The organism is Shewanella atlantica, assembly GCF_003966265.1.
GTDB lineage: Bacteria > Pseudomonadota > Gammaproteobacteria > Enterobacterales > Shewanellaceae > Shewanella > Shewanella atlantica.
The window spans coordinates 1-57,671 of sequence record NZ_RXNV01000011.1 but is presented as its reverse complement, the minus strand read 5'-3'; the positions used below and the strand labels follow the sequence as shown (position 1 = coordinate 57,671).

At 45.9% G+C, this 57,671-nt stretch carries 52 protein-coding genes and 1 rRNA gene (1 of these 53 running past the window's edge); 35 read left to right on the top strand and 18 right to left on the bottom strand.

Annotated elements, in window-relative coordinates; genetic code table 11:
* The 4 genes from EKG39_RS18070 to EKG39_RS18055 all read left to right on the top strand — a co-directional run.
* Positions 1-2,151 carry the 3' portion of a DMSO/selenate family reductase complex A subunit gene (locus tag EKG39_RS18070; RefSeq protein ID WP_126507379.1) on the top strand. The gene continues 378 nt to the left of window position 1, outside the view, so only the last 2,151 of its 2,529 coding nucleotides appear in the window; its start codon lies beyond the left edge, outside the window; it ends in the stop codon at positions 2,149-2,151.
* Between the two features lie 14 nt (positions 2,152-2,165).
* Entirely contained in the window at positions 2,166-2,843 is a 678-nt protein-coding gene (locus EKG39_RS18065) for a DMSO/selenate family reductase complex B subunit (RefSeq protein WP_126507378.1), read from the top strand.
* A gap of 77 nt (positions 2,844-2,920) precedes the next feature.
* Positions 2,921-3,580, top strand: a complete 660-nt coding sequence (locus tag EKG39_RS18060; RefSeq protein ID WP_126507377.1) for a TorD/DmsD family molecular chaperone — start codon at positions 2,921-2,923, stop codon at positions 3,578-3,580.
* A gap of 39 nt (positions 3,581-3,619) precedes the next feature.
* The gene (locus EKG39_RS18055; RefSeq protein ID WP_126507376.1) at positions 3,620-4,096 is read left to right on the top strand and encodes a hypothetical protein; all 477 of its coding nucleotides are present in this window, start codon (positions 3,620-3,622) and stop codon (positions 4,094-4,096) included.
* A 38-nt stretch (positions 4,097-4,134) separates the two neighbouring features.
* Here EKG39_RS18055 and EKG39_RS18050 read toward each other — a convergent pair whose 3' ends face one another.
* Positions 4,135-4,875, bottom strand: a complete 741-nt coding sequence (locus EKG39_RS18050; protein ID WP_126507375.1) for a TetR/AcrR family transcriptional regulator — start codon at positions 4,873-4,875, stop codon at positions 4,135-4,137.
* Between the two features lie 258 nt (positions 4,876-5,133).
* Between EKG39_RS18050 and EKG39_RS18045 the strand changes: the two genes are divergently transcribed.
* From EKG39_RS18045 to EKG39_RS18030, 4 genes are read left to right on the top strand one after another with little or no spacing between them, the layout of a single operon-like run.
* Positions 5,134-5,742, top strand: coding sequence for a thiol:disulfide interchange protein DsbA/DsbL (locus EKG39_RS18045; RefSeq protein ID WP_126507374.1), 609 nt, complete (start codon positions 5,134-5,136; stop codon positions 5,740-5,742).
* Positions 5,743-5,750: 8 nt separating this feature from the next.
* On the top strand, positions 5,751-6,386 hold the full coding sequence (locus EKG39_RS18040; RefSeq protein ID WP_126507373.1) for a disulfide bond formation protein B: 636 nt from the start codon (positions 5,751-5,753) through the stop codon (positions 6,384-6,386).
* Positions 6,387-6,446: 60 nt separating this feature from the next.
* The gene (locus tag EKG39_RS18035) at positions 6,447-7,190 is read left to right on the top strand and encodes an outer membrane protein OmpK (protein WP_185817649.1); all 744 of its coding nucleotides are present in this window, start codon (positions 6,447-6,449) and stop codon (positions 7,188-7,190) included.
* Positions 7,191-7,223: 33 nt separating this feature from the next.
* The gene (locus EKG39_RS18030) at positions 7,224-8,927 is read left to right on the top strand and encodes an aryl-sulfate sulfotransferase (RefSeq protein WP_126507371.1); all 1,704 of its coding nucleotides are present in this window, start codon (positions 7,224-7,226) and stop codon (positions 8,925-8,927) included.
* A 122-nt stretch (positions 8,928-9,049) separates the two neighbouring features.
* Here the strand turns inward: EKG39_RS18030 and EKG39_RS18025 are convergent, their stop codons facing one another.
* Positions 9,050-9,478 (bottom strand): Lrp/AsnC family transcriptional regulator, encoded by a 429-nt coding sequence (locus EKG39_RS18025; RefSeq protein WP_126507448.1) that lies wholly within the window; start codon positions 9,476-9,478, stop codon positions 9,050-9,052.
* A 181-nt stretch (positions 9,479-9,659) separates the two neighbouring features.
* On the opposite strand from EKG39_RS18025, the gene yjeH reads away from it, so the two are divergent.
* Together yjeH and EKG39_RS18015 are read left to right on the top strand one after the other, a co-directional pair.
* Entirely contained in the window at positions 9,660-10,925 is a 1,266-nt protein-coding gene (yjeH, locus tag EKG39_RS18020) for an L-methionine/branched-chain amino acid transporter (RefSeq protein ID WP_126507370.1), read from the top strand.
* A gap of 159 nt (positions 10,926-11,084) precedes the next feature.
* Positions 11,085-11,855: a class I SAM-dependent methyltransferase gene (locus EKG39_RS18015; protein WP_246028548.1), complete on the top strand. Its 771-nt coding sequence runs from the start codon at positions 11,085-11,087 to the stop codon at positions 11,853-11,855.
* Positions 11,856-11,915: 60 nt separating this feature from the next.
* Here the strand turns inward: EKG39_RS18015 and EKG39_RS18010 are convergent, their stop codons facing one another.
* Both EKG39_RS18010 and EKG39_RS18005 read right to left on the bottom strand, forming a co-directional pair.
* On the bottom strand, positions 11,916-12,368 hold the full coding sequence (locus EKG39_RS18010) for a tellurite resistance TerB family protein (protein ID WP_126507369.1): 453 nt from the start codon (positions 12,366-12,368) through the stop codon (positions 11,916-11,918).
* 126 nt (positions 12,369-12,494) lie between these two features.
* Positions 12,495-13,013, bottom strand: coding sequence for a DUF2780 domain-containing protein (locus EKG39_RS18005; RefSeq protein WP_126507368.1), 519 nt, complete (start codon positions 13,011-13,013; stop codon positions 12,495-12,497).
* Positions 13,014-13,197: 184 nt separating this feature from the next.
* Between EKG39_RS18005 and EKG39_RS18000 the strand changes: the two genes are divergently transcribed.
* From EKG39_RS18000 to EKG39_RS17990, 3 genes are all read left to right on the top strand, one after another.
* Positions 13,198-13,911 (top strand): hypothetical protein, encoded by a 714-nt coding sequence (locus tag EKG39_RS18000; RefSeq protein WP_126507367.1) that lies wholly within the window; start codon positions 13,198-13,200, stop codon positions 13,909-13,911.
* 57 nt (positions 13,912-13,968) lie between these two features.
* Positions 13,969-15,384 (top strand): DUF4145 domain-containing protein, encoded by a 1,416-nt coding sequence (locus EKG39_RS17995; protein WP_126507366.1) that lies wholly within the window; start codon positions 13,969-13,971, stop codon positions 15,382-15,384.
* 96 nt (positions 15,385-15,480) lie between these two features.
* On the top strand, positions 15,481-16,731 hold the full coding sequence (locus EKG39_RS17990) for a hypothetical protein (protein WP_126507365.1): 1,251 nt from the start codon (positions 15,481-15,483) through the stop codon (positions 16,729-16,731).
* Between the two features lie 111 nt (positions 16,732-16,842).
* Here EKG39_RS17990 and EKG39_RS17985 read toward each other — a convergent pair whose 3' ends face one another.
* On the bottom strand, positions 16,843-17,208 hold the full coding sequence (locus tag EKG39_RS17985) for a hypothetical protein (protein WP_126507364.1): 366 nt from the start codon (positions 17,206-17,208) through the stop codon (positions 16,843-16,845).
* A 193-nt stretch (positions 17,209-17,401) separates the two neighbouring features.
* Positions 17,402-18,364, bottom strand: coding sequence for a LysR substrate-binding domain-containing protein (locus EKG39_RS17980; RefSeq protein WP_126507446.1), 963 nt, complete (start codon positions 18,362-18,364; stop codon positions 17,402-17,404).
* A 108-nt stretch (positions 18,365-18,472) separates the two neighbouring features.
* Here EKG39_RS17980 and EKG39_RS17975 point away from each other — a divergent pair, with 108 nt between their 5' ends.
* The gene (locus tag EKG39_RS17975) at positions 18,473-19,675 is read left to right on the top strand and encodes a multidrug effflux MFS transporter (protein ID WP_126507363.1); all 1,203 of its coding nucleotides are present in this window, start codon (positions 18,473-18,475) and stop codon (positions 19,673-19,675) included.
* Positions 19,676-19,806: 131 nt separating this feature from the next.
* Here EKG39_RS17975 and EKG39_RS17970 read toward each other — a convergent pair whose 3' ends face one another.
* On the bottom strand, positions 19,807-20,715 hold the full coding sequence (locus EKG39_RS17970; RefSeq protein WP_126507362.1) for an outer membrane beta-barrel protein: 909 nt from the start codon (positions 20,713-20,715) through the stop codon (positions 19,807-19,809).
* Between the two features lie 335 nt (positions 20,716-21,050).
* Positions 21,051-22,046, bottom strand: a complete 996-nt coding sequence (locus EKG39_RS17965) for a putative porin (RefSeq protein WP_126507361.1) — start codon at positions 22,044-22,046, stop codon at positions 21,051-21,053.
* Positions 22,047-22,273: 227 nt separating this feature from the next.
* On the opposite strand from EKG39_RS17965, the gene EKG39_RS17960 reads away from it, so the two are divergent.
* A complete protein-coding gene (locus EKG39_RS17960) occupies positions 22,274-22,867 on the top strand; it encodes a tRNA-uridine aminocarboxypropyltransferase (protein WP_126507360.1) in 594 nt (197 codons plus the stop codon).
* A gap of 335 nt (positions 22,868-23,202) precedes the next feature.
* On the opposite strand, the gene EKG39_RS17955 is transcribed toward EKG39_RS17960, so the two are convergent.
* Positions 23,203-25,314, bottom strand: coding sequence for a putative bifunctional diguanylate cyclase/phosphodiesterase (locus tag EKG39_RS17955; protein WP_126507359.1), 2,112 nt, complete (start codon positions 25,312-25,314; stop codon positions 23,203-23,205).
* A gap of 281 nt (positions 25,315-25,595) precedes the next feature.
* Between EKG39_RS17955 and EKG39_RS17950 the strand changes: the two genes are divergently transcribed.
* Together EKG39_RS17950 and EKG39_RS17945 are read left to right on the top strand one after the other, a co-directional pair.
* On the top strand, positions 25,596-25,955 hold the full coding sequence (locus EKG39_RS17950; RefSeq protein WP_126507358.1) for a hypothetical protein: 360 nt from the start codon (positions 25,596-25,598) through the stop codon (positions 25,953-25,955).
* 37 nt (positions 25,956-25,992) lie between these two features.
* Complete coding sequence (locus EKG39_RS17945) at positions 25,993-26,628, top strand: class I SAM-dependent methyltransferase (protein WP_126507357.1); 636 nt, start codon at positions 25,993-25,995, stop codon at positions 26,626-26,628.
* 73 nt (positions 26,629-26,701) lie between these two features.
* Here the strand turns inward: EKG39_RS17945 and EKG39_RS17940 are convergent, their stop codons facing one another.
* Positions 26,702-27,373, bottom strand: coding sequence for a flagellar brake domain-containing protein (locus EKG39_RS17940; protein ID WP_126507356.1), 672 nt, complete (start codon positions 27,371-27,373; stop codon positions 26,702-26,704).
* A 272-nt stretch (positions 27,374-27,645) separates the two neighbouring features.
* Here EKG39_RS17940 and EKG39_RS17935 point away from each other — a divergent pair, with 272 nt between their 5' ends.
* From EKG39_RS17935 to EKG39_RS17920, 4 genes are all read left to right on the top strand, one after another.
* Positions 27,646-28,977 (top strand): M16 family metallopeptidase, encoded by a 1,332-nt coding sequence (locus EKG39_RS17935; RefSeq protein WP_126507355.1) that lies wholly within the window; start codon positions 27,646-27,648, stop codon positions 28,975-28,977.
* A complete protein-coding gene (locus tag EKG39_RS17930) occupies positions 28,974-30,416 on the top strand; it encodes a M16 family metallopeptidase (protein ID WP_126507354.1) in 1,443 nt (480 codons plus the stop codon). Before EKG39_RS17935 ends, EKG39_RS17930 begins: the two co-directional genes overlap by 4 nt.
* A 131-nt stretch (positions 30,417-30,547) precedes the next feature.
* Positions 30,548-31,114 carry a hypothetical protein gene (locus EKG39_RS17925; protein WP_126507353.1) on the top strand — a complete coding sequence of 189 codons (567 nt, stop codon included), beginning with the start codon at positions 30,548-30,550 and terminating at the stop codon, positions 31,112-31,114.
* Entirely contained in the window at positions 31,095-31,607 is a 513-nt protein-coding gene (locus tag EKG39_RS17920) for a hypothetical protein (RefSeq protein WP_185817648.1), read from the top strand. Before EKG39_RS17925 ends, EKG39_RS17920 begins: the two co-directional genes overlap by 20 nt.
* 24 nt (positions 31,608-31,631) lie before the next feature.
* Here EKG39_RS17920 and trmL read toward each other — a convergent pair whose 3' ends face one another.
* Entirely contained in the window at positions 31,632-32,096 is a 465-nt protein-coding gene (gene trmL / locus EKG39_RS17915; protein WP_126507351.1) for a tRNA (uridine(34)/cytosine(34)/5-carboxymethylaminomethyluridine(34)-2'-O)-methyltransferase TrmL, read from the bottom strand.
* Positions 32,097-32,350: 254 nt separating this feature from the next.
* Here trmL and EKG39_RS17910 point away from each other — a divergent pair, with 254 nt between their 5' ends.
* Complete coding sequence (locus EKG39_RS17910; RefSeq protein WP_126507350.1) at positions 32,351-33,283, top strand: LysR family transcriptional regulator; 933 nt, start codon at positions 32,351-32,353, stop codon at positions 33,281-33,283.
* On the opposite strand, the gene EKG39_RS17905 is transcribed toward EKG39_RS17910, so the two are convergent.
* From EKG39_RS17905 to exaC, 3 genes are all read right to left on the bottom strand, one after another.
* A complete protein-coding gene (locus EKG39_RS17905; protein WP_126507349.1) occupies positions 33,280-34,176 on the bottom strand; it encodes a YjjW family glycine radical enzyme activase in 897 nt (298 codons plus the stop codon). The two genes, EKG39_RS17910 and EKG39_RS17905, sit on opposite strands and share 4 nt — an antisense overlap.
* Entirely contained in the window at positions 34,148-35,701 is a 1,554-nt protein-coding gene (locus tag EKG39_RS17900) for a YjjI family glycine radical enzyme (protein ID WP_126507348.1), read from the bottom strand. Before EKG39_RS17900 ends, EKG39_RS17905 begins: the two co-directional genes overlap by 29 nt.
* A 257-nt stretch (positions 35,702-35,958) precedes the next feature.
* Positions 35,959-37,479 carry an acetaldehyde dehydrogenase ExaC gene (gene exaC, locus EKG39_RS17895; protein WP_126507347.1) on the bottom strand — a complete coding sequence of 507 codons (1,521 nt, stop codon included), beginning with the start codon at positions 37,477-37,479 and terminating at the stop codon, positions 35,959-35,961.
* Positions 37,480-37,782: 303 nt separating this feature from the next.
* Here exaC and EKG39_RS17890 point away from each other — a divergent pair, with 303 nt between their 5' ends.
* A complete protein-coding gene (locus tag EKG39_RS17890; protein WP_126507346.1) occupies positions 37,783-39,579 on the top strand; it encodes a sigma-54-dependent Fis family transcriptional regulator in 1,797 nt (598 codons plus the stop codon).
* A gap of 175 nt (positions 39,580-39,754) precedes the next feature.
* Positions 39,755-40,735, top strand: coding sequence for an acrylyl-CoA reductase (NADPH) (gene acuI, locus EKG39_RS17885; protein ID WP_126507345.1), 981 nt, complete (start codon positions 39,755-39,757; stop codon positions 40,733-40,735).
* Here acuI and EKG39_RS17880 read toward each other — a convergent pair.
* Complete coding sequence (locus tag EKG39_RS17880) at positions 40,732-41,649, bottom strand: LysR family transcriptional regulator (protein ID WP_126507344.1); 918 nt, start codon at positions 41,647-41,649, stop codon at positions 40,732-40,734. The two genes, acuI and EKG39_RS17880, sit on opposite strands and share 4 nt — an antisense overlap.
* A 268-nt stretch (positions 41,650-41,917) precedes the next feature.
* Here EKG39_RS17880 and ardA (EKG39_RS17875) point away from each other — a divergent pair, with 268 nt between their 5' ends.
* The 7 genes from ardA (EKG39_RS17875) (at position 41,918) to EKG39_RS17845 (ending at position 50,993) form a co-directional block, all read left to right on the top strand.
* Positions 41,918-43,438 (top strand): acrylate reductase flavoprotein subunit ArdA, encoded by a 1,521-nt coding sequence (ardA, locus tag EKG39_RS17875; protein WP_126507343.1) that lies wholly within the window; start codon positions 41,918-41,920, stop codon positions 43,436-43,438.
* 28 nt (positions 43,439-43,466) lie between these two features.
* Complete coding sequence (gene ardB, locus EKG39_RS17870; RefSeq protein ID WP_425470189.1) at positions 43,467-43,832, top strand: acrylate reductase cytochrome subunit ArdB; 366 nt, start codon at positions 43,467-43,469, stop codon at positions 43,830-43,832.
* Between the two features lie 481 nt (positions 43,833-44,313).
* Positions 44,314-45,558 carry a dimethylsulfoniopropionate lyase DddY gene (dddY, locus tag EKG39_RS17865; RefSeq protein WP_126507342.1) on the top strand — a complete coding sequence of 415 codons (1,245 nt, stop codon included), beginning with the start codon at positions 44,314-44,316 and terminating at the stop codon, positions 45,556-45,558.
* A 158-nt stretch (positions 45,559-45,716) separates the two neighbouring features.
* The gene (locus tag EKG39_RS17860; RefSeq protein ID WP_425470188.1) at positions 45,717-46,844 is read left to right on the top strand and encodes a hypothetical protein; all 1,128 of its coding nucleotides are present in this window, start codon (positions 45,717-45,719) and stop codon (positions 46,842-46,844) included.
* A 786-nt stretch (positions 46,845-47,630) separates the two neighbouring features.
* Complete coding sequence (gene ardA, locus EKG39_RS17855) at positions 47,631-49,151, top strand: acrylate reductase flavoprotein subunit ArdA (protein WP_126507341.1); 1,521 nt, start codon at positions 47,631-47,633, stop codon at positions 49,149-49,151.
* A 28-nt stretch (positions 49,152-49,179) separates the two neighbouring features.
* Positions 49,180-49,545 (top strand): acrylate reductase cytochrome subunit ArdB, encoded by a 366-nt coding sequence (ardB, locus tag EKG39_RS17850; protein WP_425470187.1) that lies wholly within the window; start codon positions 49,180-49,182, stop codon positions 49,543-49,545.
* Positions 49,546-49,841: 296 nt separating this feature from the next.
* Complete coding sequence (locus tag EKG39_RS17845; RefSeq protein WP_126507442.1) at positions 49,842-50,993, top strand: DcaP family trimeric outer membrane transporter; 1,152 nt, start codon at positions 49,842-49,844, stop codon at positions 50,991-50,993.
* A gap of 632 nt (positions 50,994-51,625) precedes the next feature.
* Here the strand turns inward: EKG39_RS17845 and EKG39_RS17835 are convergent.
* The gene (locus EKG39_RS17835; protein WP_126507340.1) at positions 51,626-52,489 is read right to left on the bottom strand and encodes a LysR family transcriptional regulator; all 864 of its coding nucleotides are present in this window, start codon (positions 52,487-52,489) and stop codon (positions 51,626-51,628) included.
* A 135-nt stretch (positions 52,490-52,624) separates the two neighbouring features.
* On the opposite strand from EKG39_RS17835, the gene EKG39_RS17830 reads away from it, so the two are divergent.
* Entirely contained in the window at positions 52,625-53,269 is a 645-nt protein-coding gene (locus EKG39_RS17830) for a TetR/AcrR family transcriptional regulator (RefSeq protein ID WP_126507339.1), read from the top strand.
* On the opposite strand, the gene EKG39_RS17825 is transcribed toward EKG39_RS17830, so the two are convergent.
* Together EKG39_RS17825 and EKG39_RS17820 are read right to left on the bottom strand one after the other, a co-directional pair.
* Positions 53,266-54,633 (bottom strand): ATP-binding protein, encoded by a 1,368-nt coding sequence (locus EKG39_RS17825; protein WP_126507338.1) that lies wholly within the window; start codon positions 54,631-54,633, stop codon positions 53,266-53,268. The two genes, EKG39_RS17830 and EKG39_RS17825, sit on opposite strands and share 4 nt — an antisense overlap.
* Positions 54,633-55,316 carry a response regulator gene (locus EKG39_RS17820; protein ID WP_126507337.1) on the bottom strand — a complete coding sequence of 228 codons (684 nt, stop codon included), beginning with the start codon at positions 55,314-55,316 and terminating at the stop codon, positions 54,633-54,635. Before EKG39_RS17820 ends, EKG39_RS17825 begins: the two co-directional genes overlap by 1 nt.
* Positions 55,317-55,552: 236 nt before the next feature.
* On the opposite strand from EKG39_RS17820, the gene EKG39_RS17815 reads away from it, so the two are divergent.
* From EKG39_RS17815 to EKG39_RS17805, 3 genes are all read left to right on the top strand, one after another.
* On the top strand, positions 55,553-56,059 hold the full coding sequence (locus EKG39_RS17815) for a Spy/CpxP family protein refolding chaperone (protein WP_126507336.1): 507 nt from the start codon (positions 55,553-55,555) through the stop codon (positions 56,057-56,059).
* A 103-nt stretch (positions 56,060-56,162) separates the two neighbouring features.
* Positions 56,163-57,032, top strand: a complete 870-nt coding sequence (gene fieF, locus EKG39_RS17810; RefSeq protein ID WP_126507335.1) for a cation efflux pump FieF — start codon at positions 56,163-56,165, stop codon at positions 57,030-57,032.
* Positions 57,033-57,609: 577 nt separating this feature from the next.
* Positions 57,610-57,671: ribosomal RNA gene (locus EKG39_RS17805) — 16S ribosomal RNA — on the top strand; the annotation flags it as partial.

The following is a 57,671-nucleotide window of genomic DNA, read 5'->3' as shown; positions in this document are numbered from 1 at the left end:
GCAGCAAAAACTATCGGTACTAAGTTAACGTCAGTGATTGCCGAGCACGGCAACAAAGCGATCTTCCGTAGCTATGGCTCGGGGGCTTACTATGGCTTCGCTTCTAATGCCTGTTTTAACCGTCTGTTTAACTTGAACGGTGGCTGCCTGAATGCCTATGGTAACTACTCCTGGGCGCAGCAGATGGAGGCGGCTAAGCATACCTTCGGTACCGGAAGTACTTCAGGTTCATCGACGGTGACTCTGGCAAACAGCGACTTCCTGTTAGGTGTGGCTTATAACCCAAGCGAGATCCGCCAAAGCGGCAGTGGTGAAGGTTATGACTACCTCAAAGCACTGCAAAAAAGTAACGGCCTGAAAGTTGTCATGATTGACCCTCGTTACACTGACTCTATGTTAGGTAAAGAGTCGAAGTGGTTACCTATCCGTCCGGGTACCGACGCGGCATTTGCTGAAGCGATTGCTTATCAAATGATTAGTTCAGGTTGGGTCGACCAGAACTCACTCAGCTTTATCAACAAGTATGCAGTGGGCTTCGACGCTGCGTCTATCACTGCGCAAAAAGAGCTTTTTGCTACTAGCGGCGATGCCACCAAGCAAGAATACGCTAAGGTGATGAAGCCGGAAGAAAACTACCGCGATTACATCTTAAGTCAGGGCATCTACGCCGATCAGCCGCTGAAGACACCGGAATGGGCCGAAAAAATTACCGGTATTCCGGCTGCGCAGCTTGAGCAGATTGCCACCGACCTACAAAACGCTAAAGCCCCTTACATAGTTGTTGGCGCTGGAGTGAACCGTCAGGCCAATGGCGAGCAAAGCATGCGCGCGCTATACATGCTGTCTGTATTAACGGGCAAGTTGGGCACCTTAGGTTCATCGAATGGTGAATTGCCATACATGAGCGGCATGTACCGCGCAGGTATTCCAACGGGTAGCAATCCGGTTAAAGAGAGCATCTCATTCTTTACCTGGTCTGAAGCGATCCATAACGGCGAAACCATGACTGCACGCAGCCACGGCGTTCGCGGTACAGACGGTTTAGACACGCCACTGGGCACCAATATTAAGGTTATTATCTCTGCGTCAGACAGCTCGCTGTTGAACCAACACGCCGAGATCAACAACACGGCTAAAATCTTAGAAGATGAAACCGGTGTTGAGCTGATTGTCAGCTGTGATTGCTGGATGACGCCAGGTGCTAAATTTGCCGACATCATCTTGCCTGATACCAGCTGGTTAGAATCAAACGACCTGGTTAACGACAGCTATGCCTCTGGTGCACTGGGTTACATCACCGCGATGAAGTCGGCGATCGAGCCTATGTGGGACTGTAAGTCAATGTATGAAGCGGCAGCACTGATTGCTAAGTACATGGGTTGTGAAGCCGAATTTACCGAAGGTAAAACTGAAGAGCAGTGGCTAGAAGAGTTATACCAGAAGACGAAAGACAGCAGCACTAACCTGGGCGTCGTACCTGCCTTCCCGGCGACTTACAAAGACGCTCAGAAGGTCGGTTTCTTCCGTAAAAACATGAACGACAAGCATGTTGCCCTTGAAAGCTACATCAATGGTGGTAAAGCACTGTCGACCCCAAGTGGCAAGATTGAGATCTACTCTGCCGAGCTTGCATGGCGCGCCGCGAACTGGGATCAAGAAAACAGTGACGCAAACCCAACCAAGGTTAAGGGTGACACCATCACAGCTATTCCTCAGTACACAGTGACCTGGGATGGCTATGAAGATGAAGATACCAGCACCGATTACCCGATTCAGTTAGCGGGTTACCACACTAAGGGCCGTACTCACTCAAGCTACCACAACGTGCCTTGGTTACGTGAAGCGGTAGAAGATGCCGTTTGGGTGAACCCAATGGATGCTGCAGAGAACGGTCTGAGCTCTGGCGATAAGATTGAGATGTATAACGAGCGTGGTTCTATTGCTGTTAAGGTGCGCATCACTCCGCGTGTTGCGCCAGGTGTGTTTGCGTTAGGTCAGGGAGCATGGTTTAAGCCAGGTAACACTGTTGGCAGCACGGGTCACATCATAGATGAAGGTGGCGCGATCAACACGCTAACCCGCTATCAGCCAAGCCCTGTCGCTAAAGGCAACCCACAGCACACTAACCGTGTTGCAATTAAAAAGATTTAAGAGACTAGTTAATTATGACTCAACCAACTCAATATGGTTTTTATGTAGACAGCACTAAGTGTAGTGGCTGTAAAGCATGTCACGTGTCTTGCAAGGACCGTCAAAGCAACGAAATTCGTAATAACAGCAATCCGGAAGGCAATGCCTTACCTGCACTCGAGGGCGTAACCTGGCGTCGTGTGTATGAGTACGGTGGCGGAGAGTGGACCAAAGGTAACAATGGCTGTTTTGAGCAAAATGTATTTGCTTATTACATGTCTATCGGTTGTAACCACTGCTCTGAACCGGTATGTGTGAAAGCTTGCCCTACCGGCGCGATGCATAAACGTCGTGAAGATGGTCTGGTTCACGTGGCTCAAGAGCTGTGTATCGGTTGTGAGAGCTGTGCTCGAGCATGTCCATATGATGCGCCGCAAATTGATCGCGAACGTAAAGTGATGACTAAGTGTGATGGCTGCTTCGAGCGAATCGCCGAAGGTCGTAAGCCTGTATGTGTCGAGTCTTGCCCGCTACGTGCACTAGACTTCGATACTATGGATAACCTACGCGCCAAATATGGCGATGGAGACGGTCATATTGCTCCGCTGCCATCACCTTCAATTACCTCTCCTAACCTGATCATCAAGGCTAACGTCAACGGTAGCCCGGCAGGTAGTAGTGAAGGACAGATCTTAAACTTATCGGAAGTTTAATTTCATAGCGGTTCTAATATAATTGAACCGTTTCAGGCGCCTGTAAGGGCGCCTTTAATTTTTATATTGAGTCTATTATGCCATCAATCAACACATTCGATTTTCAAGCTGGTCAAGGAATCGCACGTATTCTGCATAACGTTTTACTCAGTTATCCGACAGATGAACTTTTGAGTAACTTTAAGCAATATGACGTCGTAGAGACCTGGCCAGAGTTCGGTCAATCACAAGAGAATCAAACGGGAAAAGTTGCACTGAGTCGATATCTGTCTCAGTACTCGGGTGAGCAGCTCGATGAGTTGAAACTCGATTACGGTCAGCTTTTTTTCGGACCCGAAGAGCCCAACGCCATGCCTTGGGGCTCGGTATACCTGGGAGAGGCGCAATTACTCAACGACAGATCGACACTTGAATTGATAGCCTTCTATAAGCAGCAAGGGATCGAATTTGAGCTGGAGTACAATCAACCACAGGACCATATCGCCCTGTTTTTTTCCGTGATAGATAGGCTTCTGGGCCTGTTAGTCGATAATCCCGATGATGAGTCCGTACGACGAACCTTGAGTGTGCTACTGCAGCATCATATGTTGCCATGGTCACATCGCTGCCTCGAGTTGGCCATTGAACATTCACAAACCGATTTCTATTCAGGCATTGCCCATCTGGCGCTGGATTTTCAAAAGGTATTAGCTGAAGTGTTTCAGGTGATCCCCATGCCGGTTCGTTTGTATCGATAGTTATTGATATAGAAATTTATAGAAGCTAATGAGGTTGAGATGAGTGTGATTAAAGCTGTAGGCCAGCAGCATACAAAATCTGAGTTTGCTTACTTGCTGCAGGGCTATTTAAGTCAGAGTGCCGAAGTGTGCGAGCTGTTCACCGGTGCCACTAACATGACTACCGTGGTTAATCTTATTGCCGCATTGAGCTATCGGGAAAATGACGAGCGTTTTTTTGTGACGTCTCTCGACACCGAATTGGTGTTTTCCGTGTTATTCGATGGCTTTCACCTGTTGTTTATCAAAGAGGTTCAGCATGGCTCTTTAAATCAGGCCGAGCATCTTATTCTGCGGTTAACGCAATATTATGCGGTGAAACTCGAAGCTGAATTTGTATCTGAACAAGCCGACGGCTCTCAATCAGAGCAGCATCTTGAGCTTAGAAATAAACTAAAGCAGGTGCTTATGGCATCGTCACAACTGGACGGTTTATATCTGCAAAGGCGGGGGCAACAGAATAATATGGGACGTTGAATTATCTGTTCAAATAGAAGGCATATTCTTGCTTCATATTATTTATCTTCGATATCATATATAAGGTTGTCAATATGGTGATCGGAGAGTTGCTCATTTACACATGTTACTAATTCTAATACACGATTAAAGCTTTCATCGCTAACAGTTGTTTTCCACTCTAACTGATTTAACTCTTCATTCATCGAGTCAAATATTTTTCTAAGTGACATGTTAATTATATTTTCACGAAATAGATAATTATTAGCTAATAAAGAAAACCCTCTTTCCGTGATTGATACCATAAGTAAGCACTCATCAATCTGAGCATCTGATGCCGTTAACTCTCCCTGTTCCCTTGCCATCATTAAAAATTCTCTGTTCAGAGTAAACCAGGTATCCAACAGCTGTCTGGTTGTCGAGATCCTCTGGTGGGATGCATGCTTCCATACGCAGGGAATTGCGGCCAGGAACTGTACCCCACCTTCATCGATATCCCTGTGTTGACGGTATACCCAGATCATCTGCATCGCGATAAAGCGTTCGGCGAAGCTGTATCTATGTTGACTTATCTCCCGGCTGGCCTGAACTCCCCACTTTCCAATGTAGCGGTTAAATAGACTCACGGCAATATCTTCCCTATTGGAAAAATAGTTATAGAGAGTGTTTACCGAGCAACCTGACTGCCTGGCGAGTTCCAGTAAACTCAGAGAGAAAAGTCCATTTTCAATAATGGCTTTTTCCGCAGAATCTAATATTGCCGAAATTCGTTGTCTTTTTAAACTTGTTCTGTTGGCCATTGATTTGGTCAGCAAATGTCATTGTATTTTCACTATAGGTTATATGGACATCTTATTTCGTGAACTGTTACTCATACTCGTAATGGTTCGGTGTAAATTGTAGTTCAAATGGATCCAAGTCACATTTAATTTAACATTGGTGAAAAGATTCCCCATATTTTAACTTCGAATAATCACATTAATAAAACCTCTCAAGCCATACAATTTCCTCACGTTCTGAAATAGCGATTTAGGGCTATTACTTTCAAGGGGATTAAAATGATAAAACTTCTTTCTACAGCGGCTATCCTGCTTTCGTTTGGCGCTTCGGCGGCCAGTTTCACCCAAGGGGACCATTATGTTGACTTGGGTGAGGCGGCCTTCAATGCACCCAATCAAGTGACCAAAATTTACTCGGTTAACTGCCCGTTTTGTTACAAATATGAAAAAGCGGTTATACCGGGTTTTGTTAAAAACCTGCCGGATGGCGTGAGCTTCGATTCCTATCACATCACCACTAAGCCTCCTTTCGGCAAAGAGAAGGCGATGGTTATAGCCGTAGCTAAGGTATTGGGTGATAAGCAGTATAAAACGGCCAAGATGGCTTATTACAAACATATTCATGACGATAAGAAAAAGTTCAGCTCTGCCGAAGATGCGATCTCCTTTGGTTTGAAAGCCGCAAAGATCGATAGTGTGACTTTCTCTGCCCACAAAGATACATCAGAGGTGAAAGCGTTACTGACGACATGGGATCAGGGAGTGGCCGTGGCTAAGGTGAGAGGCATTCCGGCTATCGTGGTTAATGGTAAGTATTTAATCAACACAAAAACCATCACCAGCATGACAATGCTCGATGAGTTGACTGCTGAACTGTTAGAAAAATAGGTCCTGTTATGAATACGATTTCACAAGGTTGGCAGGACCTTAAAACTGCACCTGTAAACACGCTACAGCAATGGCAAGAGCAACGTTGGGTATGGTTTCTGATGAGTGGCGCAGCCGCATTTCTCATCGGCTCGGCGATGGGATACTTCCAGTGGTTCCTCGAGATGGACCCATGCGAGATCTGTGTCTACATTAGATTCAGCCAGTTCTGTATTCTCTTTGCCGGTCTGATCATAGCCATAAACCCTAACCATATCCTGCTGAAAGTACTGGGCCTGATATTAGCCTGGTATGGCGTCGTGCAAGGCATGATGTGGTCGATTGACCTGTCTATGCTGCACGATGCATCACATGCGATGGATGATGTGATGGCGGGCGGAGGAGATCTCTTTGCCGCCGGCGGTGGCGGTGGAGCTTGCTCAACCGAGCCAACATTCCCTCTGGGACTGCCCCTGCATGAGTGGTTCCCCTATGAATTCCAGCCATCGGGTATCTGTGGCGAAGATGATTGGAGCTTACTGGGACTCAATATGGCGCAATACTGCATCATCGCCTACTCGGTCTTTGGTATCGCACTCAGTGCTGTGACATTTGGCTGGATCTCCAGACTCACTCAAGGGCAGTCAATCGTTAAGGCTCACTAACCTCAACCCTGGTGCAGAAGCACCGGGTTCATTTATAAAAATAACCTCAAGGTAATGATGATGAAGTACTTGCGTAATGTGATAGCGCTGAGTTTGCTTGCGGCTGCGCCCGCCTCACAGGCTGGAATGCTCGCTGTTGAAGCGGGAGTGATGGATTGGAGCCAGCAAGCTGAAGATTATTTCGGTGAAGGGAAGAGCGAGAACAGCTTTATACAGATGAAGGGAGCAACTGGAAGTGCATTTGGCGACTTGTATGCTCACGTAAAGCTGGAAGATATCGAAGACTCAGAGGCTATGGGCTCAGAGATCAATATCATCGGTCAGATCAATATGGGAGACAGTGATTTCAATTGGTATGGGCAGGTATTCAATAAGCAGAAGCCTGTCTGGTCTGAGACCAATACCACCTTAGGTGTGAGCTGGGACAAGCAGTTCGATAATGGTTTGTATGCTCAGCTGGCGTTGGCTGGCCATATAGTCACCGCAGACTATAAGCACTTCAACTCCGACTTCAAGGGGGGATTCAACGGGGGATATTTTATCTACACCCTGATGAAGGATTTCGATATCGGTGAGCAGAACTTTTCCTTTGTCTGGTGGCAGGAGCACTTTTTTGGTCGGGACGACCTCTATTTGAAGCTATCCGGTGACGGAAAAGATTTTGGTTTCAATGGTTCGGCCATCTTGCGCTGGCATTTTCATGAGCAGATATCCGCAGCCCTTACCTACCGTTATGCAGAAAACAATATGGGGAAAGATGGTTTTCATGACGGCGTGTTCTATTCATTGCAGTACAACTTTTAATTATCTCGGTAGCTATCGAGTGGGAGAATGATAATGAAAAAATCTATTTTGGTCGCAGCGTTAAGTATTGAATTAATGGGGCTGGGCGCTCAGTCTGCTTTTGCGGGTGATGATTGGGCGGATAAATACCTGACCTCGGTCAAGACTCAGGGTGAGTTGGGTATAGTTAAGGTTAACCCCTATGATTTCGCTCCTTTGACGGCGCTTATTGATCTCAATGGTTTTGAGATCAGCGACGTCCATGTGCGCGTCGAGCCTAAAAAAGGCGGCGTTGCTATCGATTACCCGGTGACTAAGGAGGGAGTCACGACCCATAATGGTATCCCGGTATTTGGTTTATATCCTGACTTTGAGAATACCGTAAGCGTCGAATATGTGAAAAATGGTAAGAAGGTTAGTGAAAAATATAAGATAAAAACCGGCCCATTAAAGCCTTTACTGTTCGATGGCCAGGTTAGAACCTTCCCTGAGGTCAAGCCGGTTACCGTGGATAAGAAGTTTAAAGATCGTCTCTATATGGTTAACCACTTAGGTGCCGATGAAAACACCGTAGGCTGGGATAACTACCCTGTGGTTTTTGTGACAGATACTAAGGGTGAAGTGCGCTGGTTTATGGATTGGGACGCCGTTTACGATCAAGAGAATGATCCAGGCATCGCCATGGGCTTCCATCAGGCTGATAATGGCGATCTTTATTGGGGATTTGAAAGCTATTATGCCCGCTACGATCTCTTAGGTCGTAAAGTATTTAAGCGTGATATCCCACGAGGGTTCAATGGTTTCAGTCATGCGATGAAAGAGATGCCGAATGGTAACTATCTGCTGCGTGTCGCGAAAGAGGATTATCTGCGTAAAGATGGCAAACGGATCGATACCGTACGCGACCATATTATCGAAGTCGACCGTAACGGTAAGGTTGTAGAAGTCTGGGATCTGAATAAGATTTTCGACAATATGCGAGACGATCTGCTTAAAGGCCTGGATGCCGGAGCCGTATGTTTGAATGTCGATGAATCTCATGCCGGTGAGACTGCAAAGCTGGAACCCGATGCACCATTTGGTGATCTACCAGGCGTTGCTGCCGGACGTAACTGGGCCCACGTGAACTCAATCGATTATGACGAAAAAGATGATTCGATAATTTTGTCACTGCGTCATCAGGGAACAATGAAAGTCGGTCGTGACCATGAAGTTAAGTGGATTCTGGCTGCCAATAAAGGCTGGGGAGAACTCTCTGACAAGGTTCTGACTCCAGTGGATGCTAAAGGCAAGCCACTTAAGTGCAACAACAATACCGGTGAGTGTGAGACAAACTTCGATTTCCCATGGACACAACATACCTCTTGGTTGACCAGTCGCGGCACCTTGGTGTCGTTTGATAACGGCGATGGTCGTAACTTCGAGCAGCCGGCGATGCCAACGATGAAGTACAGTCGTGGTGTGGAGTATAAGATCGATGAAGAGAAGATGACGGTTCAGCAAACCTTCGAATACGGTAAAGAGCGTGGATATGAGTGGTATTCACCTATCACTTCAAATATCGAATGGCGTGAAGACAAGGATACCTTCTTCATGTACTCGGCATCTGCGGGTCTGTTTACGGGTGAGCCGGGTAAGCACTTTATTAACGAGGTTACCGAGAAAGGTAAGGTAAAAGTTGAAATGACAATCAACTCTATGGCTAAGACTGAGCCGAGCTACCGAGCCCTGATCATCGATCCTGATATTATGTTCTAGCAGCTACCTTTATTAAAGGTTAACTATTCGAGCCCCAGTCAGCACTGGGGCTCAATATCACGGCTTCACACCCTGACTCTCTATCCTTGGCTATCTATCCCTGACTCTCTATTCCTGATTGTCTATCCTTGATTGTCTATCCATTCGCTCATGACTACGTGGGTTTTGATCTTGATGATATCTGTCTGCGCATCAATATATTCACGGATCTCGTGCAATCTTCTCATCGAGCTCGCCTGTACATAGACAAGCAGATCCATGTCGCCGGTGATGCCGCGACATGTCACAACCTCGGGGATACTCTGAAATACATGTACTACGTCCGCGCATCTGGGACATTGGTGCTGGATCTCGAAGTAGGCAGATACCCCCTCTTTTTGAGACTCGCTTAGCAGTACTTGATAACCCCTGATCACACCATTGTGCTCCAGTTTTTTTATCCGTTCAGAGACCGCTGAGCGGGACAAGTTAACTGCGTCGGCGATATGGGAGATGCTTTGGCGAGCATTTTGTCTGAGCTCTGTGATGATCGCGTTATCAAATTTATCCAATTTATCCAAGATGAGTTCCTCATTCTCGAGCTGATGATATCGTTGCCCGACATTATGGTTGAGTATGAGCTTAATACCGACATTATGACGGTTTATGATGTGTTTGTGCGGGTTAACAACGGCAGCTTGTATGTTTGTTAACATTTATACTTAGGCTATCAATATCAGAGTAGTAGTACAAATGAATCATATAAAAGGCACGATAGGGCGCTGGCAGGGCGCAGGTTTGATGGCCACCACTTTGTTGGGAACCGGTGTTTTTATTCTTCCACAGATGACAATCGCTACCGCAGGCAGCGGGGCTTTACTGGCCTGGCTGTTGCTGACGCTGGCGATTATTCCCGTGACTCTGGTGTTCGGGCGACTCGCGAGTGCATTTCCCCATGCTGCGGGCCCGGCTTTTTTTGTTGAAAAGGCATTTGGACGAACTGCTGGGAGAACTATCGGTCTGATTTTTCTATTGGTGGTGCCATTGGGGGCGCCGGCTGCAATTCTAATGACCTTCCAATTTGTAAATGTGCTAATTCCTATTTCAGGCTGGAGTCAGGTCGGGATTGAATTGGGTCTGCTAGGCTTGCTGTTTTTGTTAAATTTCAAAGGCATTCATATATCCGCCAAGCTGCAGTTTGCCTTAACCTTGGCAATCGTGAGTGTTGTTGTGCTGATGTGTGGCGCCGGGGGAATGAATATCGGGAAACTGGAAGATTTCGTCTCCGGGACCTCAACAGACTCGACAATGGTCATGGCTGCGGCAGGGATAGCCTTCTGGAGCTTTCTTGGGGTTGAGGCTATGACACATCTTGCCAATGATTTTAAGGATCCCGGTAAAGATATGATCCCGGCGATGTTGCTTGGCACTGTGTTGGTGGGGCTGGTTTATCTTGCCTGTACGGCACTGCTCTTGTTGACGTCATCAGAGTTAAGTTCGGGGTTGGCCATGGTGACCGCTTTCGATAGGCTTTTTGGAGGGTATGGAGCTGAGGTTATCGGTATACTTGGTATTGCAGCCGGTCTGGCGACAGTTAATGTGTACACGGCTAGTGTGTCCAGACTCATCTGGAGCTTTAGCCGGGAAGGAGTTTTGCCTCGTTATTTCGATTCATTAAACTCCCATCATGTCCCGGTAAGAGCACTTAGCGCAGTACTGTTGGCCATGGCTTGCGTCATAGTGCTGACCCATGTTTCCGGTCAGGAGCTTGAGCATCTTATCAAATGGACTAATGGTGTGTTTGTGGTGATCTATTTGGCCTCTATGTTTGCAGCGGCGAAGCTGCTGAGTAAAAGGTATTTGCCTCTTGTGTGCCTGGGATCCCTGTTTTGCATTATGTTAGGCGCCGCCCTCGGAGTGAGTATGTTATATGCCACCGTTCTGATTATGCTGCTGGCCCCGCTTCTTTGGTGGCAAAAATTACATCTTGCCCGTAATGAGGTTGTACCTGTGACTTAACGTCTCATCATGTCATGTTCGTCTGGAGCAGCAGGTTTTAGACTCATATTGCTAATACGTCGAATTAATTTCTTACAAATGCTTCGCCTATGAACTAATGGTTGGGGCTATCCTTTTGAAAGTCACTCTTTTGAAGCTAATATTTTGAAGGGAGCTCTAATGAAGTTAATTAAAGGGATTTTATTTTCGTTTTTCGTGTTTTCTTTGAGCTCTGCATCGTGGGCTCGTCAGGCTTTAACCTATGACATATATCGTCTTGCGGTTCAGTCCGAGTCCCGATTAGAGAGGGATATCAAAAGAGATGAGACCAGGCACCCCAGAGAGGTGTTGGCTTTTTTTGAGGTTGAACAAGGTCAAAGGGTGTTAGATCTATTCTCGGGGGGCGGGTATTACTCCGAACTTCTCTCCTATGTTGTCGGCGGGAAAGGGGAGGTTATTGCTCATAATAATCAGGCTTACCTTCCTTTTGCGAAAGAAGATCTCGATGAGCGCAGTTATGCGGTTAGATTGCCGAATGTCACTCCCTTGTTGAGCGAGGCTAATGATCTGGAGTTGGCGGCTGACTCTTTCGACAGAATTTTTTATATTCTGGGTTTTCATGATATCTATTACCGTGATGAGACTTGGCCGGAGATTGATGATAATAAATTGGTTGCCAACCTATTTCGTAGTCTTAAGCCTGGCGGAATCGTTGCGATAATCGACCATGATGCCGTTGTTGGAGCAGGGAAAGAGACGGCACAAGAGTTTCATCGATTATCATCTGAGCATGTTATCAATAAGATGACTCAGGCTGGATTTGTATTGAACGATAGTGCCGATCTTCTTAAGAATGAAGCAGACCCGCTTACCATCTCTGTGTTCGATAAGGCTATCAGAGGAAAGACGAGTCGCTATATGTTGAAGTTTATAAAACCGTTGGCAAACTGAATGTGTCTGGCGGATAGATTCGCTTGAGACAGGTTAAGCGATTAGTTTAGCAGAGAATAATCAACGCTGGCTCTCAATGGCCTGATTACGCATCTGGATCAGTTCGCTGTGCTTCAGGTGAAGCAGATCCGATGTACGACGAATGATCTGATCTTCATAGCGGCATAATTGTCCATCGGCGTAGGCGAGTTTCCACATGGCCAGGATCAGTTTTTGCTTCTGTTCAATACTACATTGATGATTGATCTCACGGGTGAATTCATAGAGTGAAATCGAGTTCCCCTGTATCTTCTTCGCTTCCTCTATCAACTCTTCAGCCTCGGCTTGAGTCAATGACAGTGCAGAGGTTAACAGTGTAGGCAGAAGTTTGGCTTCCTCCGTTGATAATGTCTCATCGGCAAATACCACTTCTAATAGCAAACTTACTGCGGCCAAATTAAGCTGACGGGCTTGCTCTTCCGGTGTCACGGCTTGTGAGTGTGAGCTCAGAAATTTCTTTAATTTCGCAATCATGAATGGGTTACCTGTGAATAATCAAAAGATCGAAGCTTACAGGGTTAGAGTCGTAGAAGGGGTAAGAGTTCACTTTTCAACAATATGATGGGCATAAGGGGCGAAAAGTAAACTCAGATATGACGCTTAAAGAATCGCACCTAACCCTTTTATCAAGAGATCAGTGGTGCCATTGCCGGCATTGGCATCTAAGTAGCCTTTGACAATATCTATCATAGGCACCGCCAGCTCCTTTGAGATCCCAAGTTTCTCGAAGGCATCATAGATTTGAGCGCCACCTTGCAAAGAAGCACCCAGATCACCGGCTTGAGAGAGAAGTCCGGAAATTCCCGAGTCACTATCGATAGCCGGAGCCGCAGAGAGAAGGCTATCCATATTTGGAATGGCACTGGCTATTGGTCCGAAGTCATCACCACCCAATGTCGACTGAGCCAGAGAAAACAAGCTGCCCAAGCCTCCCTCAGCCTGAGACTGATTGAGTCCGAGTTGCGACATCACACTGCCAACGAGATCACTGCTCTGGGTCTGTGTTACCTGAGGTTTCACCTCTTCCTTCGAGGTTAGATCGTCAAACCAACCTGCCGTTGCAGGTGAGCTCATCATTAGGCTGCCGAGTAGTAAGCCAGTCACAGCAGATAGTTTCATTGTTAGCCTTCCAGTGGTGAATAAATCCGAATATTGCGAGCATTCTAGCTTTTTTAACAAAAATATTGCAGCTTTTTTACGATAGATAGCTCACCAATTGTCCATTTCTTCTGTGCAAACAATATAAAACTTGGGTATTCTATTGGCCTTATTGTCTTATTTAATTTATTAATTGGAAACGCGCATGTCATTGTCCGCGATATTTACCGAAGCATATAACTTCTTTCGCAATCATATTAGTCAGTTAGCTGCTCTCACTGTTCCTATTTTATTTGTTCAGGTAGGTATTCAACTTTGGTTGGGTATGGAGATGGCGAATGCAGATCTGGAAAATCCCCAGTTTGGTGCACTGCATATGGCGGCCGTGATGGCGCTATTACTGGTTTTCTCTCTGTTGATCGCATCGCTAACACTCTTTATGGAGATACGCTCACAGGGACATGAAGTCAACACAGCGCTTGTTCTTAAAACGAGTCTGAGTTTCGTGCCTCCGCTGCTGCTCGCCGGGGTATTTTCCGGTTTAGCAATCTTAGCTCCTGTCATGCTGTTTGCTGCCTTCGGACCGTTATGGCTGGTGGGTCTGGTCATTAGTATCTATATTTTCGCGAGATTAGCCTATGTCAACTTCATGGTGGTGGTCGAGCGATTGACTCCACTGGAAGCGATAAAGGGTAGCTTTAATTTCAGTGGTCCTATTGCGTTCAAAACCTTGTTGGTATTGATGCTTTATATCCCATTGTCTTTGATAGGTGGTGTGCTTTCCTCTGCTGCACAAAGTGTAGGTTTCCCACTTCAGTTAATTGTTGAAGTCTTTATTGCCTTCATTGGACTTTTTGTTAACGTTGCGCTTTTCCGCTTATATATGGTGTCTCGCCCTAAAGTGGAAGAACAGGCTTAACATTACAGAGACTCCCGGGTTTTTAGCCCGGGAACTCGATTCCCCGGAGTAGCTGTTGTGCTTACTGATGTCGAATTCGTTACTCAGTTTTCTGCTGAGCTGGGTCATGATTACGGGGTAGCCAAAAGCTATGTCCGGGATGTCCCCACCCAAGCCTTGCTTCAAATTCGCAGCTTTACACACAAGTTGACCGAGCTGCTGGCTAAGCCCAAAGGGATAACCTTCGATAGCCCCAACCTATATGACAGGATCGAAACGCTTAATCAGAGACGAGTGATCAATGTGCGTACTACCAGAGCCCTGCATAAGTTGCGAGGTGACGGTAACCGCGGGGCACATCCGGAAAAGTATCACCTGACTCCTGAGCAGTTACTTGAGTTAAGTGAGAAATCGATAGAGAAACTGCTGAATCTTGTCGCGTCTGTGTTTACTCAGGTTACCGGCAATCCTCTTCCAGAATATCGTTTTGAAGCTTTCGACTCTTTTGCCGGACGGGATCTGTGTTATCGAGCAGTGATGGAGTCAGAGCCTCTGGCGCAATACTTAGTCGGCATGTCTCTTAAGACTAAAGCCTTGATGCAGAGAGAGCAGGAGCAGGCGTTAGCCGAGCTGGAGGAAGATCAAGAATCTCCGGATAAGCTTTCTGACGGTACATTCAAGAAAGCTGAGTATTGGTTTACTCAAGCCGCCGACAGCAATATGGATGCGCTCTATGAGTCAGGCGTAGCACTTATTCATGGTTATAGCGGTAAGGTTGATGTTGCTGGCGGCGAACAAGCCATAGAGACTGCAGCACAAGCCAATGTGGCGAATGCCATGGCGTTACTCGGCTATTTCTATTTGGTTGGCGGTGAGAGCATTCAACTTGATTCTGATAAGGCTCAACATTACCTTCAGCTGGCCGCGGATCTTGAACAATCAGAAGCGATAGCCAACTTAGGGGTACTGTTTTATCAGCGCGGCGATCTTGAAAAGGCAAAGCATTTTATCGCCAAAGCCGCTCAGGCAGGCTTTCCCCATGCTCAGTATCATTTAGCGTTAATGTTAGCGCGGGGCGAGGGTTGCGATGCCGATGGTATTGCCAGTGAGCAGTGGATGGCCGAAGCGGCAGAGCAGGGACAGGTAGATGCCATGCTGGCCCGCGCGCAATCTATGTTGAATGACGATAATGCTTTTGGATACGATCTCTCACAGGCCGAGAGGTACTTACGGGAAGCGATTAAATATGGCCACAGTGTCCCCGCCATGATTGAGCTGAGTATCGCTTTGGCCGATGGTATGTTGGGGAAAATAGATGTTGTGGGATCGGCGGCGCTACTAAAACTGGCTCGTGAGCGGAGTAATACCCAAGAGTTGGCCGTGATAGACCCCTTATGGGAGTCACTGTCACTACAGGTTGAAAATGTGTTGTCGATGACAGATAACACCGATGAACTCGCCTCTCTTCAGCGAGCAAAAGAACTTCTCTCCTAATCGATAAACGGTTGTTACTCACTTTGAGAACTTATACCAATCGGATTCTTGCATACAATATGCAAAATGGTAATATTGCTTCTTGAGCCAATGTGAATGGAAACAACCTTGCCTACCGCTACCCAATCAGAAAATGAACGACTCAATGAGTTGGCACAATCTTATGTAAAGCTGGTTCTAGCCGTCGGTATGCATGATCCTTTCTATGTTGACGCCTATTATGGCCCTGAGTTGTGGCGCAAAGAGTGCCAGTTAGTGTCTCTTTCATTACTGGATCTCGATGCAAAAAGACTGCTTTGTGAGTTAGATGGCGTGGCCTTGGTTAATGTCGATGCTAAGCTCGTTTCACGGCATACATTCCTGAGAACACAACTGGCTTCGGTGGGTTACTTTATTCGTCACCTTCAGGGGAAGAGAGGAAGTTTTGATGTTGAATCGATTGGCCTTTACGATGCTCAGGCTAATAAGTTCAGTCTGGAGTATTTTGATTCTTCACTGGTGGAAATGGATGGGCTATTACCGGGTAAAGGCTCGTTAGCCGAACGCTTCGAAGCGTTCAGGGCCTGTTTTATCGTACCTCAAAACAGAGTTCCACAGGTATTCGAGGCGGCCGTTGAGAAAGCGAGAGTGTTAACCGGGGTCCATATTCGCTTACCAGAGAATGAAAGTTTCAGCATCGAGTTTGTAAATGACAAAATTTGGACGGCGTACAACTGGTATCAAGGAAATTACCAGAGTCTGATACAGCTCAATCAGGATCAACCTCTCTATATCGAGCGTTGTCTGGAGCTTGCCAGCCACGAAGGTTACCCGGGTCACCACGTGTTTAACCTGCTGCAGGAGCAAGATTTAGTCAGAGGGGCGCGGTGGATAGAATATGCCATCTATCCACTCTATAGTCCTATCTCATTCTTGTCTGAAGGCAGTGCTAACTATGGCTTGCGCCTGATCATGTCAGAAGATGAAGTGGTCGAATTTGAGCGTGACTCTCTCATGCCCCTGGCTGGAATTGATGGGGATATTGAGCACTACCATAGGGTACTCACTTGTTATAAGAAGTTGGCTTATCTGGATAATCTGGTCTGTGAGCAGTTAACCGATGGCCACATTTCGGTGAGTGATGCCGAGTGCCTCTTGATAAATTATGGGCTATATAGCGAGTCACGAGCCAGGCAGAGGGTAAAGTTTTACCTCTCTAATCGAGCCTATGTCATTAATTATAACCATGGTGAAGAGAGTGTGGCACGTTGGGTTGAGAGGGGCGGTAATGCCACTGCCGTTGAGCGCTGGAAACGTTTCGAAGCCCTGCTCAGAAGACCCCTTAGCGCATCACAGTTTACGACCTGACATCTTGCCTATAAGCGAGTGAGTTCCTGACTCCCTAAAACGAAAAACGCCTGCCGAGGCAAGCGTCTCTGCTAGTTATCGGTTACCAGCTAGCAGGGGCTGAACCGGCTATTAGTTCGGATCATGTTCGAAGGTACGTCCCTGATGTGGACTCACCCGGGGGCGTTGTTCGGCAAAAGGGCTTTCTCTGAATGCTTGAGAGTCTCTCTCAACATTGGCCTGCGAAAAGCCTGCTTCCTGCTGCGCACCGTAGACGCCTTGTTCCTGCTGCTGACGAAAGCGCGCAAGCTGTCTCTTAAGAAATATCCGTCCAAATAGGCTCAATAAAATGAAACTGACTGCACCGATAAGCAACACAAATGGCAGCGCTATCAGTGTTAGTGTTATCACGGCCAGACCTATAGCGAAAGCCATCCAGCCTTTGACACCGGAGAACCTATTCTGGAAAGGTGATTGCTGAAATTGACTGTAGATCATAAAAACTCCAAAAAATAGTCTGATACTTAGTCTGCATATTTATTGACCTCAGATCACGTTAAATTCAGTTAATCTTGGGCTGAAAATGTAACAGATTGTCTTCAGGGCCCCTGAAACAGCGACCAGAGACGATGAATGACAATGATACGGTATGGATGATTAATGCAAGCTGAATAGCAATATATACTCAACTTTAAATATTGCTAAATGCATCGGCAACACTCTTGCAGATGGTTTCTCGCATCCATCTGTGTCCTGGCTCGTCATTATTTCGTTCATGCCAGAGGAGCACATAGGCTAAAGGGATAAAGTCAAAAGGTAGCGGCAGCTCAACCAACGGGTATAACTTTTTAGCGTGACGAGCAAAGCTTGAGGGGACGGTAAAGATCAGATCGCTGTGGGCACAGACACTCGCGGCTCCATAAAAATCAGGAACGGTTGTGCTTAGTCGCCGTCTATGACCTTGCTCTGCCAGATGATAATCTAAAGCCCACCATTCATTCCCTTCGCAACGAACCTGTACATGTGACATCTCTAAATAGATATCCAGATTCCAGTTGCCTGTTGTGATGGCAGAGAGGATGGGGTGCTCCTCTCTGACCAGGCATATTTGATGATCGGTAAAAAGTAACTGATGGGCAATGCCATCAGGAAGGTGATCGATATGAACGTTTGATTGGGGATGGAGATCGCGTCCGGCAATACCAAAATCTACCTGACCTTTTTGTAGATCTTGTATCGATTTCCCCATCCAAACATAGCTATCCAGCCTTAAGTTAGGCGCATTGCTTAGCAATGGCCCGATAAAGTAGGGGAGTAGAGTCTCATAGGCACTCTCGACCATAGCAAAAGAGAACTGGCGATCGCTGCTCGCGGGAGTAAAAGTGGGCGGCTGAGTCAGTTGTGATAGCTTTTCCAGTAAGCTTGGCAGCTTATCGCTGAGTTGTACTGCGTGGGCTGTGGGCTTTAACCCATGAGCGGTACGAACAAAGAGTGGGTCACCTAATGCTTCCCGCAGACGGCTCAAGCTTTTGCTTAGTGCTGATTGACTTAGGTGCAATCGGTTAGCCGCGCGGGTGACACTTTGCTCTTCGAGTAGTACCTGCAGAATAACTAACAGATTAAGATCGATTCTGGCCAGATCATTCAGGTTCATAGATATTCCTACAGGGAAATTCAGTTCTGAAATCATACCATTTCTGTTCATAACTTGGGTGCGCTAAAATTGCTTTCATAGAATAACGTTCCAATATAGAGAGAAATCATGCGTCGAAATCTGTTACCTGTCTTAATGTCTATGGTTGTATTGAGCCCTTTAGCCATCGATATTTATCTGCCTTCCATGCCAACTATGGCTGCCGAGTTCTCGGTATCGGCAAGTGAGGTGCAGTCGACACTGGTACTCTTTTTGTTCGCTATGGGGGTAGGCCAAATTATCATAGGTCCTCTGGCCGATAGATATGGTCGTCGCCCCATCGCCATGGGTGGCATCTTACTTTATATCGCGAGCAGTATACTCGCGGCTGTCGCCATGGAATTTCATTGGTTGCAGATAGCCAGAGTGCTACAGGGGTTAGCGGCTTGTTCGACCTCGATAGTGGTCTTCAGTGCCGTGCGTGATTGTTTCACACCCAAAGAGAGCGCGCGCTACTACAGTTACCTGAACGGCGTTATCTGTGTGATCCCGGCGCTTGCCCCAACTTTAGGTGGTCTGTTGGCACTGCAGTTTGGCTGGCGCTCTACTTTCATATTTATGATGCTTTATGCCATCGTCATGATGGTTCTGGTCGGGTACCGTCTGCCTGAAACCCGTCCTGCGAACACTGTGACAACAGGGCCACTATATCGTTGGTCACGTTACAAGCCCGTTATCATAGAGCCACACTTTCTTTTCTATGCCTTCTCATGCATGGCAGGTATGGCCGCGATTCTGAGTTATGTCTCATACGCGCCGGTTTGGATAATCGAAACTTTGGGCATGTCAGAGCTGACATTCAGCGGACTGTTTGGCCTCAATGCTGCGGTTAATATTATTGCCTGTTTTGCGGCGCCTATGGTGATCACCAGGCTGGGCAACCGACCTACTGTGATGCTGGCGCTGACCACTATGCTTGTATCGGCTATCATGCAGGTACTGTTGCAGCAGTGGGGGCCGGCAACCGGACTACCTGCCGCATTAAGCTTTATGTTGCCTATGATGTTGCTCTGTATAGGTTTTGCCCTGCTGCTTGGTCCGGCAACGAGTATGGCATTGGCCGCGTTCGGTGAACGAGCGGGAACGGCTACGGCTATCTTAGGATTTATCCAGATGAGTGGTGCCTCAGTGCTTACCGCCTTAGTACAGCAGACAGATCTAACCGCACCCTATGCCGTTGCATTTGTGATGGGCACTTTAGCGATAACTTTATTGACCATGATGGCGATGCCCCGTTTCGATAACTGGCATCAGGAGCAGCACGCTCATTAATTTTTAAATGATTCTAGAACCTAGAACCTAGAACCTAGAACTTAGAACTTAGAAAATGAAACACCCCCTTGCCCGCCAACTGCTAACCACAGGAAGCGGGCATTTTTTATGAGGTTTGGTGGCTTTAAGGGCTAGAAGCGTCCGTTTATGCCTATTGCGGCGAAAACACCATCCATATCAGGTTCTAATTGTTTCGATAGATTAAACTTGGCGGAAAGTCCATCGGTTATACGCAGGGTATAGGCGGTATTAATATCGTAGCTATCAACCCTATCATCCCCATACTCCCTATCACTGTAGAACGAGGTTGCATACATAGCGCCGACAGACCATGAACGGGTGATATACCAATCGGCAGCGGCACTTAAGTTATTCGAAGGGTCTGAAAATTGATAATTATAGTCTGGACCGGTTACCGTCACATCATAAGAGGAGTGGTTGAACAATCCGGAGAATAAAATGCCCTGACCAGATGACAGGGGAAGGTAACTTTTAACTCCTATCCCGTAGGCCGTAGTGTCGAGTTCGGTTTGGTCAAAGTCATTCACTGAATTCCAAATCCTGTATTTTGTTGTATTTTCAGACTGACCATAATTGACATATACAGAGGAGGTATCGTTAAAGTAGTAACCTAGTGTAACCCCGTATGCATCCGATTCACTGTTTGCAGTGGAAGGGGAACTTTCCCAATCTGCATTTTGATAACGGACGCCAATGTACCATTTGTCTGCGAAGACATATTCACCATCGATAGCGTAGGTAGTGAAATCAGTATAATTATCAGCATCTAGTTTGCTGTATTGGCCCCCTAAATTTGAAGTTTGAGCGAGAAAGCCACTCAAGGCATAAGGAGTCGTATCCTGATTGACCGGGGTGAAATAGTATCGATATTGTCCGTTCCATGAACCATCTGAAAAGTTTTCGCTGGAACCTGCGTAAGTGACTTCGGCTTCATGTTGGTAGTCAGTATCTTGGACGGCGTAAATGTGTGTAGAGGTAAGCCCTAAGAATACGGCTAGTGTTAGGCTTGTTTTGTTCATTTCTCTTCCTTGTTTAATGTTAACTCAGGAAGGCTGAAATGTGGATGTCACCGGTATGGACCGTCATCCATGATCTATTATTTTTAAATAAGAACAAGCTGTTGCCTTCCTGGCGGTCAAACTATAACCGTTATCTGTTTGCTAAGTAAATAGTATGAGAGTCTTTATTCTATATTGAGTTGAGAGACTTGATGGCGATGTCTCGTTTCGATAACTGGCATCGGTAACAACTCGCATGTTGATAGAAGCCAAGCATTGAAAATACCCTTGGCCCGCCGGCTGCTAGCCACAGAAGACGGGCATTTTTATGGGCGTTTACTGAATTGTTATATGAGCTAGAAACGCGCGTTGGCGGTAATGCCGATTAATACGCCGTCAGGGGTGTACGCATCCCCGATGCCAAACTGTTTTGCCACTTTAAAATTTGCCGCAAAGTTTTCTGTTATCTGCCACCAATAGGCGGTGTTTAGAGAGTAGAAGCTATTGCTGCTATCTGATATGGTCTGGCTATAAATATCATCCGGGTCTTTGTACTCTGCATACCAGTCTTCCCATAAGTAGTCGGCTCCAATAGACCAAGATTGATTGATATAGACATCGGCAGCAATAAGTATTTGGTCGTTATCTGAGTCTGAGGTATAAACTCTGGAACCTGGATCGAATATTGTTTTGTTAGTTGCGTGGCTAGATGAGTGAGTCCAATTAGCTAGAAGTTCTATGCCGCTTATAGCTTGAAGTGGTATAAAACTATGTAGATTTACGCCATAGTTACTATCGTCTTTTTCAAAAGATGAGCTTTTGAATACAGGCCCATCAATCACAGTTGCATTATATCTCCCATCATAGCTATCACTAGAGTCGCTTCTTTGATAAAAGACGCTAACCTCTGAACTGGAGTTAAAATAATATCCTAGATTTATGCCGTATCGATTTTCATCGAAACTGTAGATAGACCAATCATTGTCGATATTTATTTTTTGGTAGTTTGCTCCAATAAACCATTTAGAGTCGAAAACATAGCTGCCATGAATACTATACATATCATTGTCTGAGTAGTTATTCATCTGGGTATATTGAGCGCCGATATTTGACTCTTGAGCGATAAATCCATTGAGCGCGTAGGGACCATTTTCGATATTTACCGGATGGAGATAGTAACGGTAATTCAGATTCCACAGGCCATCCCCAAAGTCATCGGTGTGGGTGCTTAGGGTTACGTTTGCTTCGTGTTGGTACCTGTTAGCCGATGAGGTTTTAGCTTCGCTATTAGCATTGGCTGAAAAGGCCATGAAACTGGCGAATATGGCGACAGTGAGTGCGTTCTTCTTCATTCTATTTCTTCCTTGAATTATTTGAGCGCAGGAGGTGATGAGTCATACATAATTTGAGAGAATGATACATGCTTGAACAGGCATTTTATCTAAGTTAAACAAGCTGTTGCCTTCCTAGCGGTCAAACTATAACCGTTATCTGTTTGCTAAGTAAATAGTATGAGAGTCTTTATTCTATATCGGGTTGAGATACACTATAGCTATTGACCTTATTGTCCGAGAAGCCAGTGTCCCGTCCCATCTGCCCTAAATGTCATTATCCGCTTAAGGCTTGTCTGTGTGAAAGTATCGAAGCTATGCAAGTTTCGACTGAGTTGATTGTGCTGCAAGACCCAAGCGAAGTCGGGCATGCGAAGAACAGCGTACGTCTGCTCGAGTTGGTCATCGAAGATACCCAGGTATATGTGGGCGAGATTCCGGACGACTTTATGCAACTGCGCCAGCGTCTCGAGCAAAGCGTTAAACCTGTCTATCTGGTTTACCCCTCGGAGCAGAGTCAGGATGTTGAGAGTGTCAGCTTCGATGAGGATGTGATTTTATTATTCCTCGATGGCACCTGGCGAAAAGCCTACAAACTGTTACAGCTAAACCCCTGGTTGCAAGACCTTCCTGCACTACATCTGGATATAGAGTCTGCTTCGAATTATAAAATTCGAAAGGCGAGCCGGGCTGATAGCCTGTCGACACTGGAAGCTGTGGCGATGATGCTGAAAGCCATTGAGGCACATCAAGAGGTTGCACCTTTGACAAATGCATTAAATGCAATGGTAAATCAAAGGATTAGATCTATGCCTGCTTCGGTAAGAAAACGGTATGAGTGATAGATTTTCTATTTTGTGACATATATCAGCAATATCTGAATAAAACAATATTTAGATCACGCAAATCATTGATGAAATAGGTTTTAATGTGCGCGAATCATCTGTTCTACAGGTGGTGTGAAAGCTGTGTTGGTATACTGTCCATGCAGGGAGGCAGTGCCGGTAATGTTTACCATTAACGGTATCGGCACAGCTTTCACTCTAATTTTTTCTCTGTCTGAACTCTGCATGCCTCGCTGTTTTTACTTCGAGCCTTCGCTCTTTTCACCTTGAGTTAGTCGCTTCGGGTTAATCGCTTTTCGCAAATATTTCTATAACCATAACTTATTTTTACATTAGTCATAGGTTGAAAAGTTTTCAGGAGTGAACCTTGCAGCCTCTTTAGGATGTCCAAAAAAGTAGCCCTGCCCAAAGCCTTTACCCATATTCTTCAATATCTCTTTTTGCTGCTCGGTTTCGATACCTTCTACGACAAAACTGATGTCCAGTGCCTGCGCAAGTTGGATCATGGCCTGGCAAAGTTGTTTTCCTTGAGGTTCACTCAACCTACGGGCAAAACCTGCATCAATTTTTAAACTGTCGATCGGTAGACTTCCTAGCTTACTGAGTGATGACAGGCCTGCACCGAAATCATCGATGGCTATGCTTATGCCCTTGCTCTTCAGTAAGGTTAAGGTCTTCCTGACTCTTTGGGGTTGTCTGAGCAGTGCCAACTCGGTGATCTCGAGCACCAAGGCATCTGCAGGTAATTGGCTGTATGTCAGTGCGTCGGTAACTTGCTGGACAAAGTCAGGATGCTCGAGCTGCATCGGCGAGACGTTTACACAGGCTTTTAGATCCGGAGCATGTTGAGTGCGCCACTTTGCCACTTGCAAGCAGGCTTGTTTTAGCACCCATTGTCCGATGGTGATAAGCAGTCCGGCCTCTTCCAGTAAGGGCACGAAATCGGTGGCATTGAGTATCTCCCCATCGGGCTTTTTCCAGCGAAGCAGGGCTTCGGCACCAATAACCGAGTTACACTCCAGGTTGACGATAACCTGATAGGCGAGACTGAACTGCTTAAGGTTATGGGCGTGGCGAAGTTCACTGAGTATCGTTAGCTTCTGTTCGGCTTCTTCATGCATGGAATTGTTGTAAAAGAGCACATGTTCAGGACTCTGCTTAGCACTATACATAGCAGTATCGGCAAGGCTGAGAAGTTTATTGGCTTCTGAACTGTGTTCTGGAAATAGCGCTATGCCTATGCTTGTTCCGAGATAAAGTTTCTGATCATCTATCTCAAATGGTGCCTCAAAAAGAGACATTATCTGCTGAGAGATATTCTCTACCTCTTGATGACCGCTGCAGTCTCGCAAAACCAGAGTAAATTCATCTCCTCCAAGCCTGGCAATATCGGCCTTCTCAATACAGCTTGCTTCTAATCTTGCTGAAACCAGTTGTAGTACCTTATCGCCGGTGGCGTGGCCAAAACAATCGTTAATATTTTTGAAGCCATTGAGGTCCAAGAACATCAGGGCACCCATTTTCCCCGGAGTCTCTTTGATCTCTTGCAGTGCCTGATTGAGTAATATCTTCAGGTGGTGCCTGTTGGGTAAGCCTGTGAGCGTGTCAAACATGGCTTGCTCTGTGAGTTTTGCCTCCAGCTTTTTCTTAGTACTGATATCACTGAAGATTGTGACATAGTAGACCCGCTCATCGGCGATGATTTTTCGGCAGCTCTTCCAGGCTGGAAATTCGGTACCATCGGATCTTTGCTTCCAGACTTCGCCTTGCCAATTTCCACGCTCTTCGAGTGCGTTATTGTGTTCCTGCTCTTCAGCGGCGGTATGTCTTCTAAGGTCGATGACCTCAACATTTTTCTGCAGCAGTTGGTCGGCGCTGTAACCACAGATACGACACATCGCCTTATTTACAGCGATGATTTTGTGCTCAGCATCAGTGATGTAGGCTGCCTCGGCGCTATCTTCTAAGGTGATAGACAGCAGCTCTTTAGGTAATGTATCGAAGCCATTAATCGCACTTTCTCTGTTTCTGCTACGTCGATTAGACGGTTCGAACAGCGCCAGAATGGCTGGACTGCCTTCGAGTTCAAATGGGAATAACGATATCCTGGTGGGAAGCTCTGTGCCCTGCTGGCTCAAGTGAAGCCAGTTGAATTCGGTGACATTCCCCTCTAAAGCATGGCGCATCATCTGTTGGGCATATTCGATACTGTTTCTACCCGAAGATTGAATGCGGGGCGAAAAGTCGTAGGGAGTTGCGTTTACAAAATTATCCGCTTGAGTCTGAAAGTAGGAGAGCGTAAGTGGGTTGGCACCGATAAAATGGTAACCTTGGATGATGGCCAGAGGGAGTGAGTTGGGCTGCAACTGCCAAGCCTGAAGCCTCTGAGACAGACTCGGTCTGTCAGAGCTTAGCTTAGATAATAAATAAGACCAACGGTCCATCCTGATACTCCCTTGTCCTAAATCCTGGTTTCCTACTTAGCTTTTAACTTCGCTAAAAATGCATTTTACATATCGCTAAAAGGCATTTGTCGTGTTAAAAATAACCTGATTTGAGTTTTGACTCAAATCAGAAATAGTTTTTTGTAATAAATAACCGATATTTAGACTGAATCTGAGCTTTTTGCTGTTTTTTTCTGGCATAGTGGCCATTGGCTGTTTAATCATCAAGATGGAATGCTAACCATGAGGCTCATTATGTGAGTCAGTCGAAGGAGAGTTAGATGGTGTTTTCACTGCGCTTAAAACGTTTGGGGGGGATCCTGATATCAGGATTACTCTTTGCCCTGATTTCAATGTCGATACAGGCCTCAGATAAGAGGAGCCTGACAGAGAAAGCCGATGAGGCGAGAAAGCAATCGAGAACGATTGAGCAAGAGCAGCTACAAAAAGCCCGGGATGCCGCCAATGAGACCCAGAGTCGCGAGAAAAAGATCTTAAAAAGGCAGCAGTCAGCCGATTGGGAGTCTGAGCAGGTTGAAAAAGCCCAGCAGCAATTTAATGAGCGTGAATCCCGTGAGGAGAAGTACCTCAGAGAGGCAAAAGAGGCGGCCTCCCAAGAACGAAAGATCCCTAAGCCATGATGACGGCTGGCGTGTCCTGTAACATTAGGGTGTTGATTTGAATCCTTGCCCCCTTTGCGGGAGAGTCTCCCTGTTCTTTTTCTATCAAGATAAACACCGATCTTATCTGAGATGCAATAATTGCCATATAGTCGTTGTCCCTCCTGAGTTCCTTCTCTGTGCCGAAGACGAAAAGTCTGTCTATGATCAGCATGAAAATGACCCTGAGGATAAAAAATATCGCCGTTTTTTATCCCGTGCTTTTGAGCCGCTCGTTGCGCAGCTTCCTGATGGCGCTAAGGGATTAGATTTTGGATGTGGCCCGGGACCGACAATAAGCGTGATGGCTGAGGAGGTTGGATTGTCGGTGAGTAATTTCGATCTTTACTACCACAATACCCCCGAGGTGTTGGAGTATCATTATGATTTTGTCACCATAACTGAAGTGATAGAACATGTTGCCGATGCTAATGGCCTGCTGGCACGCCTGAACGCTTTACTTCGTCCCGGAGGTGTCTTGGCTGTGATGACATCCAGAATGGTAGACGCTGAGGCGTTTGGTCAGTGGTATTATAAGAACGATCCGACACATATTCGTTTCTATTGCATCGAAACATTTGAGTGGGTCGCCCATCATTTTGACTGGCAGTTAGAGATCGTCGATAAAGATGTCGTTTTTTTTCATAAGAACTGAAAAACCAAATCCAATTTTTCAGTTCTACTCGAAGTTTTTTATTACCCCCCCGAGGTTTAAACGCCGATGAATACTATTTCGGCTGCTGTAACAGGTGATTAAGTATGACCTTCTGAACAAAGGCTTCCGTTTCACTCTTTTCACCGCTTAGCTCAAATCCGTACTGACCACGCATTCTTCCATATTCAATATCCTGAATATTCTTAATGGTGATAGGTATCGACATCGTTTCCGTCTCCTGCAGGACTTTTACCTGTAACAGGCAGGGTGTATCTACGCTAATTTCTTGAAGTATTTTTCCGATGAAGGCTCCGCCATTAATCGATATATTACTTAGCTGTCCCGGTGAAAGTAGTTGAGTAGTCTCTACCTCATCAGAGCCTTCGACCGGCATTACCTGGATGCTGGCTTCCAGATTAACTGCGATCCGTGAATGCTGCCTGAGTGCGACTTTTTGCAGGGCCTTAGGGTAATCTATGATTAACCAAGGCTCGGTACTGCTGAGTAACTTCCTGATAGAACTACGAAAGGCAAGTATGTTGGCATCGGGTTCATCACTATTCACCAGGCGGACAATAATCGGTTGGCCTGGTTTGAGAAATTTTTTGGCTTCCTGCCAGCTGTTATCTGAACCTAAAGCAAAAATAAGTGAACGATGTGGATCGACGCCGATGAGGCGAGTTCTAAGCCTGATGGGTTGACTCGGTGTTACCACCTGAACCGTGACCTCTGTATTACAAGGCATGCTATTCAAATAAGAAAATTCGTAAATAGTTGAACTTCCCACCAATTACCCCCAATTTTTATTAAATATCAGTACATTATTGCCGCTGTGCTTCATCAGTATAGCTAATGTCGGTTGCATTAGCTTACAAAGATCTTTCGCTATGGGGCTTGATCTTATTGTTGTTTTAACCTCTTATAATTGCTTTGATTTTAATCTGTATGCCGGCCAAGTTTCTGTATTGATTAAAAACACTTTATTTAACTGTCTTGCTCATTTAGAAGGAGCTAAAAATGATCCGAAAATTATCGGTGCTGATAATGGCTGCGGGGTTAATGATGACCTCGCAGGTGACTCAGGCGACGCAAGTAGAAGATATCAAGAGCTTTACGCTTGATAATGGCATGAAAATTATGGTCTTGGAAGATGCATCTATTCCAAATGCCAATATGTATCTGTTTTGGAAGGTGGGCTCCAGAAATGAGGTGCCTGGCATCACTGGTATCTCTCATTTTTTCGAGCATATGATGTTCAATGGCTCAAAAAAATATGGTCCCAAGATGTTTGACCGCACCATGGAGGCGGCGGGCGGGGCTAACAATGCCTATACGACGGAAAATATCACGGTTTATACCGATTGGTTTCCGGCCAATGCATTAGAGCGGATATTCGACCTGGAAGCCGATCGAATCGCCAGCCTCGATATTAATGAGAAAATGGTTGAGAGTGAGCGAGGTGTTGTTGCATCTGAGCGTACTACCGGTCTTGAAAACTCAAATTGGCGCACGCTTCAGGAAGAGATAAAAGGCGCGGCCTTTCGAGCGCACCCCTATAGCTGGTCTGTTATCGGTCATGAATCAGATATCGCTGCATGGACGCTGGACGACTTAGTTCAATATCATAAAACTTACTATGCGCCCAACAATGCCGTGGTTGTAATAGCCGGTGACGTGAAGCTCGCCGAGGTTAAGGCGCTTGCGGATAAGTATTTCGCTCCTATCCCCGCACAAGCTCCTCCAAAAGAGGTGAAGACGGTGGAGCCGTTGCAAAAAGGTGAGCGTCGGGTATATGTGCATAAAGCCTCGGTGAGTACACCCAATGTTATGTTGGCATATCATGTGCCTTCAACATCTCATGAGGACTATTATGCGTTAGATCTGCTCTCCTCTGTTTTAAGCACTGGGAATAGCTCTCGACTCTATCAGTCACTGGTTGAAAAGCAGGTTGCGATAGAGGTGGAAACTTATCTGCCGATGACCTTCGACCCTAACCTTTTCTATGTTATGGGTGTGGCAAACCCCGGGATCACGGCAGCTGAACTCGAGAAGGACTTGATTGCAGAGATCAACAAGGTTGCCCGTGAAGGGGTGTCTGAGCAGGAGTTGGAGAAAGTAAAAAATATCAAGTTGATGAATTTCTATCGCTCGATGGAAACAATAAACGGTAAGGCTAATACAGTTGGAACCTATGAGCTCTACTTCGGGAGTGTCGATAAATTATTTGATGCGCCAGAAGCTTATGGAAAAGTGACTCCTGCGGATCTGCAACGCGTCGCACAAACTTACCTGCGCCGTTCAAATCGAACCGTTGCCGTCTTAGCCGCCATAGAGGAGACAGATGAATGAAAACTTTAACTCATCTATCAAAAAGCTCGAACAGATTTATTGCTGCCATCTTTATTGCCGGTATGAGTTTGTCCGGTTGTGCCACTCAGACCGCATCGACACCGGTCGATACCGGTAGTTTTAGTATGCCAACCTATGAGCAGTTTAAGCTTGAAAATGGCTTGACGGTTTATTTAATGCCGCAAAAAGAGGTGCCATTAATTACGGTAAATGCGGTCGTTCGAGCCGGGGCCGTAAATGATACGACCTCAGGTGTCGCTGGCATGACGGCGCAGAGTTTACTTTTGGGCGCCGATGGTAAGTCGAAGAGTGAAATCGAACTGATGGTCGATTTTCTCGGTGCGTCTATCTATGCAGATGCGGGAAAAGAGGGGAGTTATATAAGTGCTGATTTTATGGCTAAAGACAGCGATAAGATATTGCCCCTGATCCAGAGTTTACTCTTATCGCCGGATTTCGATGCCGCCGAGTTCGATAAATTACGTCAAAGAGAGATCGCCGGACTCTCTCAGGCGAAAGAGAGCCCTCGCGCAGTCATTAGTCGCTACTTTGATAAGCTGATTTATGGTTCACATCCATATGGTAACGCCTCATCGGGTAATAGTGTTTCGTTAGCCGAACTCAATATCTCGCAATTAAGAGCGTTTCATAAGAGTTATTATCAGCCTGCTAACACAGCGATAAGTGTTGTCGGTGACTTCGACGTTAAGCAGATGAAATCGACTATGGAACACTTGTTTGGTCGTTGGGAGAATAGTGACAAGGTCATCACCCCGGCACTTAAATCCAATCAACCTGAGCTGAAGAACAGCCAGGTATTGCTAGTTGATAAGAGCGATGCCATCGAAACCACCTTCCTTATCGGCGGCAAAGGGATCTCCCGTGACAATCCAGATTATGTCGGTTTGAAGGTGATTAATACCATTCTTGGCGGACGATTCACATCGTGGCTGAATGATGAGTTAAGGGTTAATGCCGGATTGACTTATGGGGCTCGTTCCGGATTTATTCCCTATTCGGAAGGCGGCATATTCAGGATCAGCACCTTCACTAAAACTGAGACAACTAAAGAGACCATAGAGCTGGCACTGAAAACTTATGCACGCCTATGGGAGACGGGAGTTGACCAGAAGACGTTAGATTCTGCCAAAGCCTATGTAAAGGGGCAGTTCCCGCCAAAGTTTGAAACGAGCGGCCAGCTTGCAGGTTTGTTATCAGATATGTATCTGTATGGTTTCGATGATGCGTTTATCAATGACTTTCAATCGAAAGTTGATGGTCTGACTCTGGCCGAGGCACAGCGATTGGTTGGTACCTACTTCCCTCAGGATAACCTGCAATTTGTACTTATTGGTAACGCTGACAAGATAGAGCCGATTGCTGCCGAGTATGGCGATGTAACTCGGATAGGTATCAAATCGGTAGGCTTTGGAGGATAGTTAATCTGGCTTCAGGGCTTCATCGCCTTGAAGCCCTATTTTACTTTCTGAGCTTTTCCTGTGACCGTTTCTTTCGGCAGTTTTCTTTTCCCTGTCCTACACTTGGTTATTTAAGGACAAGGAAGGTCAGCATGGTTATGATTCCGATATTGCCTGCTAATAAAAACAGAGATATTCGTCAAGGCGATGACACCGTAGATTGGTGTCATATTCAAGAAAGTCTCAAGATCTTACTGTTAGCCATGGCGCAAATTGAGCTGTCATTGACCGATGGCGAGCATAACGTCACAGAGTTAGGCTCGCTATTTACCAACATGGCTGAACACTTGGATGAAGTGAATACGTTTCTCTCACTGCAGGCTGATACCCCCGATGAGATCATCTCTCATGGGGTTGATTTAGCCGCCTCGATTAACGAGGGAGTCGTTGCTTTTCAGTTTTATGACCGGGTCTCCCAGCGTCTGCAGCATGTCATTATGGGACTGGCACTGATGGAAGAGGTCTTAAACAGTCAACAGTTACGAATATCGCCGGATGCGTGGAGAAAGCTACAAGAAGAGATCCAGGCAAGTTATTCACTTGATTGTGAGAGAAAAATGTTCGATCTTGTACTGCAAGGAACATCTGTTCACGAGGCATTAAAACTCTATCGAGATGAAAACCAATCAGCTAAAGAAGATGATATCGAGCTGTTTTAAATGCAGTTTATTGCTTTTGTCTTTATTTCCCCCTTTATCCCAGGCGGATAAAGCTCGCTTCAGTGATTTCTGTCTGTCGATGGCGGGTCAATGGCAGGGAACCTCGGCTAAATTAAAACAACCGCCCGTCCAGACCGAGGTCAGCGCCATATGTTCGGCAGACCGACGACAGCTAATACTCTCAGTCAGCCGTAGCGCAAAGCACCCTTTTAGTGAAACCTGGTGGTTCAGGGAGCGGGGTGAGTCCACTTATCTTATCTACTTCGATGGGGTTGAGGAAGATAAGAGCCAGAGCTTTAGCCTGTATCAGCAAAACGGGAGTTTTTCACTGCTGGGGGAGGGGGAGTTAAATAAACGACCGGCTTTGATTCAACTAAGGTTTGAGCCAAAAGGATCGGGTTGGCTCTGGTTGCAAAACATTCAATATCTCGACGATGATACCGACCGTTACCTTTTCTATCGCGGCATCGAGATGATGCCGCCAGCACATTAGTTATTAGCATTGCTAAGCTACGAGCTACACCGCCCCTTCGAATCCAACTTGTCTCCATGCTTCATAGCTGATGATAGCCACGGCATTTGACAGGTTAAGGCTGCGACTATTCGCCGTCATCGGGATTTTCAGACGCTGAGTCGTTGGAAGAGACTCGATGATCTCTATCGGCAATCCGCGAGTTTCAGGCCCGAATAGCAGTACGTCCTCTTTCTCATAAGCGAGCTCAGTATGGGGTCTGCTGCCCTTGGTTGTACATGCCATGATGCGCTTGCCATCCATCGCCGCGAGAAAGCTTTCAAAATCTTTATGGCGGGTTACTCGGGTGAGGTCGCTGTAATCCAGCCCCGCACGACGAAGCTTCTTCTCCTCCAGATCGAAGCCCATAGGCTCTATCAGGTGTAACTGACAGCCGTTGTTGGCGCAGAGACGAATAATATTACCTGTGTTGGGAGCGATTTCGGGTTCGTAGAGTGCGATATGAAACATGCTGACCTGCCTAAAAAATAATGAGCGGTGATTATAAGGGAAAAAACAGAGACCGGAAAACCTGAGCATCAAATATATACCCAAGCCACTTTAAAATGCTCGTTTCAGGCCCCCGTAGGATAGCAGAACCAGGCGGTGATTGAAGGCAATGACGAATCTCTTTTCAATTTATATAAGCTTAGATGGATCAGTTTTAGGGTATATTATGCTGCATAAGTTTCGGAGTTTTAACCTATCAGGAGAATGGCTGGTTTATGGACCTCATTAAACTCTCGCGGATCAGCATGAAGCATTTGGTCACTTTGCATGTGATGTTAGATACCCTAAGTGTGACAGCCAGTGCCGAGAGGTTATGTTTAAGTCCGTCTTCAATCAGTAAGACTCTGGGGCAGCTGCGTACTAACCTGAATGATGAGTTATTCTATCGTCACGGGAATAAGCTGGTTGCAACTCCGTTAGCACGCCGTCTCGGCCCCAGTGTGCATCAGATGATCAATGATATGAATCAGATCATGACACAAGAGGCTTTCGACCCCGCCCGTTATCAGGGACGCTTCTCGTTAGCCATGCGTGAGAGTACGTTTGAGTTGTTGGCGGCTAAGTTAAGTGCTCATGTGTTGACACTGGCACCAAATATTCGTCTGGATATCTGGTCAAAAGACAGTGTCGGTTTCGATGGTTTGGCGAAAGGGACATTAGATTTCATCATCTTGCCTCATGACCGCAGTCAGCCTCCAAGTACTCACAGCGATCTTGTGTGGGAGACTTTGACTAATGATGAGATGGTTTGTCTGATGAGTCCGAAGCACCCTCTGGTGAAAAATGGCAACTCGGAGCAGGCTTTTACTATAGATGATTACCTGAGTTACGGTCATATCGGTATTACGGATGCGGATCTTAATATTCCATTTTTTGAAATGCAGCTGGCGCAGCAGGAGTTGCAGCGCAAAGTGTCTATCTCTGTGCCGGATTTTGGTGGTGCGGCCCTGATGTGTCATCACAGTGAGTTACTGTTTACCTGTTCTCGTAGATGGGCCGAAACGGCCTTTCAGGCTAAAGGTTTACAGATAAAACCTCTGCCCTTTAACTATGGCGAGGTGGTATATAGTTTGGTTTGGCACAGACCGAGTATGAATGATCCGGCGCACCGTTGGTTATATCAACAGATATTAGATTGCAGTCGTTAAATATAAACACTCGGTAAGATCAGTGGCTTTACTCCCCGCTCAGTCAACTGGCTTGCCAGTCTTTCGATATTATCCTCCGAGCAGGTTTGCCATGCTAATGCTTCTCCAGTTACGCCATGGTGTTGAAATGCATTGAGCTTGATCCGTGTCGAGGAAGGAAGCCGGGTCAGGAAGCTTGCCAGTGCATCAATCTCAGATTCAAAATCTGTCACTCCAGGTATCTGCAATAATCGCACTTCGTATAATTTATTGTGCTGACTTAATAGGTTCAGAGACCTAAATACCTTGTGGTTATCCCGACCCGTGATGTATCTGTGGGTCTCCTGTTGCCAGGATTTTAGATCTATCATAGCGCCATCAATATAAGGCAGAAGCTTTTGCCAGCCGGTTTCATTCAAGCTGCCGTTACTATCGATCATGCAAGATAGGTGTTGCAGCTCCTCACTCGACTTGATGGCCTTAAACAGGGCTTTAATGAAGTGAAGTTGTAGTGTCGCCTCACCACCGGAAATCGTTATTCCGGAGATGAATGAGCCGTGCTGTTGGATCACTTCCAACATCTGAGCGACGCTATACTCACGAGTCTTAGGGGTCGATTGTCTGGGACATACGCTTAAGCAGGTATCGCACTCGGAGCACAAGTCGCTATCCCAGCGGATCGCGTCTTTACCACCGATTGAAGTCATACTCAGCGCCTGGGTGGGGCAGTGGGTAATGCAGTCGCCACAACTGTCACACATGTCTATTGTGTGAGGGTTATGGCAGTTCTTGCAGTTGTAGTTGCACCCTTGCAAGAAAATAACGAGCCTGCTTCCAGGCCCGTCGACACATGAGAAGTTGATAATCTGACTGACTAACGCCGTTTTACTTAGCGTAGACTGGCGATTGTTCATGACTCGTGACTCTTGGTTTGCGATTTAAAATTCCGGTATTGGCCGCCGCTTCAGCGCCTAACCCTGTGGTATTGGTACGGGAGCCTTGCTGTTTAAAGTCAGCAATATCAGATAACTTAATCATGTAGCCTGTGACCCGGACTAAGTCGTTAGAGGCGACATTGGCGGTAAATTCGCGGAAACCTAAGTTCAGTGTCCCTTTGCACAGCTGATACATGGCTTCAGGGTTAGACTTTACTGTCTCATCGATAGTCAAAATATCGCTGATCCCGGAAGTGTAATACTGATGATGTTCGGCTAATGCCCGCACATGGGATATGGGATCGGGCTCGGTGCCATAGGGGATCCGCACTCCGGGAGTCACATCAATATCCAGGCTGATCCCACCCTGAGAATGTAAAAGCGCACGCCCATGGTAGCCATAGGTGACAGGAGTCGATTTAACTATGTTATCCAGTGCGGCCGAGATTTGGTGACCTAACTCATTCGCAGCCTTGCTGTGACCGTAGTGTTTACTCGGTTTCTCAGATGCCGTTTCAGATAACTCCGGATTACCCAGTAGTATGTTAACCGCTTCTGCCATGCCGTAAATACCGAACATAGGCGCAAACCTTTGTTCTTCGATCAGATTCTCTTTGACCAGAAAACTATCGAAGAAATGTGATTCTTCGTGTAGGTATTTGCTGCGAGCTTCGATCAACTCATAGGTTAGCTGGCAATAATGGGGCAAGGTATGGCTAAAGAAGCTATCTATGCTGTCGGCTTTAAGTGCGACCTCTTTAAGGTTGAGGCGTACTAAGGTATTGGCGCCGCCAGCTAAAGGCAATGAGTTATAGCAGCTGACAATCCCGAAACCCTGTTTGTCATAAGCGCTTTTGTGGATCGGGTAGTTGGCAATATGAGGCTTACTGCATTCACAGATGTTGCTCGCTGCAACCTGTAATAACTCGTCCGGCGTAATATCGGGGTCGTACATAAAGGTCAGGTTTGGTGCGACCTGCTTAAGCTCGGCATCGACTCTCAGAATGGTTCGACAGACGATGTTGTCGCTCGGCCCGATGTTGACATGCATAAAGGCATCGGGAAGCGTGCGGTCGAGCATGATCCAGAAGAGTTTTAATTTTCGGTAGAGGAGTTCTTCATCCAGGCCGTCGACGAAAGGCATCAGGAGCTCATCCAGTTGACCCAGATAAACCGGGATATTGGTCACCGAGGGAACGTGATGATAGATGATGGTTAATGCATTGAGTGCTTCATCCAGATCCTGAGCGGCCTGTAGCTCAAGATAATCCGATCCTTGCTGCAAAAATTTAGCGTAATCGGGCAAAACGTAGCGGGGTTTGAATGGGGCATTGCCCTCAAACATATCGCAGATAATACCTGTTTTCATGGCCTGAGCAACGGCTTCAGAAGTAGCGAGATAAGGTAGACTTGCATCGGCCTCTAATGCTAAATAGTTCGATTTCTGCTTGGGGGACAGACTTGGGTCGTTAACGATTTGAGCCAATTTTTCCTGCAAGGTCATGATGCAATATCCACTTTAAAATTATGGTTACTAATCTACCTCGGGAAACTTATTATCTAAAGTGAAAAACTGTGACTTCACGGTTTCCAAAAAGTAAATCCGTAGTTTGGCCTCACACTTAATTCGGCATTGTTACCAGTGGGGTTTTCTTCGAGCTTGTCAGTTGGTTTCATCGTTTTAAGGTGGGTGGATATGAAGTCGCCATACCCATGAGGGTATGGCGGTGGATCATTTACTTTCTTAACATGTATCTATTTTTAGAAGAAGCCAAGAGGGTTTACATCGTAACTTATCAGTAGGTTCTTGGTATTCTGGTAATGATCTAACATCATCTTATGGGTCTCACGGCCAATTCCTGATTTTTTATAGCCGCCAAATGCAGCGTGGGCAGGGTAGGCGTGATAGCAGTTAATCCAGACTCGTCCGGCTTGAATGCCGCGTCCCATGCGCTGCGCCTTGTTCATATCGCGAGTCCAAACCCCGGCGCCTAAGCCATACTCGGTATCATTCGCGATAGCTAAGGCTTCGGCTTCATCTTTGAAGGTGGTTACCGAGATAACGGGACCGAAGATCTCCTCCTGGAAGATCCGCATATCGTTGGTGCCTTTGAGTATGGTGGGCTCGATGTAATACCCGCTACCCTGGTCTCCATCTAACTTGCACATGTCACCGCCGAGTAGCACCTGAGCACCCTCATCTTTACCGATCTGCAGGTAGCTGAGTATCTTATCGAATTGCTCCTGAGATGCCTGAGCACCGACTTGAGTATCGGTATCTAAGGGATCGCCCTGCTTGATGGTTTTGGCGCGTTCGATAACCTTGGCAATAAAGGGTTCGTAGATCGATTCGTGAATAAGTACCCGGGATGGACAGGTGCAGACTTCTCCCTGGTTAAAGAAGGCTAACAACATCCCCTCAACCGCCTTACTCAGGTATTCATCTTCATGATCCATCACATCTGCAAAGTAAACGTTGGGAGACTTTCCACCTAATTCGACAGTTGATGGAATCAATGACTCAGCAGCACACTTTAGAATATGGTGACCGATTTCGGTCGAACCCGTGAACGCCAGTTTTGCTATACGTTTGCTGGTGGCCAGAGCTTGACCTGCCTCGGTGCCAAAGCCATTGACGACATTGAGTATTCCCGGAGGTAACAGGTCTTCAATCAGCTCTAGCATTACCAGGATGGAGACAGGAGTCTGCTCGGCGGGTTTGAGTACGATGCAGTTTCCCGCCGCAAGAGCCGGAGCAATTTTCCACGCTGCCATCAAGAGTGGAAAGTTCCATGGAATGATCTGGCCAACGACGCCCAAAGGCTCGGGAAAATGGTAGCTGACGGTATTCGAGTCGATATCGGCAGCGCTTCCCTCCTGGGCCCGGATACAACCGGCGAAATACCTGAAATGGTCTACGAACAGGGGCAGATCGGCATTGATGGTCTCACGCACCGCCTTACCATTTTCCCAGCACTCCGCGACAGCTAGGTACTCTAAGTTTTGCTCGACTCTGTCGGCAATTCTCAATAGCAGGTTAGAGCGCTCGGTGACCGATGTTAGCCCCCAAGACTCCCGCGCGGCGTGAGCGGCATCCAGAGCGAGTTCGATATCGCGCTCATCGGAGCGGGGGATCTGACAAAAGGTCTGCCCATTTACCGGCGAGCTATTGTCAAAGTACTTGCCACCGACAGGCGCTATCCATTCACCGCCGATATAGTTGGCATACTGGGCTTTGAATTTGACGAGTGCGTCAGAGGTACCGGGTTGTGCGTAGATCATGATTGAATTCCTTTTTTGTCTTGTTGTTCGATCTTGTTATTGTTCTGCTTACGGAGCTAAACGCCCTTAATACTAGCTGCTTTAAAGCAGTCTGCATGGGGACGTTTATGCCATCGCTATCGGAGCTGATATCGCAAGTAGTGGGCCAAATTGGTAGGAGTTGTGGATTTTTATGGCTAACAGTATGATGAAAAACTAATTTTGCATTATTGAATGTGTGTGGGCTGTCGGTAGTAGGTATGAGCTCAGAGGTCACACTGTGATAAAAGTGCACACCCAGGTGTGCCACAACGGAACACAGCTATGGCATCTAAACTGCAATTACAACATTGGTTATCTGACTCATGGCAGCGAAGTGTGGGCGCAGGTTTATCAGAGTCTCAGCCACCCGAAGAGCTTCGCCTGAATTCATCGGCCATCCGGCAAAAGCATGAGCAACATGGCCAGCTGATAGGCTTGGTTCAGAGTCATGCCTTACCCCTGTTTAATCAGTTAATGGCTCATACCAGCAGTCGACTTATCTTGTCCGACAAAGAGGGCTATGTTTTATGTCATTGGGGAGTGGATAAATACTCCGATAGGCTGGCAAATGTGGCGCTCGACATCGGGGTTAACTGGCAAGAGGCGCATAAGGGAACCAACGCGATTGGAACGGCATTGACTGCCAGACAAGCGGTCTCCGTGGTTGGCGACCAACACTTCATACGACAGCATAGATTTATGAGTTGTACCGCGTGTCCCATATTCTCGCCTTCCGGTGAGATGATAGGGGCAATCGATATTACCAGTGAGCAGCAAAGGCACACTCAACAAACCTTACTCTTAGTCTCCAGCCTGGCTCAGCAGGTGGAAACGGCAATCTTGTGTCATCTCCCCAATAGCCACTATCGCATCGACCTTGCTTCTCAGCCCTCACTCATTAATTCGGGATGGCAGGGTATTTTAGTGGCTGATAATGCTGGAAAAATACTGGGTTGCAACCCTATGGCAAGGCAGTTACTGGGAGCGGCGCAAGTCGGTGATGCCATAGCTCAACATTTGGGGCGAGGCTGGCTCAACAATGAGCGAATACAGCAGCATGAAAACCTGCATTTGCAGACTCAGCCATTAAAGCCGGCTCGTACACCGGTGAGATCAAAGGTATCTGGTTCGAACAGACCAGTGAGTCAGTTGGGCGTTAAGTTTCGTGAGCCTAAATTAGAGCGGGCCTGGCAGCATGCCAATAAAGTGCTGAGTAAAAATATCCCCCTGCTAATTACAGGGGAAACAGGTGTGGGTAAAGATCAATTCGTTAAACAATTGCATGGTCAAAGCCAGCGGAGAGAGCAACCTATTGTTGCGGTCAATTGTGCGGCTTTACCTGACAATCTGGTTGAATCTGAGCTATTTGGTTATCACTCAGGCGCCTTCACTGGGGCTAATCGAGACGGTTATATTGGCAAGATCCGTCAGGCAGATGGAGGCTTCCTGTTTCTGGATGAAATTGGTGAGATGTCTCTGGGGGCTCAAAGTCGGCTATTACGGGTGCTGCAAGAGCGAGAGGTGATCCCGGTCGGGAGTAATAAGGTATATAACGTCGATATTCAGGTGATAGGCGCGACACATACAGACTTGAAACAGCGGGTTGCCGATGGCCTGTTCAGGCAAGACCTCTACTATCGCCTCAATGGGTTACAGATCTGCTTACCACCCCTGAGACACCGCAGTGACATTGAGCGCATCATTAAAAAATTACATAACAAGCATAAGGTGCATGAACAGAATTTATGTGGTCGCTTGTTGAGTCAACTATGTCAGTATCAATGGCCGGGGAATCTCAGAGAGCTGGATAATTTTATGCAGGTCGCCAGTCTTATGGCTGAAGGTGAAACCGAGCTTAACTGGTCCGGTTTACCCGATGAATTGCAAATGCAGTTGATGGATGGAGAAGCTATTCAGCACACCGAGTCAGAACCCATGGGACTGAGTGATACCCTAGATGCTAATGTTGTTGCCGCTTATCGGCGTTTTGATGGGAATGTGAGTCAGTGTGCTAAACATTTGGGGGTGAGTCGAAACACACTATATCGAAAACTCAAGCGTCTCGGCTTGAAAAACTAATAGCAGATTTACTGCGTAGTTGTTTTTGTCGCCGATGGTTCACTTCAAAAAGTGGATGCTCGTCAAATTATCGCTAGTCATGCGTTTGCTGCATTGCATTTATGCAAAATATGCAGTTCAGTCATGTAGTATTTTGCACTATGCTTGAAAGCTCATAATTTCAGAGGCGTCCAACATGTTCAAAGCACTGGTATTAACACAAGAAGATAGGGTTACGTTAGCAAATATTTGTCAACTTCCAGAGACTGACTTGCCTGCAGGTGAGGTGTTAGTCGATGTGGCTTGTTCATCGTTGAACTATAAAGATGGTTTGGCCGTAACCGGAACCGGACGCATTATCCGCAATTTCCCTATGGTGCCGGGTATCGATTTCGCAGGTATCGTCAGTGAATCCGCAGACCCACGCTATAAGGCGGGTGATAAAGTTATCCTGACCGGATGGGGTGTTGGCGAAAACCACTGGGGTGGCATGGCTGAAAAGGCACGCGTAAAGGCTGATTGGTTGGTGCCCATGCCTGAAGCTTGTGATGCAAGCAAGGCTATGATGATTGGTACTGCAGGTCTGACGGCTATGCTTTGCGTGCAGGCACTTCAAAATGCCAATATTAAACCTGAGTCCGGTGATATCTTAGTGACTGGTGCGAGTGGTGGCGTTGGTTCAGTCGCCGTCACCCTGTTATCACGTCTGGGTTATAAGGTCGTGGCCAGTACTGGCCGCAGTGATGCGAATGCCGATCTGCTTCGCTCCCTCGGTGCCAATGAAGTGATTGAACGCAGTGAGCTCGAGCAAGATGCAAGACCACTGGAGAAGCAGCGCTGGGCGGGTATTGTCGATACAGTAGGTAACAAGGTGTTGGCGACCGCATTGGCGCAGATGCAGTATGGTGGCGCCGCAGCGATTTGTGGTCTGGCTGGTGGATTTGCACTGCCAACCACTGTGATGCCATTTATTCTGCGTGGTGTCAGCTTGTTAGGTATCGATTCTGTATCATGCCCATTTGAAAAGCGCCAGGCGGCATGGGAGCAAGTGCTTGAACTGTTACCCGAAAGCTACTATCAGCAAGCGGGTCAGACTATCAGCCTGGATCAGGTTCCTGATTTCGCCGATAAGATAGTTAAAGGGCAAGTTACCGGTCGAGTGCTTGTTAAGCTCTAATCAGCGAGTAACCTTTGTGTCGCAGTGGCTATCTCCTGTCTGAGCCACTGCTGACCCTTGTCTGATTCACACCTGGAATGCCAGAAGAGTTTATAGTTCACTGGTGGCAACTCGAAAGGAAGCGGCTTAACCCTCAACCTGTGTTTACTGGCTGCCAGTTGAGCCATTCCGGCCGGGAGTATGATCAACAGAGGCTGGAAGGGAAGTAGAGCCAGCGCACTATCTAGATGCGATGCCCTCAGCCGCTCCGTCGGAGCTTGCTGCTCGGCAATCGCTGCATCTAACAGCGCCTTCACCCCATCACTGATCGCGATAGTCCCATGTGGGTAGCGTAGATAGTCTTCTAATGTTAATTTACTGTTTGCTAAGGGATGTTCCGGCGATAGCAAGCAACTCACCCCCACCTTCCCCAGAAACTCCTGATTAAGCTGTAATGTCTGTCCTATGGCCCGACAGATCGCCATATCGGCTCCCTGAGCGCTGAGCTGAGATTGCAGCTCTTTATGTTGAACCGGGACGATTTCTAGCTTGATATTAGGCGCCTTACGATAGATATCCGGTAAGATGAAGGGCACCAGGGCCTGCATCGCGTAGTCGGTAGCGGCGATGATGAATTTTTGCCGGCAGGCTTCAGGTACAAACACCTTAGGTGTAAGCATTTCAATTAACTGGCCCGTAGGTTGCTGTAGTTGTTGGTAGCAATCGAGGGCAAATTGAGTAGGTACTAACCTCTGTCCGACACGGGAAAAAAGTGGGTCGTTGAGCATGTCACGCAGACGCGCCAAAATTCTGCTGGTGGCAGATTGGCTCAGGTGTAATCGCTTAGCGGCTTGAGTAACGCTGCACTCTTCGACCAAGATCTGCAATGCGATAAGCAAACTTAGATCCTGTCGGTAGATATCTTCCAGTTCCATACACGCTTTTTTCAGTTTTACTTCTCATAACAGTAACATTACGACATGAACTACGCTTGGTTTTCCTTGCCTTTCGAGCCTTTCACCTTGTTTTGGAATCGAGTCCAAAATACCTCTAAAGTTGTAATTTCAGATGAATTTGAACCTAAGCTGAATTTTCATTATGTTATCAAATAGTTTTGAATACACTGCTCTGTAACTCCCGTTTTGGAACTCATTCCATCTTTAAGATCACCGTGTCGATTAAAACAAATAAAGGTGATGACAGATGAGCAATGTAGATCTGCTTGGACGCCGTAATTTCATAAAAGGAATGGGAGCCGCTGCGGGTGTAGCAATAGCTACTCCTGCGATGGCCATTTCTGAAAAAGCGGACGGTGTAAAATGGGACAAAGAGGTTGAAGTCTTAATTATTGGTTCAGGTTTTGCGGGCTTAGCCGCAGCAATCGAAGCCACGCGTAAAGGTGCAAAAGACGTTCATATCTTCGAGAAGATGTCCTATTTTGGTGGTAACTCCGCCATCAACGGCGGTCTTTTCGCTGCACCGGGAACGCCGATGCAGAAAAAAGAGGGCGTGCAGGATTCTGTAGACAGAATGGTTGCGGATCAGATGAAATCCGGTCGTGGTGTTGCCGATGAAGGACTACTGCGTCATGTAGCAGAGCATGCGGTCGAAGCGCTGCAGATGACTATGGATGCAGGATCTGAATTCCACCCTTACCTACAGCAGTTAGGTGGCCACTCAGTTGCCCGTACTTACCAGACTACAGTCAGTTGTGGTGCCGGTATCACTCAACCGCTTTACAAAGAGTGTAAGCGCATCGGTGTCAAAACTCATAACCGCTCAAAATTTGAAGGCTTCATCATTGGTGAAGACGGTAAAGTTGAAGGCGTTAAAATGCGTGAAGGCTACTACTTCAAAGAGGAAGACTCGGGCAAGGTAGTTTACATTCGTGCTAAGCGCGGTGTGATTGCGGCAACCGGTGGTTTCGCTCAAAACATCAACCTACGTATGGCGCAAGATCCAACTCTGACATCTGAAGTGGGTTGTACCAACGCACCGGGTGCGACCGGTGAAGGTATGTACGAGATGTTCCGTATTGGTGCAATCCCAGTACATATGGCTCATATCCAATCGGGTCCTTGGGCATCACCTGATGAAGGTGGTTTCGGATATGTGTCTAACTACTCTATCTATAACTTCCCTCATTCAATGGCGATCAACCGCCTGACCGGTAAGCGTTTCATGAATGAAATTGCCGACCGTAAGACGCGTGCCGATGCAGAGTTATCTTGCCGTGATGAGAAAGGTGAGGCGCTACCTCCTATCTTGATCACCAGCTACAAGCACTCTAAGAAGCATCCTAATACCAAGAAAGTGATTAAGTACAACGTAGGCTGGAAGTTCGACACGGTCGAAGAGTTGGCTAAGCACTTCGAGGTGCCGGTGAAGCCACTTAAGGCACAGATCGAAGAGTACAACAGCTACGTTAAGTCAGGTGATGATAAGCAGTTTGGCAAAAATATGACTAAGGCGAAGGACAAGTTCATCGAAGCACCTTTCACCGTAGTTCGTTTATGGCCAAAGGTACATTACTGTCAAGGCGGTGTGCAGATCACGACTAAAGCCGAAGTGAAGGATAGCTTTACAGGTCAGCCGATTAAGGGGCTTTATGCTGCCGGTGAAGTGTGTGGTGGTGTTCATGGTGTGAGCCGTCTGGGTAGTTGCTCAATTCCTGAATGTATGGTGATGGGTATGACAGCAGCAAGAAGTGTCATGGAAGCCTAATCCGGCCAGCTAATAAGAGGAATGAGTAATGAGTATTATGAATAATAAAATGAATACCGCACTTGCGCTGGTTCTTGGCTGTTGTCTGGCCCTGTCAGCACAGGCAAGAGACAAGCGTGACTATCACGAGATGGTGTATGACTCAGGTTGTAAGAGTTGTCATGACCAAGGTACTAAAACCTACCCTTCTGATGGCTCCTGCCTGCAGTGTCATGATATTGATGAGTTAGCAAAGCAGACAGCACGTAGCGAAGAGGATAAGTGGCAAAACCCACATAATAACCTTCACTATGGTAAAGATCTGCCTTGTGTAGAGTGTCATGGTGAACATGCGCCGAAGAAGCCTATATGTAGTAACTGTCATACTTTCAAGTTTGATAAGCATAAAGAGTAATAATTACGCTTAGTTGTAACTTTTATAGACCAACCGTAAATCCCCCATCTATTTGCGGTTGGTTTTTTAGTTATTAAAGTGTTATTCATGTTTACTATTAAGAAGTAAATATCCCTGCAAAGATAAAATTTATCTCTTATTGGTCTTCTGTGTGCCCCCCCCTTCCTTAATATTGTTAGTGGAGGGGCTTTGAAATTTAAATGAGTTCAAATGTTGGCTGATTAAATTTGTTTCTGACGAAATGTTCATTAAGTGAGTTGCAAAAAAAGTTAAAAGCGTGAAGTTAATTCAATATTGTAAAGTTGATTTGAGTTGCGGTGTTAGTTTGAGGTGTAAGTTCAGTTTTTAATTTAATGGTGTGATAAAACATTTTTAAAGTTTTAAATTGTAGTGTAAGAATACCTTTATAGTTAGATGTAAAAGTTAAATAAACAAATAATAATCTACTCTTAATATAATACGATGTGGTGATGGAACTATTATGAAAAAAAATGCGATTTTTTTAAGCTTGGCATTGGTTAATAGTGCTTATGCAGTAGAGACTCCAAGTTTTCTCGATATCAATGATATTAAAGATGCTGAATTTAAGTGTTTGGGTGAAGTGCCAAATTATTCAAAAGCAGATCAGAAATATGTAGATATTTTATGGGATGAGACTTTAACTTACTTAAAAGCCTATGCTCATGCATTAACAAATGGTGAAGAGAGTAACTGTATTAACTCTGATGAGGCACTGTTCGATTCCACCGAAGGTGGTAAGAAAATGTGCATCATGGATCGCCGTGACATGAAGATCATGGTGAAAAATATCTATCAGGTGATCAATAACCCTGAAAAAGCCAAGCAATGTTTTGGTGCACGGAGAGATGTTAGCTGGATCTACAGTCCGGGTGGCGAACTGGAGAAGAACTCTCCGGTAGCACAGTGGGCCAAGCGTACATCGTTCGAAGATTTTTTTAATACTAACGTGACCAATAAAGAGGTCAGAAAAATAGGGCAGAAGTTCACTAAAAACTTCGCCAAGATGGTCACAGGCAACGAAGTTAAAATGCCATCCTCTTTCCCATATGATGTAAGTGCGAATGCGTTACCAAACTTATGGGCTGCTGCAGGTTGGTTCCCTATGTATGGTGAAGAGAGCAAGCGTAACGATAAGAACTTCGACAATATTCGTGGTGGCTACGCCTACGCCGAAGTGTTCGGCCATTGGGGCTTGCTGCGTATCGACGAAATTAACGGCGAAAAAGTTGGTGCTGAAGTGGGGATGACAGTGCAATCTGTCGATACCCTGTACCCATATCACAATCACGCCATCTCAGAGATCTACTACAACATGCGTAAGCCTGCATGTGCAAAGCAATTCAAGAGCTTTGCTGTAAGAGAAGACTCTCCACTGGTTAAGACGGTAAAAGAAGATAACAAGATGCGTCGGGTTCAATTTGACGCGAGTCAAGCTAACGAAGCTTCTATGTGGCAAGCGGGGAGCGCAGAGCAAGATCCTCTGCTCTATTTTCATCAAAATACCATTCATGCATTTGATGTAGATGGCAGCTGTGAAGCTAAACCGGAAGAGCGTGCAATTGTGTCTGTTTGGGCAAGAAGTAATGCACATGACAAGCGTAATGACTATGGTACAACATTGCTTTGCGAGTCAGCTAAAAATCCTGGTACACCCGCAAATCGCGGCGAAGTTATTCAGTGTGACCTGACTAAAGTAAAGTGGTAATCGTTAATTTTTGATTATTCCACATTAATATTTCCGGTTTATTACAATGAAAACTATTTATAAGTATTAAGCCGGAGTTTAAATGTCAAATAGAGTTTGGTTTGTACATTCAGTTTAAGTGTTTGTCTGAAGATAATAAAATAATATAAATGGTGATAATGATGAGAACGAATAAGTTCCTGCTGTCTATGGTAGCGAGTGCTATCGCACTATCTGGAATTTCGACTTTAGCTCAGGCTGAAGACGGAATCAATGTTGGTGGCGCAGTACGTGTGAACTACGCTTATAAAGATTATAGTGAAAGTTCAAAGGATAAAGCCGGCGATCTAACTTTTGATATGGCTGCTATCAAGTTTAATGGCAAAACCGGTGATTGGGGACTGTCTGCCGAATATCGATTTACTTCCAGTACCGATTATATTAAGTATGGTTATGGCTATTATGAACTTAATACCGATTGGCAGTTTCAGTTTGGTATTAACAAGGTCCCATTTGGTAACCCCGGCTTTATCTCTAATAGCTTCTGGTTCGGTATTCCTTACTACCTTGGCTTCGAAGATGACCATGATATTGGTGTTAAAGCGGTTTATGAGAAGAATGGCTGGCATACCGATATGGCGTTCTATAAGAATGCCGAATACGGTGCAAGTGAAAACAAACGTTATGCGACCGATCTTTATACCGGAACCATTAATGGCACCGAGTACAATAATGAAGAGACTAACCAGTTAAATCTGCGCCAGACCTACAAAATTGAACATGAAGGTGGCTCGACCACATTCGGCGGCTCGGTCGAAGCGGGACAGATCTACAATAGCAAAACCGGTAATACCGGTGATCGTTATGCAGTAGCCGCACACCTCGATAGCAGCTTCAATGGCTGGAATCTGCAGTTACAGGCGATGCAGTATGAGTATGATGCAGCCGATAGCGCAGATGCTAATAAGATTGGTGTCTCAGTGGTGAGCTGGCAATATGAAATTGCTTCAAAAGGACAGGCTTACAGCGCGAACATCGCGAAAACCGTTACAACCGATTGGGGAAGCCTGAAGTTCTATAACGACTTTGGCTTGATGACACCCGATGTTGCCGATAGCAGCTACGATGACAGTCTGCAAAACGTGACAGGTGTTGCTATCTCTGCCGGTGCAACTTACACCATGATCGACTTTATCATGGGTAAAAACATGACCTTCTCAACGGCGAATAATGACCATGTTGGCCTTCCTGAGATGGGTGATGACTGGGACAAGCGCGTTAACATCAACTTCGGTTACTACTTCTAAAGGATTTAGAAGTTAGTGGTATAGATAAGTTGCCAAAGCTCCCGGTAGCTTATCTATATTATTTTTCAGCAGTATTGACGACTTTAGCATTATGAAGTGATCTATGCTGGTACCTCAATTTTTGTCCTATTTAGATATAGTTTTCCTAGTCCCTAGTTAGCCAAATATTCCCTCGCAGCGTTATCTTCAAGCGAATGAACTGGCTGCTCTTTATAAAATTGCTCATTCATTTATTGCTCACTTCAGGTACTACTCTGAGAATTTCAACTAATCGTATCTCTAAAATCTCTTCTCTATATATGTGGTTAAAGCACTCGATATAGGAGCTTAGTGTTGGCTTCTCTACTCCAATTCCTGAGGACGCGTAGACATGTAATAGTGGGAGCACCGGAAGGTGCTTCTTGCTCTTGTGTCCGAAGTTTAATCTTAACTCGTAATACATATCTCTATCTATTTTCAGATTTTTGAGCATATGAGTTCCGGTTTAGCATGATTTCTCACTGTTATTTTTCTTGAAGTTTCAGTAAACCGGAAATAGCTAATTAAGCATGAAACAATTTTAGAAGGGGGAGGACTTGATTTTCCTTGCCTTTCGAGCCTTCCATTTGGTTTTGGAACTGATTCCAAAACACCCCTAAAGTTGTAATTTTAGGCGAATTTGAACCCAGGCGAAACTTTGAGCGTGTTATCAGTTTGTTTGGAATTAACTGTTTTGTAACTCTCGTTTTGGAACTCATTCCATCTTTATGATCACCATGTCGATTAAAACAAAAAAGGTGATGACAGATGAGTGATGTAAATCTGCTTGGACGCCGTAATTTCATTAAAGGAATGGGAGCTGCTGCGGGTGTAGCAATAGCTTCTCCAGCAATGGCCATTTCTGAAAAAGCGGACGGTGTAAAATGGGACAAAGAAGTTGAAGTCCTAATTATTGGTTCTGGTTTTGCGGGTCTAGCCGCAGCAATCGAAGCTACGCGTAAAGGTGCAAAAGACGTTCATATCTTCGAGAAGATGTCATATTTTGGTGGTAACTCAGCCATTAATGGCGGTCTTTTCGCTGCACCGGGTACCCCGATGCAAAAGCAAGAAGGTGTAAAAGATTCAGTTGACAGAATGGTAGCGGATCAGATGAAGTCTGGTCGTGGTGTTGCCGATGAAGGGCTGCTGCGTCATGTCGCTGAGCATGCTGTTGAAGCGCTGCAGATGACTATGGATGCAGGTTCTGAATACCACCCATATCTACAGCAGTTAGGTGGCCACTCAGTTGCCCGTACTTACCAGACTACAGTGAGTTGTGGTGCCGGTATCACTCAACCGCTTTACAAAGAGTGTAAGCGCATTGGTGTTAAAACCCATAACCGCTCTAAATTTGAAGGCTTCATCATTGGTGAAGACGGTAAAGTTGAAGGCGTTAAAATGCGTGAAGGCTACTACTTCAAAGAGGAAGACTCGGGCAAGGTAGTTTACATTCGTGCTAAGCGCGGTGTGATTGCGGCAACCGGTGGTTTCGCTCAAAACATCAACCTACGTATGGCACAAGATCCAACTCTGACATCAGAAGTGGGTTGTACCAACGCACCGGGTGCGACTGGTGAAGGTATGTACGAGATGTTCCGTATCGGTGCAATCCCAGTACATATGGCTCATATCCAATCGGGTCCTTGGGCATCACCTGATGAAGGTGGTTTCGGATATGTGTCTAACTACTCCATCTATAACTTCCCTCATTCAATGGCGATCAACCGCCTGACCGGTAAGCGTTTCATGAATGAAATTGCCGACCGTAAGACGCGTGCCGATGCAGAGTTATCTTGCCGTGATGAGAAAGGTGAGGCGCTACCTCCTATCTTGATCACCAGCTACAAGCACTCTAAGAAGCATCCTAATACCAAGAAAGTGATTAAGTACAACGTAGGCTGGAAGTTCGACACGGTCGAAGAGTTGGCTAAGCACTTCGAGGTGCCGGTGAAGCCACTTAAGGCACAGATCGAAGAGTACAACAGTTACGTTAAGTCAGGTGATGATAAGCAGTTTGGCAAAAATATGACTAAGGCGAAAGACAAGTTCATCGAAGCACCTTTCACCGTAGTTCGTTTATGGCCAAAGGTACATTACTGTCAAGGTGGTGTGCAGATCACGACTAAAGCCGAAGTGAAAGATAGCTTCACAGGTCAGCCGATTAAGGGGCTTTATGCTGCCGGTGAAGTGTGTGGTGGTGTTCATGGTGTGAGCCGTCTGGGTAGTTGCTCAATTCCTGAATGTATGGTGATGGGTATGACAGCAGCAAGAAGTGTCATGGACGCCTAATCCGGCCAGCTAATAAGAGGAATGAGTAATGAGTATTATGAATAATAAAATGAATACCGCACTTGCGCTGGTTCTAGGCTGCTGTCTGGCTTTGTCGGCACAAGCAAGAGATAAGCGTGACTATCACGAGATGGTGTATGACTCAGGTTGTAAGAGTTGTCATGACCAAGGTACCAAAACCTACCCTTCAGATGGTTCCTGCTTGCAGTGTCATGATGTAGAAGAGCTGGTAGAGCAGACAGCACGTAGCGAAGAGGATAAGTGGCAAAACCCACATAACAACCTTCACTATGGTAAAGAACTGCCTTGTGTTGAGTGTCATGGTGAACACCAGCCTAAGCAGCCTATGTGCAACAACTGCCATACGTTTAAGTTTGATAAGCATAAGCAGTAATGTGCTGAAGTTTCGTTAGTTTCCCATCTTCGGTCTAAACCGAAGCTACCAGCCATATTTGGTTAGTGTTTTCTGAATATGGTTGGTTTTTTCACAATGACAAGTGCCTGGTCGGTTGTTCCCTGCAAAAATAGTTTTGGTCTGGGCAATTGGATATGCCGAACAACCTAAAAGGTGATGTTATCTGCTTATTGGTGTTGAACGGCAGTTATGTGGAACACCTTCCCTTTATTAACTTCTTTTAGGGAAGGTTATTTTAACAATAAAAATATAACGGTGATGTGATGAAAAATAATATATTTTCAGGAAAGCTTAGTTTAATTGGAACCGCAGTCGTTGTTGCCTTAAGTGCTCCATGTATGAATGTACAGGCAGGAGATACAGAGTTTAAATTTGGTGGATATGTAAAAACGGATGTCATGTTCAGTGATTACAGCAATGGTGCACCAGGTTCAGGGTATATTTCCAGACAGTTTTACGTGCCAGGTACTATTTATGGCGTAGAAGGTAATGGTGAGCAAGTTGTCGACTTTCAGGCTCGTGAATCTCGCTTTAACTTCAAAACCAGTACTGATATTGACGGGCATAAACTCAGTGGATTTATCGAACTTGATTTTATGACCCATGCAGATGGTAATGAACGCGTTTCAAATAGTTACTCCCCGCGTATTCGTCATGCAATCGTTAATTTCGATAACTGGACTGTAGGTCAGACCTGGAGTACGTTCCAAAACCCTGGTGCGCTTCCTGAGAACTTAGATTTTGTTGGCGCGGCTGAAGGTACTCCGTTTGTTCGTCAGTCTCTGGTTCGTTATACCAATGGCGGCTTCCAGTTCGCGGTAGAAACCCCTGAGACGACAGTGACTCCATTTGGTGGCGGCGCCCGCATTACCAGCGGCAGTGGTATGGTTCCGGATTTTGTTGCGCGTTACAATTTTAAAACCCAAGGTGGTGCTAAGTTCACTATTGCCGGTTTAGCGAGGCAGCTAAACATTGAGAAAGGTGGCTTAGATACTCAGGAAATGGGCTATGGAGTCAGTGCTACGGGTGTTATTCCTGTTGGCAGTGATGATATTAAACTTTCTGCGACAGTGGGTGATGGCATGGGCCGCTATATGGCGCTCAACTATGCTAATGCCGGTGTATTAAACAGCGACGGAGATATTGAGACTATCAGTTCTTATGGTGGCTTTGCTTCATATCGTCATTGGTGGAATGATAAGTGGCGTTCAAGTTTCACCGTTTCAGGTTTTAAAGCCGATAATGATGTTGCACTAACTGGCGGTAGCGTGAATGAAGAGTCGTATTCAGGTTATGTGAACTTACTTTATTCACCGGTTAAGCCAATGACCGTCGGCGTTGAGTATATGTATGCTGAAAACACGAAACAAAATGGCGATAAAGGTGAGTTAAACCGAGTTATTTTCTCGGTTAAATATGTGCTTTAACTTACTTAATCGAGCATGTTGGCAAAGTGATTGATTGCTAAAATTGCGAGACTAAAGACTAGTTCAAGGAGGCTTAAAGCCTCCTTTTTTGCGGGTCAAAATTGACGAGTGTGTTATTGCCGGTACTTTTCTGTATGAGCCTTAAGTAAGGTGGTTAATTGTTTAGTCGCTTCAGTTTTTTTGTTCGAGTTTAGGTGCTGCGACTCATTGAATACCGGCAGGTATATTAGGTCATACTCTCGGTTAAATATGCGCTTTAAATTAATTAAGAGAGCATATTGGTAAAGTGATTTATTGCTGAAGTTGCGATATTAAGGACTAGTTCAAGGAGGCTTAAAGCCTCCTTTTTTTGCGGGACAACATGACGAGTACGTTATTGCCGGTACTTTTCTGTATGAGCCTTAAGTAAGGTGGTTAATTGTTTAGTCTCTTCAGTTTTTTTGTTCGAGTTTAGGCGCTGCGACTCATTGAATACCGGCAGGTATATTAGGCCATACTCTCGGTTAAATATGCGCTTTAAATTAATTAAGAGAGCATATTGGTAAAGTGATTTATTGCTGAAGTTGCGATATTAAAGACTAGTTCAAGGAGGCTTAAAGCCTCCTTTTTTGCGGGACAACATGACGAGTACGTTATTGCCGGTACTTTTCTGTGTGAGCCTTAAGTAAGGTGATCAACTGCTTAGTCGCTTCAGTTTGGGTATCGGGGTTGAGATACAGAGACTCATTAAACATTGGCAAAGGGGGTAAGTTATGCTCGATATGATCGAGAACTTCCATATTGTCGTTAATCCTAAACTCTGCGATAGGCGCTATGGCTAAATCATTCTCAACTGCCATGCATAGAGCAGTAGGTGAGGGGGTGGAAAGCAAAACGTTTATCTGACGCATCGATATCTGATGATTAGCAAAGACCTGGGCTCGAATAGGGCAGTTTTCAGGGTAGAGCGCCATAGGTATAGTGTTACGTTTGTGAGCATTGCCGCCCTTGGCTGCAACCCAGAGAAAGCGTCGTTCAAATAGCTGCTCACCATGTCCTGGTGCTGGTGTTTGCCAGTGAGTCGCGACGATAACATCGAACTCCCCCTGATGCAGACGCTTATAGAGGTTACCGCTGACATCGGTATCTATCACTAATTCGATACAGGTGAATTCCCGAATAAATTCCAGCAGGCTACTACTGAGATAACGGTTAATGTAATCGGTAGGAACACCTAAACGAATCACCTCTTTATTCTGGCACTCCTTAAGCTCGTCGAGTGCCTGAGAATTTAGCTGCATCATCTTGTAAGCGTAGTTGAGCAGGGTTTCACCCGCCTCTGTTAACGAAACACCTTTATTATCTCTCAATAGCAGGGACTGACCCACACTCTCTTCGAGCTTCTTAATCTGTAAGCTTAGGGTCGATTGAGTTCGGCAGATCTTCTCCGCAGCCTTGGATAAATTTCCGCACTCGGCGACAGCGATAAAGCCTTCTAATAGTTCGCTCTTAAGCATAAGTCACGGCCGTTGATATTGAGATAATTAATAGTGCTACCCATATTACTCAATATCGAACTTTAGTGAAGCTTGTTATCTTATGTTTGTGAAGTTGAAATTAGATTGTTTACTAAAGGTTTGGTGAGGTTGATTATGAGTAACTGGGAGCAGCGTGGTAACTACCTGATAGAGGTCGCTCAAAGGTGTCTGCAAGGGCACAAGACATTCGATCTATGTCGCTCACACCTGGTAAAGGCAAGCCAGATCTCAAAAGGAACCATCTATAATCACTTTCCCTCCGAGGCCGATCTCATCGTCGCAGTAGCGTGCGCCGATTACAGCCGCTGGCTGGCTCAAGCCAAAGAAGATGATATCAACTATAGCGATCCATTAAGGCGCATATTATTTCATCATTGTTGGCGTCTGCGAGATACGTTATCCAATCAACGTTTTGTCATCGAACGTGTGATGCCAAATGCTGAGATTTTAGTACAAGCAACTCAGTATTACCGCCACCGCTTCGAGAAGCTTCACTCTCAATATGAGCAGTGGAATAAGGGCTTGATTAGCCAAGTTGGTGATGTCGCCGGTTTCGACAGGGCCGAGTTAGTCGTCAACTATTTACGCGGCGCCATGATAAATAGCGACGATGCCAACAAGCATAGTGGTGACGTGCAGATGTATTATCAATTCAGTTATGCATTAACCCATCTGATGGGACACTCAGATAAGCGTATCCCGGACAAGTTAGAGTTCTCTGCCTGGTTGGTGCAGGAGAGGGTGGCGTCTGCGGCTTAACAAGGAAGCGCTATAGTCACATTTAGCCCGTGGGGTTCGATATTTGCCGCTGTAATGCTTCCCTGATGGGCAAGTATAGCGGCCTCGGTAATGGCGAGCCCTAATCCCCAACCTCCAGACTCTCGCTCTCGTGCCGATTGAGGACGATAGAAGGGTTTGAAGATCGCCTGCAGATCTTGTTCATTTTCTATGCCCGGGCCATCATCGCTTATCTCAATCGTCACCATGTCCATGTTCTTGTGCGCTTTTATTGAGACCGAAGCTTGTGAGTAACGAATCGCATTGCGTAACAGGTTTTCTATCGCACGGGACAGAGGCTTAGGATAGAGAGGTAACTCTATATCCTCATCTATCTCGATTGATAAACTCTTACCTTGTTGTTCAGCCTCGAACTCTGCATCGTCGAGCACCTGCCCTAATGTTTCGGCCAAGCCCAAGTGTATTTTGTGTTCATGAGCATTTAGTTTGACTTTAGATAACTCTAGTAGCTCTGAAATCATCTTCTCTAACTGCTCAGCCTCATAGGCAATCCGCTCTGTTTCTGTCGATTCCTGACCCTTCTTTCGAGCTAAGGCTAGCGCGAGTTGCAATCGGGTCAGCGGTGTACGAAGCTCGTGTGAAATATCACTGATGAGTCTTTGTTGGCTATTAACCATATTTTCAACTGAGTCGGCCATGCCGTTGAAAGCCTGAGCCAATTGACCAATCTCATCTTTTCGTTTGGTCGTAGCCTTGTCGACTCGATTGGTCAGATCGCCATTGGCGAGCGCATCGGCACTAAGCCTAAGTGTTCGAAGTGGTTTACCTAAGTGCCAGGCGAGTAACCCACATATTAGTCCGGATAATGTGATTGCCAGTGTTAGCGTGAGCAGTTTGTTTTCCGCGAAGAAGAAAAACCAGGGTCTTGGATGATGATCATTAAATCGCCCATATAATGAGTATTGTTTTCCTCCAACATCGAAGTCGTAAGGCCCAAAGAGCAACTCATTTTTAAATTGATGACTGATTGGCTCACTGGCTTCCTCAGCCATCAGCATGAATCGCCGCATGCCGCGTGACACTTTCTCGGTATTGATGACTCTTCCTTGATCATTTACCAGATAAAATCGAATCGGTTTCCCCTTAAAATCACGACGGTGGTTAAGATGCCTGAACTGGTTGTCTTGAATTATCTTAGGGTCCTCTATAATCCGCTCTGCAAATCTTGCGAGCAGGTTATTTAAATGAGGGGGTAATGGGGCACGATCGTGGCTTTGCTGTAGTAGAGGAAGCATGCCGACGATGGCAATGATCAAGGAGCTACAAAGCCAAAAGCCGAGCAGTAATTTAATAAAAATTCGATTCGGAAGTCTATCTCTGATCATTACGGCAGCCAAATGTAACCCTTACCTCGGATTGTCTTGACTCGTGGTCGACCATCGGTGCGCTCTGGTAACTTTTTTCGTAAATTTGAAAGGTGCATATCCAGGCTACGATCGAATGGCATCAGCTTTTTGCCCAGCACTTTTTCGCTTAGCATCTCTTTACTGATTAACTCACCGCCATTTTGTAACATCTCAAACAATAGGCCGAATTCTGTTCCTGTTAATATGAGCAGTTGATCTTGGCAATAAGCCTCTTGTCTGCCGGGGTCGAGTTGAATATCACCATATTCGTGTACAGTCGTCGCCTTTTCATCTGGCAAAATATTTGAGCGTCTTATAATGGCCTTTATTCTGGCAATGAGTTCTCTATCATTGAATGGTTTAGGCAGGTAGTCATCGGCCCCTATTTCTAGTCCGACAACCCTGTCAATTTCATCTCCTCTCGCCGTTAACATCAGCACCGGAGTCTGTTTGCTGGCACGTAGTGCCTTTAGCACTTCAAAACCGTTGAGTTTAGGTAGCATCACGTCTAAAAGAATCAGATCAAATTGCTGTTCGAGTGCGAGTTCTAGCCCCGCTTGTCCATCGTGGGCCAGCGTGAGTTCGAACCCTTCTAACTCAAGGAGTTGGGCCAATAACTCAGACAGGCCTAAGTCATCATCGATCAGTAATATCTGGCTCATTAAATTTCTCTACCTTAATACAAGACGCTTACATGGAAAGTATACGCTTTTGGATGTCAATTGCAGTTTATCAATGTAATTCTACGTAAAGATAACAATGCAGTCATAGGCTGTAATAGTCAGTATTACTATATTTACAGTCTTTTACGAAACCAAAACCCTGACTTACATAGGGGGCGCTAAAATAGCTAGTGTCGAATCAAGGGGATCACCCCATAAAATTAGAGGCCAGTTATATGAAAGCGAATACTTTGAAAGCAGGGCTACTTGCCGTCGTGGCCAGTACCGCGTTATTAGCGACAAGCGTGTATGCAGAACAGCAGACTCGATGCCAGGAAAGTGGCTACCATATGAAGAGTGACAGAATGGGGCATCATAATGGTGGTATGAAGAGTGATATGAAGAAGATGTTCAGAGGATTAGATTTAACCGATGAACAGCGCACCGAAATCAAATCATTGATGAAAGCCCAGAAAGAGTCAATGCAGGATAGCCGTCCAACGAGTGATGAGCGACAGGCACATAAAGCTGAAATGCTAGCTTTGATCACAGCTGATAGTTTCGATGAATCTCAAGTAAAACTACTCATGCAGCAAAAGCATGAGAAGCGCCAAGATAAGGCTGTAGGCATGCTTAAAGTTCAGAATTATATATATAAGCTACTGACTCCTGAGCAGCAAATTAAGTTCAAGGAGAATTTCGAAAAGGGACACTCTCGTCACGAACGTAAAGGTTCGCGATAGTCGTCAGTATTTTAGAATGATTTAAGATACACTTAGGTTCATGTGCTTCCCCTGCTATCTAATAGATAATGATAGTAGCTATAGATAGTAGAAATATGATCCTATGAAACAAACTTCCCAATACGATTTCTGGGTCAAGTTAGCTAGCCGCGCAGCTGTGGCTACTGCCTTGACCCTTATTATTATCAAGATGGCGGCTTGGATGTACTCAGGTTCGGCCAGTATGCTAGCGTCATTAACTGATTCATTTGCCGATGCGCTTGCTTCAGTTGTTAACTTTATCGCTATCCGCTATGCAATCGTACCGGCCGATCAGGATCATAGGTACGGACATGGTAAGGCTGAACCTCTGGCAGCCTTAGCGCAGTCAGCATTCATTCTGGGTTCAGCATTTCTGTTACTGTTTCACGGTGGCGACAGATTAATAAATCCTGCACCAATTAATCATCCAATGCTTGGTGTCGTCGTATCCATCATCGCTATAGTATTAACGTTTGCTTTGGTCTTACTACAAAAAAGAGCCTTAGCAGAGACCTCCAGTACGGTAGTGGAAGCCGATGCGTTGCACTATAAGTCAGATCTGTTCTTGAATGCGGCAGTATTACTTGCATTAGTCTTATCTCAGTATGGCTGGTGGTGGGCCGATGGCTTGTTTGCCATTCTTATTGCGATATTTATTGGCCAACAAGCCATTGGATTAGGCTACCGCTCTATTCAGTCATTGTTAGATCGGGAGTTGGATGCCGATACTCGATTAAAGATTGTTGAGTTGATTCAGCAAGACCCAAGGGTAAATGGATTTCATGATCTTAGAACGCGCGAGTCAGGAAAGACCACCTTCATTCAATGCCACTTAGAGTTGGATGGTGCTCTTACATTAAGAGATGCCCATACTATCGCAGATGAAACCGAGGAAAGGTTAAGAAGCGCATTTGACCATGCTGAAGTGATCATCCATCAAGATCCTGTGTAACAGGATGCGGCCCTAAACAGTGATTAGGTAGCCAAATTACCCCCAAAGGAGATGTTATGTGGATAACTCTGGGGGTAATTAGTGGGTACTATGTGGCTAAAAGCCGGATCTTAAAAAAGATCGTTTTTTCGTTAAAAAGCCCTTGTGCTCTCGGCTCACATCCCTATAATGCGCATCCACTGACACGGCACAGCAGCCTTTCAAAGCGTTAAGCAAAGTAAGGTAGCACCGAGACAGGGCAACAAGTTAGCCAAGTTTTACAATGGTTTTTAACTCGTTTTAAACGATTAAAAAACTTTTTAAAAAAGCACTTGACGCCAACTAAGGAAAGCGTAGAATACGCAGCCCTAGCCCAAAGCGGCAAACGTTCTTTAACAATACGAAACAAGAAATCTGTGTGGACACTCACAGGTGTTGAGTTATTCGAAATTGTCTTCTGTTCTTCGGAATGTCGGCAATCAAAATATTACTCAATGAATGAGTGTTCATAGACTCGAACTTAGTTCGGGTCACTATATAAACAGTATAATTCATTGAGCCGTTCTTCATCCCTAATAGGATGAGAACAAAAAAACTTTAATTGAAGAGTTTGATCATGGCTCAGATTGAACGCTGGCGGCAGGCCTAACACATGCAAGT

What these genes read in the sequence shown, in the direction of transcription:
- EKG39_RS18010 (WP_126507369.1), bottom strand. Translation starts at nt 12,368, where the DNA reads ATGATTGCGAAATTAAAGAAATTTCTGAGCTCACACTCACAAGCCGTG.
- EKG39_RS17825 (WP_126507338.1), bottom strand. Translation starts at nt 54,633, where the DNA reads ATGATCAGAGATAGACTTCCGAATCGAATTTTTATTAAATTACTGCTC.
- EKG39_RS17925 (WP_126507353.1), top strand. Translation starts at nt 30,548, where the DNA reads ATGGTTATGATTCCGATATTGCCTGCTAATAAAAACAGAGATATTCGT.
- EKG39_RS18035 (WP_185817649.1), top strand. Translation starts at nt 6,447, where the DNA reads ATGAAGTACTTGCGTAATGTGATAGCGCTGAGTTTGCTTGCGGCTGCG.
- EKG39_RS17940 (WP_126507356.1), bottom strand. Translation starts at nt 27,373, where the DNA reads ATGCCTTGTAATACAGAGGTCACGGTTCAGGTGGTAACACCGAGTCAA.
- trmL (WP_126507351.1), bottom strand. Translation starts at nt 32,096, where the DNA reads ATGTTTCATATCGCACTCTACGAACCCGAAATCGCTCCCAACACAGGT.
- ardB (WP_425470187.1), top strand. Translation starts at nt 49,180, where the DNA reads ATGAGTATTATGAATAATAAAATGAATACCGCACTTGCGCTGGTTCTA.
- ardA (WP_126507341.1), top strand. Translation starts at nt 47,631, where the DNA reads ATGAGTGATGTAAATCTGCTTGGACGCCGTAATTTCATTAAAGGAATG.
- acuI (WP_126507345.1), top strand. Translation starts at nt 39,755, where the DNA reads ATGTTCAAAGCACTGGTATTAACACAAGAAGATAGGGTTACGTTAGCA.
- ardA (WP_126507343.1), top strand. Translation starts at nt 41,918, where the DNA reads ATGAGCAATGTAGATCTGCTTGGACGCCGTAATTTCATAAAAGGAATG.
- EKG39_RS18055 (WP_126507376.1), top strand. Translation starts at nt 3,620, where the DNA reads ATGAGTGTGATTAAAGCTGTAGGCCAGCAGCATACAAAATCTGAGTTT.
- EKG39_RS17985 (WP_126507364.1), bottom strand. Translation starts at nt 17,208, where the DNA reads ATGATCTACAGTCAATTTCAGCAATCACCTTTCCAGAATAGGTTCTCC.
- fieF (WP_126507335.1), top strand. Translation starts at nt 56,163, where the DNA reads ATGAAACAAACTTCCCAATACGATTTCTGGGTCAAGTTAGCTAGCCGC.
- EKG39_RS17880 (WP_126507344.1), bottom strand. Translation starts at nt 41,649, where the DNA reads ATGGAACTGGAAGATATCTACCGACAGGATCTAAGTTTGCTTATCGCA.
- EKG39_RS18050 (WP_126507375.1), bottom strand. Translation starts at nt 4,875, where the DNA reads ATGGCCAACAGAACAAGTTTAAAAAGACAACGAATTTCGGCAATATTA.
- EKG39_RS17930 (WP_126507354.1), top strand. Translation starts at nt 28,974, where the DNA reads ATGAAAACTTTAACTCATCTATCAAAAAGCTCGAACAGATTTATTGCT.
- EKG39_RS17830 (WP_126507339.1), top strand. Translation starts at nt 52,625, where the DNA reads ATGAGTAACTGGGAGCAGCGTGGTAACTACCTGATAGAGGTCGCTCAA.
- EKG39_RS17920 (WP_185817648.1), top strand. Translation starts at nt 31,095, where the DNA reads ATGATATCGAGCTGTTTTAAATGCAGTTTATTGCTTTTGTCTTTATTT.
- EKG39_RS18030 (WP_126507371.1), top strand. Translation starts at nt 7,224, where the DNA reads ATGAAAAAATCTATTTTGGTCGCAGCGTTAAGTATTGAATTAATGGGG.
- ardB (WP_425470189.1), top strand. Translation starts at nt 43,467, where the DNA reads ATGAGTATTATGAATAATAAAATGAATACCGCACTTGCGCTGGTTCTT.
- EKG39_RS18015 (WP_246028548.1), top strand. Translation starts at nt 11,085, where the DNA reads ATGAAGTTAATTAAAGGGATTTTATTTTCGTTTTTCGTGTTTTCTTTG.
- EKG39_RS17890 (WP_126507346.1), top strand. Translation starts at nt 37,783, where the DNA reads ATGGCATCTAAACTGCAATTACAACATTGGTTATCTGACTCATGGCAG.
- EKG39_RS17900 (WP_126507348.1), bottom strand. Translation starts at nt 35,701, where the DNA reads ATGACCTTGCAGGAAAAATTGGCTCAAATCGTTAACGACCCAAGTCTG.
- EKG39_RS18045 (WP_126507374.1), top strand. Translation starts at nt 5,134, where the DNA reads ATGATAAAACTTCTTTCTACAGCGGCTATCCTGCTTTCGTTTGGCGCT.
- EKG39_RS17905 (WP_126507349.1), bottom strand. Translation starts at nt 34,176, where the DNA reads ATGAACAATCGCCAGTCTACGCTAAGTAAAACGGCGTTAGTCAGTCAG.
- EKG39_RS18005 (WP_126507368.1), bottom strand. Translation starts at nt 13,013, where the DNA reads ATGAAACTATCTGCTGTGACTGGCTTACTACTCGGCAGCCTAATGATG.
- dddY (WP_126507342.1), top strand. Translation starts at nt 44,314, where the DNA reads ATGAAAAAAAATGCGATTTTTTTAAGCTTGGCATTGGTTAATAGTGCT.
- EKG39_RS17815 (WP_126507336.1), top strand. Translation starts at nt 55,553, where the DNA reads ATGAAAGCGAATACTTTGAAAGCAGGGCTACTTGCCGTCGTGGCCAGT.
- EKG39_RS17975 (WP_126507363.1), top strand. Translation starts at nt 18,473, where the DNA reads ATGCGTCGAAATCTGTTACCTGTCTTAATGTCTATGGTTGTATTGAGC.
- EKG39_RS17935 (WP_126507355.1), top strand. Translation starts at nt 27,646, where the DNA reads ATGATCCGAAAATTATCGGTGCTGATAATGGCTGCGGGGTTAATGATG.
- EKG39_RS18000 (WP_126507367.1), top strand. Translation starts at nt 13,198, where the DNA reads ATGTCATTGTCCGCGATATTTACCGAAGCATATAACTTCTTTCGCAAT.
- yjeH (WP_126507370.1), top strand. Translation starts at nt 9,660, where the DNA reads ATGAATCATATAAAAGGCACGATAGGGCGCTGGCAGGGCGCAGGTTTG.
- EKG39_RS17955 (WP_126507359.1), bottom strand. Translation starts at nt 25,314, where the DNA reads ATGGACCGTTGGTCTTATTTATTATCTAAGCTAAGCTCTGACAGACCG.
- EKG39_RS17970 (WP_126507362.1), bottom strand. Translation starts at nt 20,715, where the DNA reads ATGAACAAAACAAGCCTAACACTAGCCGTATTCTTAGGGCTTACCTCT.
- EKG39_RS17835 (WP_126507340.1), bottom strand. Translation starts at nt 52,489, where the DNA reads ATGCTTAAGAGCGAACTATTAGAAGGCTTTATCGCTGTCGCCGAGTGC.
- EKG39_RS17860 (WP_425470188.1), top strand. Translation starts at nt 45,717, where the DNA reads ATGATGAGAACGAATAAGTTCCTGCTGTCTATGGTAGCGAGTGCTATC.
- EKG39_RS17950 (WP_126507358.1), top strand. Translation starts at nt 25,596, where the DNA reads ATGGTGTTTTCACTGCGCTTAAAACGTTTGGGGGGGATCCTGATATCA.
- EKG39_RS17965 (WP_126507361.1), bottom strand. Translation starts at nt 22,046, where the DNA reads ATGAAGAAGAACGCACTCACTGTCGCCATATTCGCCAGTTTCATGGCC.
- EKG39_RS18065 (WP_126507378.1), top strand. Translation starts at nt 2,166, where the DNA reads ATGACTCAACCAACTCAATATGGTTTTTATGTAGACAGCACTAAGTGT.
- EKG39_RS17990 (WP_126507365.1), top strand. Translation starts at nt 15,481, where the DNA reads ATGGAAACAACCTTGCCTACCGCTACCCAATCAGAAAATGAACGACTC.
- EKG39_RS18060 (WP_126507377.1), top strand. Translation starts at nt 2,921, where the DNA reads ATGCCATCAATCAACACATTCGATTTTCAAGCTGGTCAAGGAATCGCA.
- EKG39_RS17820 (WP_126507337.1), bottom strand. Translation starts at nt 55,316, where the DNA reads ATGAGCCAGATATTACTGATCGATGATGACTTAGGCCTGTCTGAGTTA.
- EKG39_RS17980 (WP_126507446.1), bottom strand. Translation starts at nt 18,364, where the DNA reads ATGAACCTGAATGATCTGGCCAGAATCGATCTTAATCTGTTAGTTATT.
- EKG39_RS17910 (WP_126507350.1), top strand. Translation starts at nt 32,351, where the DNA reads ATGGACCTCATTAAACTCTCGCGGATCAGCATGAAGCATTTGGTCACT.
- EKG39_RS18040 (WP_126507373.1), top strand. Translation starts at nt 5,751, where the DNA reads ATGAATACGATTTCACAAGGTTGGCAGGACCTTAAAACTGCACCTGTA.
- exaC (WP_126507347.1), bottom strand. Translation starts at nt 37,479, where the DNA reads ATGATCTACGCACAACCCGGTACCTCTGACGCACTCGTCAAATTCAAA.